44 protein-coding genes and 7 tRNA genes are annotated in these 53,753 nt (G+C 64.6%); 9 read left to right on the top strand and 42 right to left on the bottom strand.

All coding sequences use genetic code 11. The features are described from left to right. Window positions 1–514 precede the first annotated feature (514 nt). The 3 genes from ACIPZ8_RS27150 to ACIPZ8_RS27140 are packed head-to-tail and all read left to right on the top strand — an operon-like array spanning window position 515 to window position 5,984. A complete protein-coding gene (locus ACIPZ8_RS27150) occupies window positions 515–1,753 on the top strand; it encodes an exonuclease SbcCD subunit D C-terminal domain-containing protein (RefSeq protein ID WP_400730015.1) in 1,239 nt (412 codons plus the stop codon). After that, window positions 1,750–5,394, top strand: coding sequence for an AAA family ATPase (locus tag ACIPZ8_RS27145; RefSeq protein ID WP_400730012.1), 3,645 nt, complete (start codon window positions 1,750–1,752; stop codon window positions 5,392–5,394). Before ACIPZ8_RS27150 ends, ACIPZ8_RS27145 begins: the two co-directional genes overlap by 4 nt. Beyond that, window positions 5,391–5,984 (top strand): glutathione S-transferase, encoded by a 594-nt coding sequence (locus ACIPZ8_RS27140; protein WP_400730009.1) that lies wholly within the window; start codon window positions 5,391–5,393, stop codon window positions 5,982–5,984. Before ACIPZ8_RS27145 ends, ACIPZ8_RS27140 begins: the two co-directional genes overlap by 4 nt. Window positions 5,985–6,048: 64 nt before the next feature. On the opposite strand, the gene ACIPZ8_RS27135 is transcribed toward ACIPZ8_RS27140, so the two are convergent. The 11 genes from ACIPZ8_RS27135 to ACIPZ8_RS27085 form a co-directional block, all read right to left on the bottom strand. Continuing rightward, window positions 6,049–6,225, bottom strand: a complete 177-nt coding sequence (locus tag ACIPZ8_RS27135) for a hypothetical protein (protein ID WP_294334498.1) — start codon at window positions 6,223–6,225, stop codon at window positions 6,049–6,051. 123 nt (window positions 6,226–6,348) lie between these two features. Further along, on the bottom strand, window positions 6,349–7,479 hold the full coding sequence (locus ACIPZ8_RS27130) for a lactonase family protein (RefSeq protein ID WP_400730006.1): 1,131 nt from the start codon (window positions 7,477–7,479) through the stop codon (window positions 6,349–6,351). Next, window positions 7,445–7,735, bottom strand: coding sequence for a DUF5629 family protein (locus ACIPZ8_RS27125; protein WP_400730004.1), 291 nt, complete (start codon window positions 7,733–7,735; stop codon window positions 7,445–7,447). Before ACIPZ8_RS27125 ends, ACIPZ8_RS27130 begins: the two co-directional genes overlap by 35 nt. Before the next feature lie 67 nt (window positions 7,736–7,802). Then, the gene (locus ACIPZ8_RS27120; protein ID WP_400730021.1) at window positions 7,803–10,178 is read right to left on the bottom strand and encodes an RND family transporter; all 2,376 of its coding nucleotides are present in this window, start codon (window positions 10,176–10,178) and stop codon (window positions 7,803–7,805) included. 20 nt (window positions 10,179–10,198) lie between these two features. After that, entirely contained in the window at window positions 10,199–11,224 is a 1,026-nt protein-coding gene (locus ACIPZ8_RS27115) for a WD40/YVTN/BNR-like repeat-containing protein (RefSeq protein ID WP_400730001.1), read from the bottom strand. 285 nt (window positions 11,225–11,509) lie between these two features. Next, window positions 11,510–14,167 carry an aminopeptidase N gene (pepN, locus tag ACIPZ8_RS27110; RefSeq protein ID WP_400729998.1) on the bottom strand — a complete coding sequence of 886 codons (2,658 nt, stop codon included), beginning with the start codon at window positions 14,165–14,167 and terminating at the stop codon, window positions 11,510–11,512. Window positions 14,168–14,180: 13 nt separating this feature from the next. After that, complete coding sequence (locus ACIPZ8_RS27105; RefSeq protein ID WP_400729995.1) at window positions 14,181–15,011, bottom strand: DUF2797 domain-containing protein; 831 nt, start codon at window positions 15,009–15,011, stop codon at window positions 14,181–14,183. Next, the gene (locus ACIPZ8_RS27100; RefSeq protein ID WP_016485539.1) at window positions 15,008–15,268 is read right to left on the bottom strand and encodes a YeaC family protein; all 261 of its coding nucleotides are present in this window, start codon (window positions 15,266–15,268) and stop codon (window positions 15,008–15,010) included. Before ACIPZ8_RS27100 ends, ACIPZ8_RS27105 begins: the two co-directional genes overlap by 4 nt. Before the next feature lie 13 nt (window positions 15,269–15,281). Beyond that, the gene (locus ACIPZ8_RS27095; protein WP_400729992.1) at window positions 15,282–16,148 is read right to left on the bottom strand and encodes a rhomboid family intramembrane serine protease; all 867 of its coding nucleotides are present in this window, start codon (window positions 16,146–16,148) and stop codon (window positions 15,282–15,284) included. Beyond that, window positions 16,145–17,116, bottom strand: a complete 972-nt coding sequence (locus ACIPZ8_RS27090; RefSeq protein WP_400729989.1) for a metallophosphoesterase — start codon at window positions 17,114–17,116, stop codon at window positions 16,145–16,147. Before ACIPZ8_RS27090 ends, ACIPZ8_RS27095 begins: the two co-directional genes overlap by 4 nt. Further along, window positions 17,116–18,006 (bottom strand): NAD(+) kinase, encoded by an 891-nt coding sequence (locus tag ACIPZ8_RS27085; RefSeq protein WP_027919132.1) that lies wholly within the window; start codon window positions 18,004–18,006, stop codon window positions 17,116–17,118. The genes ACIPZ8_RS27090 and ACIPZ8_RS27085 overlap by 1 nt, the downstream gene beginning before the upstream one ends. A 44-nt stretch (window positions 18,007–18,050) precedes the next feature. Here ACIPZ8_RS27085 and ACIPZ8_RS27080 point away from each other — a divergent pair, with 44 nt between their 5' ends. Continuing rightward, window positions 18,051–19,076, top strand: a complete 1,026-nt coding sequence (locus tag ACIPZ8_RS27080) for a DUF1853 family protein (protein WP_400729986.1) — start codon at window positions 18,051–18,053, stop codon at window positions 19,074–19,076. A 56-nt stretch (window positions 19,077–19,132) separates the two neighbouring features. After that, complete coding sequence (cybB, locus tag ACIPZ8_RS27075) at window positions 19,133–19,678, top strand: cytochrome b561 (RefSeq protein WP_400729983.1); 546 nt, start codon at window positions 19,133–19,135, stop codon at window positions 19,676–19,678. On the opposite strand, the gene ACIPZ8_RS27070 is transcribed toward cybB, so the two are convergent. Together ACIPZ8_RS27070 and ACIPZ8_RS27065 are read right to left on the bottom strand one after the other, a co-directional pair. After that, window positions 19,669–20,553, bottom strand: a complete 885-nt coding sequence (locus ACIPZ8_RS27070) for a 1-aminocyclopropane-1-carboxylate deaminase/D-cysteine desulfhydrase (protein WP_400729982.1) — start codon at window positions 20,551–20,553, stop codon at window positions 19,669–19,671. The genes cybB and ACIPZ8_RS27070 overlap by 10 nt on opposite strands. A 137-nt stretch (window positions 20,554–20,690) precedes the next feature. Beyond that, the gene (locus ACIPZ8_RS27065) at window positions 20,691–22,727 is read right to left on the bottom strand and encodes an FAD-dependent oxidoreductase (RefSeq protein ID WP_400729979.1); all 2,037 of its coding nucleotides are present in this window, start codon (window positions 22,725–22,727) and stop codon (window positions 20,691–20,693) included. Window positions 22,728–22,913: 186 nt separating this feature from the next. Here ACIPZ8_RS27065 and ACIPZ8_RS27060 point away from each other — a divergent pair, with 186 nt between their 5' ends. Continuing rightward, window positions 22,914–24,032, top strand: coding sequence for a nitrilase-related carbon-nitrogen hydrolase (locus ACIPZ8_RS27060; protein ID WP_400729976.1), 1,119 nt, complete (start codon window positions 22,914–22,916; stop codon window positions 24,030–24,032). A gap of 4 nt (window positions 24,033–24,036) precedes the next feature. Continuing rightward, window positions 24,037–25,077, top strand: coding sequence for an AraC family transcriptional regulator (locus ACIPZ8_RS27055; RefSeq protein WP_400729973.1), 1,041 nt, complete (start codon window positions 24,037–24,039; stop codon window positions 25,075–25,077). A gap of 224 nt (window positions 25,078–25,301) precedes the next feature. On the opposite strand, the gene ACIPZ8_RS27050 is transcribed toward ACIPZ8_RS27055, so the two are convergent. From ACIPZ8_RS27050 to leuC, 21 genes are all read right to left on the bottom strand, one after another. Continuing rightward, window positions 25,302–26,117, bottom strand: a complete 816-nt coding sequence (locus ACIPZ8_RS27050) for a DUF2242 domain-containing protein (RefSeq protein WP_400729970.1) — start codon at window positions 26,115–26,117, stop codon at window positions 25,302–25,304. A gap of 189 nt (window positions 26,118–26,306) precedes the next feature. Beyond that, a tRNA-Asp gene (locus ACIPZ8_RS27045) sits at window positions 26,307–26,383 on the bottom strand. A 140-nt stretch (window positions 26,384–26,523) separates the two neighbouring features. Then, window positions 26,524–26,600, bottom strand: a tRNA-Asp gene (locus tag ACIPZ8_RS27040). A gap of 99 nt (window positions 26,601–26,699) precedes the next feature. Further along, a tRNA-Asp gene (locus tag ACIPZ8_RS27035) sits at window positions 26,700–26,776 on the bottom strand. Between the two features lie 67 nt (window positions 26,777–26,843). Further along, window positions 26,844–26,919, bottom strand: a tRNA-Val gene (locus ACIPZ8_RS27030). Between the two features lie 147 nt (window positions 26,920–27,066). After that, window positions 27,067–27,837 carry an SDR family oxidoreductase gene (locus ACIPZ8_RS27025; protein ID WP_400729967.1) on the bottom strand — a complete coding sequence of 257 codons (771 nt, stop codon included), beginning with the start codon at window positions 27,835–27,837 and terminating at the stop codon, window positions 27,067–27,069. Next, on the bottom strand, window positions 27,837–29,048 hold the full coding sequence (locus ACIPZ8_RS27020) for an O-succinylhomoserine sulfhydrylase (protein ID WP_110638364.1): 1,212 nt from the start codon (window positions 29,046–29,048) through the stop codon (window positions 27,837–27,839). The genes ACIPZ8_RS27025 and ACIPZ8_RS27020 overlap by 1 nt, the downstream gene beginning before the upstream one ends. 15 nt (window positions 29,049–29,063) lie before the next feature. Further along, on the bottom strand, window positions 29,064–30,569 hold the full coding sequence (purF, locus tag ACIPZ8_RS27015) for an amidophosphoribosyltransferase (RefSeq protein ID WP_110638363.1): 1,506 nt from the start codon (window positions 30,567–30,569) through the stop codon (window positions 29,064–29,066). 42 nt (window positions 30,570–30,611) lie between these two features. After that, window positions 30,612–31,169, bottom strand: a complete 558-nt coding sequence (locus tag ACIPZ8_RS27010; protein ID WP_103449739.1) for a CvpA family protein — start codon at window positions 31,167–31,169, stop codon at window positions 30,612–30,614. 130 nt (window positions 31,170–31,299) lie between these two features. Continuing rightward, complete coding sequence (locus ACIPZ8_RS27005) at window positions 31,300–31,980, bottom strand: SPOR domain-containing protein (protein WP_400729963.1); 681 nt, start codon at window positions 31,978–31,980, stop codon at window positions 31,300–31,302. 4 nt (window positions 31,981–31,984) lie between these two features. Beyond that, window positions 31,985–33,271 (bottom strand): bifunctional tetrahydrofolate synthase/dihydrofolate synthase, encoded by a 1,287-nt coding sequence (folC, locus tag ACIPZ8_RS27000; protein ID WP_400729960.1) that lies wholly within the window; start codon window positions 33,269–33,271, stop codon window positions 31,985–31,987. Next, window positions 33,271–34,164 carry an acetyl-CoA carboxylase, carboxyltransferase subunit beta gene (gene accD / locus ACIPZ8_RS26995; protein WP_400658856.1) on the bottom strand — a complete coding sequence of 298 codons (894 nt, stop codon included), beginning with the start codon at window positions 34,162–34,164 and terminating at the stop codon, window positions 33,271–33,273. Before accD ends, folC begins: the two co-directional genes overlap by 1 nt. A gap of 222 nt (window positions 34,165–34,386) precedes the next feature. Continuing rightward, window positions 34,387–35,007: a phosphoribosylanthranilate isomerase gene (locus ACIPZ8_RS26990; protein WP_110638360.1), complete on the bottom strand. Its 621-nt coding sequence runs from the start codon at window positions 35,005–35,007 to the stop codon at window positions 34,387–34,389. A gap of 61 nt (window positions 35,008–35,068) precedes the next feature. Then, on the bottom strand, window positions 35,069–35,923 hold the full coding sequence (truA, locus tag ACIPZ8_RS26985; protein WP_400729957.1) for a tRNA pseudouridine(38-40) synthase TruA: 855 nt from the start codon (window positions 35,921–35,923) through the stop codon (window positions 35,069–35,071). Between the two features lie 98 nt (window positions 35,924–36,021). Next, entirely contained in the window at window positions 36,022–38,733 is a 2,712-nt protein-coding gene (locus tag ACIPZ8_RS26980) for a FimV/HubP family polar landmark protein (protein WP_400729955.1), read from the bottom strand. A 72-nt stretch (window positions 38,734–38,805) separates the two neighbouring features. After that, complete coding sequence (locus ACIPZ8_RS26975) at window positions 38,806–39,810, bottom strand: aspartate-semialdehyde dehydrogenase (protein WP_400729952.1); 1,005 nt, start codon at window positions 39,808–39,810, stop codon at window positions 38,806–38,808. Window positions 39,811–39,976: 166 nt separating this feature from the next. Beyond that, the gene (gene asd, locus ACIPZ8_RS26970; protein WP_079227077.1) at window positions 39,977–41,089 is read right to left on the bottom strand and encodes an aspartate-semialdehyde dehydrogenase; all 1,113 of its coding nucleotides are present in this window, start codon (window positions 41,087–41,089) and stop codon (window positions 39,977–39,979) included. Window positions 41,090–41,152: 63 nt separating this feature from the next. Next, on the bottom strand, window positions 41,153–42,235 hold the full coding sequence (gene leuB, locus ACIPZ8_RS26965; protein ID WP_400729949.1) for a 3-isopropylmalate dehydrogenase: 1,083 nt from the start codon (window positions 42,233–42,235) through the stop codon (window positions 41,153–41,155). A gap of 54 nt (window positions 42,236–42,289) precedes the next feature. Then, window positions 42,290–43,054 (bottom strand): methyltransferase domain-containing protein, encoded by a 765-nt coding sequence (locus ACIPZ8_RS26960; protein ID WP_400729946.1) that lies wholly within the window; start codon window positions 43,052–43,054, stop codon window positions 42,290–42,292. 87 nt (window positions 43,055–43,141) lie between these two features. Then, window positions 43,142–43,786 carry a 3-isopropylmalate dehydratase small subunit gene (leuD, locus tag ACIPZ8_RS26955; RefSeq protein ID WP_294334445.1) on the bottom strand — a complete coding sequence of 215 codons (645 nt, stop codon included), beginning with the start codon at window positions 43,784–43,786 and terminating at the stop codon, window positions 43,142–43,144. After that, entirely contained in the window at window positions 43,783–45,216 is a 1,434-nt protein-coding gene (gene leuC, locus ACIPZ8_RS26950) for a 3-isopropylmalate dehydratase large subunit (RefSeq protein WP_103449728.1), read from the bottom strand. Before leuC ends, leuD begins: the two co-directional genes overlap by 4 nt. 131 nt (window positions 45,217–45,347) lie before the next feature. Here leuC and ACIPZ8_RS26945 point away from each other — a divergent pair, with 131 nt between their 5' ends. Both ACIPZ8_RS26945 and ACIPZ8_RS26940 read left to right on the top strand, forming a co-directional pair. After that, window positions 45,348–46,226, top strand: coding sequence for a LysR family transcriptional regulator (locus ACIPZ8_RS26945; protein ID WP_294334442.1), 879 nt, complete (start codon window positions 45,348–45,350; stop codon window positions 46,224–46,226). A gap of 61 nt (window positions 46,227–46,287) precedes the next feature. Further along, a complete protein-coding gene (locus ACIPZ8_RS26940; RefSeq protein WP_400729941.1) occupies window positions 46,288–49,584 on the top strand; it encodes a PAS domain S-box protein in 3,297 nt (1,098 codons plus the stop codon). A gap of 48 nt (window positions 49,585–49,632) precedes the next feature. On the opposite strand, the gene ACIPZ8_RS26935 is transcribed toward ACIPZ8_RS26940, so the two are convergent. The 8 genes from ACIPZ8_RS26935 to ACIPZ8_RS26900 form a co-directional block, all read right to left on the bottom strand. Continuing rightward, a complete protein-coding gene (locus tag ACIPZ8_RS26935; protein WP_012313453.1) occupies window positions 49,633–50,076 on the bottom strand; it encodes an Hsp20 family protein in 444 nt (147 codons plus the stop codon). Window positions 50,077–50,240: 164 nt separating this feature from the next. Continuing rightward, complete coding sequence (locus ACIPZ8_RS26930) at window positions 50,241–51,212, bottom strand: tRNA dihydrouridine synthase (RefSeq protein WP_400729938.1); 972 nt, start codon at window positions 51,210–51,212, stop codon at window positions 50,241–50,243. 51 nt (window positions 51,213–51,263) lie between these two features. Beyond that, window positions 51,264–51,698 (bottom strand): thioesterase family protein, encoded by a 435-nt coding sequence (locus ACIPZ8_RS26925; protein ID WP_110638349.1) that lies wholly within the window; start codon window positions 51,696–51,698, stop codon window positions 51,264–51,266. A 43-nt stretch (window positions 51,699–51,741) separates the two neighbouring features. Continuing rightward, a complete protein-coding gene (locus ACIPZ8_RS26920; protein WP_400729935.1) occupies window positions 51,742–52,569 on the bottom strand; it encodes an alpha/beta hydrolase in 828 nt (275 codons plus the stop codon). Window positions 52,570–52,593: 24 nt separating this feature from the next. Next, complete coding sequence (locus ACIPZ8_RS26915; protein WP_400729932.1) at window positions 52,594–53,133, bottom strand: TetR/AcrR family transcriptional regulator; 540 nt, start codon at window positions 53,131–53,133, stop codon at window positions 52,594–52,596. 170 nt (window positions 53,134–53,303) lie between these two features. Further along, window positions 53,304–53,379 (bottom strand) — tRNA-Glu (locus tag ACIPZ8_RS26910). A 42-nt stretch (window positions 53,380–53,421) separates the two neighbouring features. Further along, a tRNA-Ala gene (locus ACIPZ8_RS26905) sits at window positions 53,422–53,497 on the bottom strand. A gap of 64 nt (window positions 53,498–53,561) precedes the next feature. Beyond that, window positions 53,562–53,637, bottom strand: a tRNA-Glu gene (locus ACIPZ8_RS26900). Window positions 53,638–53,753: the final 116 nt, after the last annotated feature.

Here is a 53,753-nt window from a genome sequence, read left to right as displayed (position 1 = left end):
TCCGGGTCGAACTCGGTGTCCTGCACCAGCACGTCGAGGGTGTAGCGCGGGGTGCGGCCGATGCGCTCGACGCCGTGGGCGCGCAGGGCCTGCAGTTGATCGGCACCCAACGGGGTGGTCAGTTGCAGCAGACGGCCGCTTTGCGAGAGCGGGGTACCGAAGGTCAGGTCCATTGAAAAAAACTCCGTTTACTGGCAGCCCACCCCGAAGGCAGCCAAGGCTGTGCCAATGCCAAGTACGATACGCCCTTCCATGGGTTTAGAAATTTTGTTCGAAAATCGGAAACTAGGACATCGGATATAGACCGTCAATAGACCAAATGTTCAATGCGAAGGCACACTTGTAGGACGTGATCCACATCGCACCCAGGGTCGCCCGAACCCGGCAACACCGATTGCCGGCGCATGCACTTACCTGCCCTGCCGCCCCGGCTTGGGTTACCATACCCGGCTCCGCGAAGCCCCTCATTCACGCCAAGCCCCCGGCTTGCTGACACGACACCGACAGGTCATTCATGCGTCTGTTTCACACCTCCGACTGGCACCTGGGCCAAAGCCTGCACGGCCAGGAACGCGACTTCGAACACGCCTGCTTCCTCGACTGGCTGCTCGGCCAGCTGCGCCTGCGCCAGCCGGACGCGCTGCTGATCGCCGGCGACATCTTCGACACGGTCAACCCGCCGGTCAAAGCCCAGGAGCGGCTCTACGACTTCATCGTCCAGGCCCACGAGCAGCAGCCGAAGCTGGACATCGTGATGATCGCCGGCAACCACGACTCCGGCTCGCGCATCGAGCTGCCCGCCGCGCTCATGCGCCGCCTGCGCACCCACGCGCTGGGCCGGGTGCACTGGCTCGACGAGGGCCAGCTGGATGCCGAGCGCCTGCTGATTCCGCTGACCAACGGCCGCGGCAAGGTCGCGGCCTGGTGCCTGGCCCTGCCCTTCCTGCGCCCGGCCGAAGTGACCGGCCCGCAGCTGGGCGACGACTACCTGCAAGGCATCACCCAGGTGCACCAGCAGCTGATTGGCGCGGCGCAGAAAAAGCGCAAGAAGGACCAGGCGCTGATCGCCATCAGCCATGCGCACATGGCCGGTGGCGCGGTGTCCGAAGACTCCGAGCGCAGCCTGATCATCGGCAATGCCGAGGCCTTGCCGGCCAAGCTGTTCGACAAGTCGATCAGCTACGTGGCGCTCGGCCACCTGCACAAGCCGCAGAAGGTCAACCGCGAAAGCCGCATCCGCTACAGCGGCTCGCCGATCCCGCTGTCGTTCGCCGAAATCAACTACCCGCACCAGGTGCTGGAAGTCGAACTGGAGGGCAGCGAGCTGGTCAGTGTCGAGCCGCGCCCGGTTCCGCGCGCGGTAGCCCTGCAGCGGGTCGGCCCGGCGCCGCTGGGCGAACTGCTCGAACAACTGGCCGAGCTGCCGGTGATCGACCTGCTCGAGGACCCCAACCGCCAGCCCTGGCTGGAGGTACGCGTGATTCTGGACGAGCCGCAACCCGATCTGCGCCAGCAGATCGAAACCGCGCTTGAGGGCAAGGCCGTGCGGTTGATCCGCATCAGCGCCGAATACGCCGGCCGTAACAATAGCGCAGACGATGAACTGGCATTCGTCGAACTGGCCCAGATGACCCCGCAGGACCTGTTCAGCCGCGCCTGGGAGCAGGCCTACGGCAACCCCGTCGACGAGCAGGCCCTGGCCGATTTCGCCCTGCTGCTACAGGACGTCCAGCAGGAAGAGGAACAGCCATGAAGATTCTCGCCATCCGCCTGAAGAACCTGGCATCCCTGGCCGGCCCGGTCGACATCGACTTCACCGCCGAGCCCCTGGCCAGCGCCGGCCTGTTCGCCATCACCGGGCCGACCGGCGCCGGCAAGAGCACCTTGCTCGATGCCCTGTGCCTGGCCCTGTTCGGCACCGTGCCGCGCCTGAACGACATCGGCCGCGAAGCCAAGGTGCCGGACGCCGACGGCGAAATCCCCACGTCCGACCCGCGCAACCTGCTGCGCCGTGGCACCGGCAGCGGCTTTGCCGAAGTCGATTTCGTCGGCATCGACGGCCACCGCTATCGCGCCCGCTGGGAAGCCAACCGCGCCCGCGACAAGGCCAGCGGCAAACTGCAGCTCAGCCGCCAGAGCCTCTATGACCTGGACAGCGAACAGGTGCTGGGCAGCGGCAAGAACGAATACAAGCAACTGATCGAAGCCCGCCTGGGCCTGAATTTCGAACAGTTCACCCGCGCGGTAATGCTGGCGCAAAGCGAATTCGGCGCCTTCCTCAAGGCCGACGACAAAGAACGCAGCGAGCTGCTGGAAAAGCTCACCAACACCGCCATCTACACCCGCCTGGGCCAGCGTGCCTTCAGCAAGGCGCGGGAAACCGCCGAAACCCACAACGCCCTCAAGGAGCGGGCCAGCCACCTGCTGCCGATGGCCGCCGAAGCCCGCGCCGAACTCGACCAGCGCCTGGAGCAGGCGTTGCAGCAGTTCAAGGCCGACCAAGCCGGCGAGCGCCAGCTGGAGCAGCAACGCAACTGGCTCAATGAACAACGCCAGCTGCAGGCCCAGCACGCCGAGGCCGATGCCACCCTGCAAGCCGCCGAACAGGGCTGGCAGCAGCTGGCTGAGCAGCGCCTCGACCTGCAACGCCTGGAGCGCCTGGCGCCTCAGCGCCACCAGTTCCACCGCCAGCAGATGCTCGGCGAGCAACTGGCCCCCGTTGCGGCGCAGATCGCCGAGCAACAGCGCCAGCAAGGCGAATTGCAAACGCGCACCACACAGCTGGAACAGGCACTGCTGGCGTCTCGCGAGGCCCTGGCGCAAAGCCAGACCCTGCACAGCGAAAATGCCACACGCCTGCGCCAGGCCTTCGCCGGCCAGGACAACCTGGCACGTCTTGACCAGGCACTGGCGGGGCAACGCACCGCCTGCGATCAGGCAGCGCAGCAGGTTACCGAAGGCCAGCAGCAACTGCAGCAAACGGAAGAGCACCAGCAGCGCAGCCAGCAGCAACTGGCCCAGATCGACACCGCCCTGGCCGACAGCCAGCACCTGGCCGGCCTGGCCAATGCCTGGCAGGCCTACCTGCCGCAACTCAGGCAGGTGATGCTGATCGGTGGCCGCCTGGCCAAGGGCCGCGAAGAACTGCCCGGCCTGCAGGCCCAGGCCAGCCAGGCCAATGTCCAGCTGCAGACCCAGCGCGACCATTTCGAGCTGCTGTTCCGCGAAGCCAAGGCCGAACCTCAGGCCCTGGCCGAACAGATCGACCTGCTTGGCAACATGCTACAGGACAACCGCAAGCAGCAACGCGCCGTCGAGGAGTTGTCGCGCCTGCATGGCCGTGAACAGGAACTGCGCCAGCAGCTCGATGCCCTGCGTGAGCGTCAGCAGCAGGCCATGCAGCAACGCCAGCAACTGATCGGCGAAGGCACGGCAGCCAAGGCCGAACTGGAAGCCGCCGAACAGGCGCTCAACCTCACCCGTCAGTTGCTGGAGCGCCAGCGCCTGGCGCGCAATACCAGCGTCGAGGAACTGCGCGGCCAGTTGCGCGATGGCGAGCCCTGCCCGGTGTGTGGCAGTGCCGAACACCCGTTCCATCAGCCTGAAGCCCTGCTGCAGAGCCTCGGTCGCCATGACCAGGTTGAAGAAGAAGCCGCGCAGAAACAGGTCGAAGCCCTCAACGGCAAGTTGGTCGAACTGCGCACCCAGCTCGGCGTGGTCAACGCCCAGCTCAAGGACTATCAGCAGCAACAGCAGCAGCTTGGCGAGCAGTTGCAGCCGCTGGTGGCGCAGCTGCAGGCACACAGCCTTTGGCCTGCCCTCGCCCCGCAGGACGACAAGGCCCGCAGCGCCTGGCTCGACAGCCAGCTGCGGCGCCTGGACGAAGAAATCGGCAAGGACGAGAAGCGCCAGAGCGCCCTGCTCGCCCTGCAGAAGGATGCCGCCCGCCTCAATCAGCAGCTGCAGGCAGCGCAGCAAGCCCAGCAACAGGCCCAGCGCCATCTCGACCAGCAGCACCAGGCCCTGGCCAGCGATGAACAGCAGCTGGAACAGGGTCTCAAGGACTTGGCCAACGTGCTCCCGGGCGATGTACTCAGCGCCCTGAGCGATGACCCGGCCAATGCCTTCCTCGCCCTCGACCAGCAAATTGCCCAGCGCCTGCAACAGCTGGAGCAGCGCAAGGATGAGCAAGAAGAACAGCAGGCACGCCAGGTGCAGCTGGACAAGCTGCGCGACCAGCAGCAAGCCCGCGTGCAAGCCCTGGCGCAGGTGCAGCAACAGCTCGCCGCACTCGACACCCAACGTCAGCAGGCCCAGGCCGCGCTGGCCGAGCTGCTTGGCGAGCAGGCCAGCGCCGAAGCCTGGCAGCAGCACATGGACAGCCAGCTGGAGCAGGCCCGCATCAATGAGGCAGACACCGCCCAGCGCCTGCAAGACCTGCGTACCCAGGGCGTGCAGCTGGCCAGCGAGCTGAAGGCCAACACCCAGCAGCAACAGGCGCTGGAAAGCGAATGCCAGCAGCTGCAGGGCGAAATCGCCCAGTGGCGCGCCGAGCATCCGGAGCTGGACGACGCCGGGCTGGATCGCCTGCTGGCCATCGACGACGCCCAGCTGGGCGAGCTGCGCCAGCGCCTGCAAGGCGCCGAGAAGGCCATCGAGCAGAGCCGCGTGCTGCTTCAGGAACGCGCACAGCGCCTGCAGCAACACGCCGCGCAGATGAGCGTCGATGCGTCGGTCGAAGACCTGGAACAAGCGTTGGGCGAGCTGCGCGAGCGGCTGGCCGGCCATGAACAGCAATGCGCCGAACTGCGCGCGCAGCAGGCCGACGACCAGCGCCGCCAACAGGCGAGCCAGGCCCTGGCCGGGGAAATCGAGCAGGCCTACCAGCAATGGCAGCGCTGGGCGCGGCTGAATGCGCTGATCGGCTCGGCCTCAGGCGACGTGTTCCGCAAGATCGCCCAAGGCTACAACCTCGACCTGCTGCTGCACCACGCCAACGCCCAGCTGCGCCAGCTGGCGCGCCGTTACCGCCTCAAACGCGGTGGCAGCGCCCTGGGCCTGCTGGTGCTGGACACCGAGATGGGCGACGAGCTGCGTTCGGTGCACTCGCTGTCCGGCGGTGAAACCTTCCTGGTCTCGCTGGCCCTGGCCCTGGGCCTGGCGTCGATGGCCTCGAGCACCCTGCGCATCGAGTCGCTGTTCATCGACGAAGGCTTCGGCAGCCTCGACCCGGAATCGCTGCAATTGGCCATGGACGCTCTCGACGGCCTGCAGGCGCAGGGGCGCAAGGTCGCGGTGATCTCCCACGTGCAGGAGATGCACGAGCGCATTCCGGTGCAGATCCAGGTGCGCCGCCAGGGCAATGGCCTGAGCGACGTGGAGGTGTGCGGGTGATCCTCTACTCGTTCCGTCGCTGCCCGTGGGCGATGCGTGCGCGCCTGGCGCTGCGCTATGCCGGCTGCGCGGTGGAGATCGTCGAGGTGGCGATGAAGAACAAGCCGTCAGCGCTCTTGGCCTTGTCGCCCAAGGGCACGGTGCCGGTGCTGGATACCGGTGCCGGCGTACTGGAAGAGAGCCTGGACATCATGCGCTGGGCACTGCAGCAGAATGACCCGCAGGACTGGCGCCTGCACGCAGACCCTGGCGCCGCGCAGCACGCCGAGGCATTGATTGCCCGCAACGACAGCACGTTCAAGGCGCAGGTGAACCTGTACAAGTACGCCGAGCGCTATCCGGAGCACTCGCGCGAGCACTATCGCCAACAGGCCGAGGCCTGGCTGGCAGAGCTTGAAGGGTTGCTTGAAGACCGGCCGCACCTGCTGGCCGATCACCCGAGCCTGGCCGATGCCGCCCTGTTGCCCCTGATGCGCCAGTTTGCCGGGGTCGAACCGCAGTGGTTCGCCGAGGCGGCTTATCCGCGGGTGCGGAGCTGGCTGGAGGGGTGGTTGGCTTCGGACCTGTTCAAGTCAGTAATGGCCAAGTGAACCCTGTGAGAGCGGCCCTTTCGCGACGCAAGGCCGCTCCCACAAGGTCCGCGTCAGGCATGGTTCAGTGGCTGTGCTTGCCACTCAAGGCTGCATGAAAGTTCGCGCTCTGGCGCAGGTACTGCTCGGTGTAGCTGTGGGTGGCCGTGGTCTTGCTGCTGTCGGCATGGGCATGGGCCGGCAGCACGACGGACGCGGAAATGGCGGATGCGGCAATCACGGGGAAGAGATTGAAGTTCATGGTGGCTGACCTCGACGTGTGTGGTTTGACGTTCAGCCGCTTGGGCCTTGGGTCAAACTTACGCCGCTGAGGTCGCCCGCAGAAATTCATTGCGCTGGTAAGCGTTATCACCGGTATCGATAGTCACTTGAAGAACTTGAGGTCCGAAGGCGCATCCTGGGTGAAGGTCTGCACCGTCTCGCCAAGCCTGCCGCTGCGCGGGTCGCGACGCATGACCACGATCTGGTTGCTCTTCTGGTTGGCCACCAGCAGGAAGTTGTCGCTCGGGTCCAGGGCGAACTCCCGCGGGTGGTCGCCTTCGACCGAGCGGCGCTGCAGGAAGGTCAGCTGGCCATCGTCCTTGCCCACGCTGAACACCACGATCTCGTTGGCCGTGCCGCGGTTGCTGACATACAGGAAGCGCCCGTCCGCCGACAGGTGCAGGCCACCCGAGGCCTTGGCGGCGGCAGCCTGCTGCTCGGTCAGCGGCAGGCGCTGACGCTCAAGCAAGGCAGCATCCTTGACGTCGAACATCACCACTTCGCCGCTCATTTCCAGCGTCAGGTAGGCATGCCGGCCCTTGGCATCGAACAGCAGATGACGCGGCCCGCTGCCGGGCGGCAGGTCCACCGACGCCGGGATCGCCGGGCTCAGCGGGTGATCGACGCTGGCGCCGTCGTAGCGATAGATGAAGACCTTGTCGGCGCCCAGGTCGCAGGCATACACATGCAGGCCATCCGGTGACAGCACCAGCGAATGCACATGGGCCCCGGCCTGGCGCTCGGGGTTGACGCCACTGGGCTTGTGCCGCAGCTGCTGCACCACGTCCTTGAGCTTGCCATCCTTGGCCACCGGGATCACCACCAGGCTGCCGCCCGGGTCGGGGGCAACGGCGTAGTTGGCAACGAACAGGTAACGCTGGTCACGGCTCAGGCTGGCGTGGGTCGGTTCGTCACCACGGCTGGCCACCTGGTTCAGCGGCTTGATCTCGCCCTTGGCGCTGACACTGAAGCTGCTGACCTGGCCATTCGGGGTTTCATTGACCGCGAACAACTGGCGCTGGTCGGCTGACAGCACCAGCCACGACGGGCTGACGCTCTTGACCACCTGTTGCGGCGTCGGGTCGATCTGCCCGGTCTTGCTGTCGAATGCGTAGCGGTAGATGCCCAGGCTCTGGCCATCGGTGTAGCTGCCCACCAGCAACGTGGCGGCGTGGGCGGTGATTGTCAGGCTCATCAGGCTAGCGGTCAGCAGGCTCGTCCAGATCCGGTTCATCGTCGTCTTCATCCGGGGCGCGAAAGGCACTCATACAGACTAGACGATGCTCGCCCTGGGCATCGTTGAGTTGCCATTCATCATTGGCACCAACGGCGGCAGCGAGCTGCTCGGGGGTGAAGGACCAGCGGCGGTGCTGGCGGCCGTCCATACATTCGACGGTGAGGCCGGAATCGTCGCAGGTGAAATCGAAGGCGTGCAGGCCGTCGATCAGGAGCATGTCGCAGGATGCGAGGGCGGTGGCGAGGGGGGACATGGGAATACCGATGAAAAATGAGCCGGCAGTATAACCCGAGGGCCGCGTTGCGGCCCTCGGGGTTAGATCAATGGGCGAAGATCGAGCCCCCTTCCTTGCCCACCATCTTCTCCGGCTTGATCAGGAATCGCGCCAACGCCGGCAGCAGCCACAGCGCGCCGAACATGTTCCACAGCAACATGAAGGTCAGCATCAGCCCCATGTCGGCCTGGAACTTGATCGCCGAGAAGATCCAGGTACACACGCCAATCGCCAGGCACAGGCCGGTGAACAGCACCGCTTTACCGGTCGAGCGCAGGGTCTGGTAGTAAGCCTCCTGCAACGGCAGGCCGGCACGCAGGAAGCTTTCCAGGCGGCTGTAGATGTAGATGCCGTAATCCACGCCGATACCCACGCCCAGGGCCACCACCGGCAAAGTGGCGACCTTGACGCCGATCCCCATGAACGCCATCAGCGCATTACCCAGCACCGAGGTCAGCACCAGCGGCAGGACGATGCACAGGGTCGCGGCGAACGAGCGGAAGGTGATCATGCACATCACGGCCACGCAGAGGTAGACCAGGATCAGGATGGTCAGCTCGGCCGACTTGATCACCTCGTTGGTGGCCGCCTCGATACCGGCGTTACCGGCCGCCAGCAGGAACTGCAGGCCCTCCTTGTCGTGGCTGTCGGCAAACGCCTTGGCCACAGCGGTGACACGTTCCAGGGTCTCGGCCTTGTGGTCGTTGAGGAACACCAGCACCGGCGCCAACGAGCAGTCGGCGTTGTACAGGCCGTCGGCGCGGGCGATGGAGTTGTTGAGGATGTCCGGGTTGCGCGACAGGGTCTCCCACTTCAGGCTGCCCTCGTTCATGCCCTTGATCACCTGTTTGGACACGGTCACCAGGGAGATCGCCGACTGCACGCCGAGGGTGTTCTGCATGGTCCACATCAGCTCGTCGATCGGCGCCATGGTCGAGTGGATCGAGCAGCTTTCCGGCGGCGTCTTGACCATGATCACCAGCACGTCGGAACTGGTCGAATAGTTGCTGATGATGAAGTTGTTGTCCTGGTTGTAGCGCGAGTCCGGGCGCAGCTCCGGCGCGCCCTGGTCAAGGTCGCCGATCTTCAGGTTCTGGCTGTACCACAGGCCGCCGGCAAAGGCGATCAGTGCCAGGGTGATGGACACCGGGGCCACCTTGGCGCTGGCGAAGTTCGACAGCAGGCGCCAGAACGGGTGCTCACGGGTCGCGTCTTTCTTGCTGCGCTCGATGGCCTTCTTGCTGATACCGACGTAGGAGATCGCCACCGGCAGCAGGATCAGGTTGGTGAACACGATCACTGCCACGCCGATGGACGCGCCGATGGCCAGCTCGCGGATCACGCCAATGTCGATGATCAACAGGGTGATGAAGCCCACGGCGTCGGCGAGGATGGCGATCATCCCCGGCAGGAACAGCTGGCGGAAGGTGCGCCGGGCTGCGGTCAGGGCATTGTCGGCGTCACTGGACTGCAAGGCGATGCCGTTGATCTTCTGCACGCCGTGGGAAATGCCGATGGCGAAGATCAGGAACGGTACCAGCATCGAGTACGGGTCCAGGCCGAAGCCCACCGCGTGCATCAGGCCCAGCTGCCACACCACCGCCACCAGGGTGGTGATGAGCACGGCGATGGTGCTGCGAATGCACCAGGTGAACCAGTACAACAGGACCCAAGTGATCACCAGGGCCACGCCGAAGAACATCGCCACCATCACCAGGCCGTCGATCAGGTCGCCGACCTTCTTGGCGAAGCCGATGATGTGGATCTTCACGTTGGGGTTCTGCGCCTGGAACTTGTCGCGGATCTTCTCTTCGAGCTGGTGCGAGAACTGCTGGTAATCCAGTTTGACCTGCTTGCCGGGGTCCTGCGGGTCAGGGAAGCTTTCCAGCAGTGGCACATCGACGATGCTGGACTTGAAGTTGTTGCCCACCAGGCGCCCGACCTGGCCGGACTTGAGCACGTTGTCGCGCAGGGTGTCGAGGCTGTCCTGGGAGCCGTTGTAGGTGTTGGGGATGACTTCGCCGCCGGAGAAGCCCTCTTCGGTGACCTCGCTCCAACGCACGCTGGGGCTCCACAGCGACTTGAGGCCGGCGCGGTCGACACCGGGGATGTAGAACACCTCGTCATGGATCTGCCGCAGCGTCTCCATGTAGTCCTTGTCGAAGATGTCGCCGTTGACCGCCTCGACCGAGATGCGCACGGTATTGCCGAGGTTGGCCAGGTCGTTGCGGTGCTCCATCATCTGTTCGATGAACGGGTGCTGCAGCGGGATCATCTTCTCGAAACTGGTCGAGGGGCGGATCTGCGTGGCCTGCCAGAACAGGAAGATGCTGACCAGCAGACACAGGGCGATGACCACCGGGCGGTTGTTGAAGATCAGGCGTTCGAGCAGCGTGGCCTTGTCCTGATGGTGCGGGTGCATGGTAATGCTCTCCCTGCTGGTCATGGACGCACCTCCTTGGCCGCCGGCTCTGCACCTTCGGCGTTGGCCAGGTGCACGCCCCCCTGCCCCACCAGCAGCAATCCGCCATTGGCCAGGCCACTGACACCGGCCAGGGCGATGCGGTCGCTGCGGTTGTAGACGCTGAAGGTCTGGCCATCATCGGTGCTGCGCAGCACGCTGCCGCCATTGCCGACCAGCACCAGGCTGCCATCCTCGACAAGCGTAGCGCCTGCCAGGCCGAATTCGAGCTCGCCGCGCGCGGCCTTGAGCACGATCGACTGCCAGCTGTCACCGAAATCGGTGGAGCGGAACAGGTTGCCGCGCAGCCCGTAAGCCAGCAGCGTATTCGCTTTGGCGGTACCGATCACGCCGAACAGCGAGCCCTCGTAAGGGCCCTGGACCTTGGCCCAGGTCTGGCCGTCGTCGCTGGAGCGGTACATGCCGCCCTGCTCGCCGACGATGAACAGGCCGGCGTCGCGCACCCGGGTGATGCCGTTGAGGTGGAGTTGGTCGGGGTTGTCCAGGCGTTCGGCGATGTCCTGCCAGTGCTGGCCGCCGTCGCGGGTTTCCAGCAACGCGCCGTAGGCGCCCACGGCAAAACCGTGCTGGGCGTCGAGGAAGGTGACGTCCAGCAGCGGCGCTTCACGGGAAAGGTCTTCGAACTGTTTGCTCCAGGTGGCGCCACCGTCGCTGCTGGCGAGGATCTGCGCATCGTGGCCGACCGCCCAGCCACGCTTGTCGTCGAGGAAGAACACGGCGGTGAGCAACTGCCGGGTGGGCACCCGGGCCTGGGTCCAGGTGCTGCCCTGGTCGTCGGAGAACAGAATGTGGCCGCGATCACCCACCACCACCAGGCGCTTGCCGGCATGGGCGGCACCAATCAGCAGGCTCTGGCTGGCCTTGGCTGATTCGGTCGAGTATTCGTCGGCGGCAGCGGCCTGCGCGCTGTCGGCCCACATCCCCAGTGCCAGCGCCAGCATCGCGCCGGCCGCCAACGGCCAGGCACCACGCCTGGCCTGCGTCATCACCCGCTCCTTCATGACCATCCCCTGTTGTGTTCTTCTTGGTGGGTCTGTGCTGTGAAAAGCCTGTGTTAGAGGCTTGGGGGGATCGTATCGGGGAAGGTTGCGCGATTACAACGAACGGGACGTTATGTTTTGTTAACCGCCAAAAAAGCTGGGGCCGCTGTGCGGCCCATCGCAGGCAAGCCAGCTCCCACAGGGATATCACCGCCTTCAGGGCCTGTGATCATCCTGTGGGAGCTGGCTTGCCTGCGATGGGCTGCACAGCAGCCCCAGGATCTACCAGGCTTACGCCAGGCTCTTGCTCACCACTTCATACACATCGCTGGACAGCGCGCCGGACGCGAGAATCCGCTCCAGCTCGCCCTTCATCAGCACTTGCCGCGCATCGTCATACTTGCGCCAGCGGGTCAGCGGTGCCAGTTGGCGCGACGCGATCTGCGGGTTCAGCGCATTCAGCTCGATCACCAGGTCCGCCAGGAAGCGATAACCCGAACCATCGGCGGCATGGAAGTTGACCAGGTTCTGCCCGGCAAAGGCACCGATCAACGCCCGCACCTTGTTCGGATTCTTCAGGGTGAACGCCGGGTGCTGCATCAGCGCCTTGACCCGCGCCAGCCCGCCCGGCAGCGTGCTGGCTGCCTGCACGCTGAACCACTGGTCCATGACCAGCGGGTTGTCCTTGAAGTGCTTGGCGAAGGTTTCCAGGGCCTTGGCGCGCTCCGCTTCGAACGGCGAGTTGACCAGCACGGCCAGCGCGGTGAGGCGCTCGGTCATGTTGTCGCACTTGTCGAACTGCTCCAGGGTCGCTTCCAGCACCTGCGGTTTGCCGCTCTGCATCAGGTACGACAGGGCGATGTTCTGCAGGCTACGGCGGGCGAAATGTTCGGCCGCGGCCACGTAGGCCGTGTTGCGCGACACCTCGCGGTTGGCCTGGTAGCGCGCCCACAGGGCGTCGAACAGCTGCTCGGCGATCTGCTGGCGGGCGAACTCGCGGGCGGCGTGGATGGCATCCACGTCGGCCACCTGGCTGATCTCGGTCAGGTAGGCTTCACCTGGCAGCGACAGCATTTCGGCGACCATGGCGGGGTCCAGCGATTCGTTGCCCAGCACAGTACCCAGGGCGGTGATCAGGCGCTGGTCGAGTTTCAGCGCTTCGCCGCGCTGATGCTGACCGATCAGTTCCTGCAGCACCTGCACCGACAGCTGCTGGCCCGCTTCCCAGCGGTTGAAACCATCGCTGTCGTGCTGCATGAGGAACATCAGCTGGTCGCGGTCATACGGGAAGCTCAGCTTGACCGGTGCGCTGAAACCGCGCAGCAGCGACGGCAGCGGTTTGGCCTGGATGCCCTGGAAGGTGAAGGTCTGCTCGGCTTCGGTTACCGACAGCACACGCGAGGTGCCTGCGGCGGCAGCTTCGCCAGCCAGTTGCAGCGGCAGGTCGTTGCCTTCGGCATCGAGCAGGCCCAGTTCGACCGGGATCACGAACGGCAACTTCTGCGCCTTGTCCGGGGTCTGCGGGCAGCTCTGGCGGAAGGTCAGGCAGTAGGTCTGCGCAGCGGCGTCATAGGCTTCGCTGACGTCCAGGCGCGGGGTGCCGGCCTGGCTGTACCAACGCTTGAACTGCGTCAGTTCGACGCCGTTGGCGTCTTCCATGGCCTTGATGAAATCATCGGTGGTCACGGCCTGGCCATCGTGGCGTTCGAAGTACAGGTCGCTGCCTTTGCGGAAGCCATCTGCACCCAGCAAGGTGCGCACCATGCGCACCACTTCGGCGCCCTTCTCGTACACGGTCAGGGTATAGAAGTTGGAGATTTCGATGAAGCTGTCCGGGCGCACCGGGTGGGCCATGGGGCCGGCATCTTCGGCAAACTGGTGGGTGCGCAGGTAGGCGACGTCCTCGATGCGCTTGACCGTACGCGAGTTCATGTCGGCACTGAATTCGGCATCGCGGAACACCGTGAAGCCTTCCTTGAGCGACAGCTGGAACCAGTCACGGCAGGTCACGCGGTTGCCCGACCAGTTGTGGAAGTACTCGTGGGCGACCACACCCTCGACGCGCTGGTGGGCGGCATCGGTGGCGGTTTCGGCGCGGGCCAGCACGCAGCTCGAGTTGAAGATGTTCAGGCCCTTGTTTTCCATGGCGCCCATGTTGAAGTCGTTGACCGCGACGATCATGAAGATGTCCAGGTCGTACTCACGGCCGTAGACTTCCTCGTCCCAGCGCATGGACTTCTTCAGGCTGACCATGGCGTGGTCGCACTTGTCGATGTTCTCGGGTTCGACGTAGATGCGCAGGGTCACGTCGCGGCCGGACTGGCGCACGAAGTTGTCCTCGACGCACCAGAGGTCACCGGCCACCAGCGCGAACAGGTACGCCGGTTTCATGAACGGGTCTTCCCAGGTCGCCCAGTGACGGCCGTCTTCAGCCGGCCCGCTGCCGATCGGGTTGCCGTTGCTCAGCAGTATCGGGTAGCGATGCTGCTCGGCGATCACCGTGGTGGTGAATTTGCTCATCACGTCCGGGCGGTCGAGGTAATAGGTGATCTTGCGGAAGCCCTCGGCCTCGCACTGGGTGCAGAACATCTTGCCGGACTTGTACAGGCCTTCCAGCGCGGTGTTGCTCTCCGGGTGGATCTTCACGCTGGTGTCGAGGGTGAAGCGCTCGGCCTTTGGATGGACCGTCAGGCTGTCGGCTTCGAGCTGGTAGTCGCTTGCCTGAAGTTCTACATCGTCCAGCGAGGCGCCCAGCAGCTCCAGCTGCTGGCCGTCCAGTTCCAGTGGCGGCAGGCCGGCACCGCGTGCCGGGTTGCGGCGCATGACCAGTTGCGCGTGGACCAGGGTGTGGTCCTCGAACAGCTCGAAGGTCAGGTGCGTCTCGTCGATCAGGTACTCGGGCGCCTGGTAATCCTTGAGGTAGATCACTTGCGGTTGTTCGGTACGCATGTGCAGGTCCTTTTTACTGGAGCACGGCCAACTGGTAGGCCGTGTACTTGCGAATATTGATCACGCCGGTGTCGAAGATCAGGTACTGGCCCTTGATGCCCAGCAGCGTGCCTTCGGCCACCGGGTCCTTGTCGAGGTTGAAGCTGACGATCTTCTTCGGATAGGCCTCGACCGGGTAGCGCATTTCCACCACTTCGGCGTCAGGCAGCGGCTGGATCGCCTGCAGGCCGAAGCGGCCCTGCAGCTCGCGCAGGCCGTCGGCGCAGGCGTCGAAGATCTGCTCGCGAATGGCCGGCAGGTCGAGCACTTCGGCGTCGCCCTTGAGCAGCGTGCGCCAGTTGGTGCGGTCCGGCACCTGGCTACGCAGGATGTCTTCGACCAGGCCCGATTGCTGGCGAGTGGCCACGCGCATGATCGGCAGCGCCTGGCTGGCGCCCTGGTCGAGCCAGCGGGTGGGCAGCTGGGTGGCACGGGTGATGCCGACCTTGATCCCCGACGAGTTGGCCAGGTACACCACATGGTCGGTCATGCAGAACTGCTCGCCCCAGGACGGTTCGCGGCAGGTGCCGGCGTCGTAGTGGCATTTTTCCGGGGCCATGATGCACACGTCGCACTGGGCCAGCTTGGTCATGCACGGGTAGCAGTAACCCTGGCTGAAGCTGGTCTTGGTGCGCTTGCCGCAATGGCTGCAGTGAATGGCGCCGAGGTATTCCAGGCGCAGGCGTTGGCCGATCAGCGGGTTGACCGGCACCTGGGTGTCATCCAGGCGGAAGCTGTATTGCACCACCGGTGCCTGCAGGCTGACCGCCATCTTGCTCAAAGAGCCACGAGCGAGTTCGATCAATGTACCGAGTCCGACTTGAACAGAATGTTGGCGATGGGTGCCGACTTCGACGCGCATTCCTGCGGGCCCATGTAACCGGTGCGCTGCTCTTCGGGCAGGTTTTTCATCTCCCAGGCGATCACCGCCTGCAGCGACAGCTCTTTCTGCTCGGCGGTGAGCTTGCGCCCGTCCGACCATTTGCCGATTTCCACGGCCAGTTTCAGGCTCTCGTAGATTTCCGGGGTAATGTTTTCGATCATTTGCGCGAAAGTGGACATAGTGTCTCCTGATTCAAGCCGACAGTTTACGCCGGGCCAGCGCCCCGCCCAAGAGCCCGGTCAGGCATCCGATGAGCAACCCGCCGACATGGGCGGCGTTGGCGATCTGGCCGAAGCCGAGCTGGCCGACCACGCCGGTCAGGCAGATCACCAGCCAGATCAGCATCATCACCAGCACACCCTTGGGCAGGTTGAAGTGAGGGTTGGGCGCCAGCCACTGGTACAACCAGACGTGGCCAAGCAAGCCGTAGAGCACGCCGGACAGGCCGCCGAACAGGCTCGGGCCACTGGTGTAGTGCTGGGCCAGGTTGGACACCAGGCTGAACAGCAGGGTCAGGCCCAGCAGCAGCCAAGGGCCCTGGCGCAGTTCGATGCGCTTGCCCAGCTCCCAGTACCACAGGCCGTTCATGGCCAGGTGCAGCACGCCAAAGTGCAGCAGCATGGGCGAGACCAAGCGCCACCACTGGCCTTCGGCGAGACCCTGGGCCAGCGGGGTGAAATGCAGGTATTCACCCTGGACGCGGAAGTCGAGGAAGGTGAACCAGCTGATGGCGTTGAGGTTGTCGCCCAGGCTGGTCAGGCCGGCGACGACCAGGCACAGGACGAGGACGGTGGCGGTGACCTTGCAGGCTTTGGCCTGGTCGGCCAGGGAGGGCTGTGCCGGGGCCATCGCGGATAAATCCGCTCCTACATCGGCGTTACCGTCGGGGAAGCGCTGGTAGAGTTCGCGCACGTCGCCAACCAGGGTGTCGGGGGCCCAGAGTACTTGCTCCTCGCCCTCCTCGCTGACCCGGTGCGGTACCTGCAGGCGCTGCAGCAGGTGGACGAAGCCGCTGAGGTCGACCGACAGCGGCAGGCGCATCACTTCGATGATTTTCATTGATTGGCCTGCGGGCGTTCGACGTCGACCCAGACGAACTTGTGCGGGTCGATGCGGGTTTCATCATCCAGCCGGTAGGCCGCGAGCTTGCCGTACAGCACTGCGCTGTAGTCCAGGCAAGCCAGGTTGGCGCGGATTGGCGCCGGGCGGCCGCTGCGCCAGTAGTGGCCGACGAACAGCAGCGGTTCGTCTTCGGCGTAGCGCAGCAGGGCATTTTTTTCGGTATGGCTCAGTGGCGTACGGGCAACGTCCTCGGGCAGCGCATCAGGCTGGAAGACGATGTCGCCATAGGTTTGCGGGTCTTCTTCCCAGAACTTGGTGCGGAAGAAGGCACGGGTCAGGCCGTCGCCGCCGGTCAGGGTCAGGCCGTCCGGCAGGCGCATGTCGGTGCCGCGCAGCAGGCGGTTGCACACGGTGGCGGCAAAGCTGCCGGACACCGCCGACGCCTGGATGAAATGCTCGTCGATGCGCCCGCCCGGGTACTGCTGGCGCAGCGGTTCGATCAGCCGCGGGTCCCAGCAGGCGTGCACCAGGCGGAAGCGCCCGGCGTCGACGAACAGTGGCATGTCGTAGAACCATTGCACGAAGTCGTGCCAATCGCCGGGATGGTGGGCGAACTGGGTCAGGGTTTCGTCGATCAGCCGGGCGTGGCGCGGGGTGTGTTCGCGCACGAACGCCTTGCCGCTGCCGGGCAGTGCCGGAGTCACCCAGCCCAGGGCGTTGTACTCGTGGTTGCCCATGATGCAGAACGCCTGGCCGGCCTCGACCATGTCGTGAACGATGTGCAGCGCCTCGCGGATGCGCGGGCCACGGTCGACGATGTCGCCAAGGAACAGGGCCTGGCGCCGCGGGTGACGCCAGACGCCGCCGACACGTTTGTAGCCGAGGGCGTCGAGCAGGCGTTCGAGGGTCAGTGCACAACCGTGCACGTCGCCGATGATGTCGAAACTGCGCGCCGGATCGAGCATCAGTCGTCCCTGCCTCCCAGGCGGCTGCCCCAGCCGAGTTTGGTGCGGCACACCTCATAGTAGTTGTGGTCGAGCGGGTGGATCAGGCGCAGCTTCTGCGGCTTCTTGCTCACCGTAATGGTGTCGCCCGGGGCGCAGGTGAAGTGGTTCTGGCCGTCACACGACACCTGCGGGTAGATCTGCAGGTCCTTGGACACCACGATCTTCAGCTCGCTGTTGCCGTCAACCACGATCGGCCGGCCCGACAGGGTATGCGGGTACATCGGCACGATGACGATGGCGTCGAGCTTGGGGTGCATGATCGGGCCGCCGGCCGACAGCGCGTAGGCGGTGGAGCCGGTCGGGGTGGCGACGATCAGGCCGTCGGCCTTCTGGCTGCAGACAAACTGGCCGTCGATGTAGATCTCGAACTCGATCATCCGTGTCGACTTGCCGGGGTGCAGGACCACGTCGTTGAGCGCGTCGCCCTGGCCGATGGCCTCGTGATGGCGGCGCACCTCGGCCTGCAGCAGGAAGCGGTTTTCCACCAGGTAGTGGCCGTCGAGCACTTCGGCGACTTTCTGCTCCAGCTCGTCCGGGCGGATATCGGTCAGGAAGCCCAGGTTGCCGCGGTTGATGCCCAGCACCGGCACATTGTGCCGGGCCAGGGCACGGGCGGCGCCGAGCAGGCTGCCGTCGCCACCGACCACGATGACCAGGTCACAGACCTCGCCGAGCAGCTTGCGCGTGGACGTTTGCAGGCCGTGGCCGGGCAGCACTTCGGCGATGGTGTCCTCGAGGATCACGTGCAGGTGGCGCTCGAGGAGGAATTTTTTCAGTCGGCGAATGGTGTCGAGCACCTGCGAGCTGCCAAGGCGGCCGATGATACCGATATTGCGAAATTGCTCCATGGGGCTCCTGCGAGGCTCTGCGGCGGGGTGACGATGTCGCGATTATGGGCGAAACGACCGGGCAGCGGCAAACCGGCTATGCTCGCAGCATGATGCCATTTGCCGAGCTCCATGAGCTGCCCCGCCGCTTGCGCCGCCCCGCCGTGCGCGACCTGGCCTGGACCCTGCTGTCGCCTGCGCTGCTGAGCGCCCCGCCCTGCCCCCAGCGCCATCCGCTGGCGGGCAGCGCCTGGGCGGGCGACCCGCAACGCCTGCACGACTGGTTGCGCGCACTGGATGCGCATGACCTGCCCTTGCGCGACTGGTTGGCAAGGATCACCAGTCGGCGCCTGGGGCTGTACTACGAAGGCCTGTGGCAGTTTGCCCTGAAGCATGCGCCCGGGGTCGAGCTGCTGGCGTCCAACCTGGCCATTCGTGCGGGTGGGCGGACCCTGGGCGAGCTGGACATTTTGCTGCGTGATGGCCAAGGCACCCATCACCTGGAGCTGGCCATCAAGCTGTACCTGGGGCCGACCGAGGACGACGGGCACGACCCGGCGCACTGGCTCGGGCCCGGGTGCCATGATCGGCTCGGCAGCAAACTGGCACACCTTGCCGGGCATCAGCTGCCCATGTCGGCAGATTCGCAGAGTCGCGAAGCGCTGGCCGCCCTGGGCGCCGACCAGGTGCAGGCGCACCTGTGGCTGGGCGGCTACCTGTTCTATCCGTGGCCGGGGCACGCCGAGCCGCCTGCGGGTGCCAACCCCCGGCATTTGCGCGGGCGCTGGATACGCCGGCAGAACTGGGCAGCGGCAGCAGACGAACGCTGGCAACCGCTGCCACGGCATGCCTGGCTGGCGCCGGCACGGGCAGAGCCAGACGAGTGCTGGAGCGTGTCGCAGTTCCAGGCTTGGCTGGCTCGGTTGGACGAGCATGCACCCGCGCAGTTGCTGGCCAGGCTGGAGCCGGATGGCGAGGGAGCCTGGCAGGAAGTCGAACGCGTGTTTCTGGTGGCGGACAGTTGGCCACATTTGCCAGACAACAGAATTTTCACAGATCCAGCGCAAAGATTTGTTTCAAATAGCCATTAGAGTGCTATCTGAGCGCCAGCAAGAGCGCCATTCCTACCTGATGACGAGGACCGATCATGGTTTCATCCACCCCCGCGCCCCATTACGCACGCCTGTCCATCGCCCTGCATTGGCTGATGCTGGTGTTGCTGGCCGCCGTGTACGCCTGTATTGAATTTCGCGGGCTGTTCCCCAAGGACAGTGCCGAACGCAACCTGATGAAAGACCTGCACTTCATGCTCGGCCTGAGTGTGTTCGTGCTGGTCTGGCTGCGCCTGGCCGTGCGCCTGGTCCGCCCGACCCCGCCGATCGTACCCAAGCCACCGGCCTGGCAGACCGGCCTTGCGCACCTGATGCACCTGGCGCTGTACCTGCTGATGATCGGTCTGCCCCTGGCCGGCTGGCTGATCCTCAGTGCCGCCGACAAGCCGGTGCCATTCTTCGGCCTGGAACTGCCGCACCTGATCGGCCCGAACCCGGACCAGGCCAAGTTCATCAAGGGCTGGCATGAGCGGGTGGCAACCTGGGGCTACTGGCTGATCGGCCTGCATGCCCTGGCCGGGCTGTATCACCACTACGTGCAGCGCGACAACACGCTGCTGCGCATGCTGCCCTACAAGTAACCGCGCCGGCCCTGCAGGCCGCCGGTGTGGACGAAGATCAGGCGGGTACCGGGCGCGAACAGCCCGGCCTCGGCCTGATCGCGCAGGGCCAGCAAGGCCTTGCCGGTGTACAGGGCCTCCAGCGGCACGCCACTGTGCCGCTCGCACTCGGCGATGAACGCCAGCAACGCATCATCGAACCTGCCGAAGCCGCCGCGGCAAGCGTCGTACAGCCGGTAGCCCTGCGAGCCGGCCAGTGCAGCGACTGCTTCCGGCACGCCGTGATCCATCGGCACCGCCAAGGCACCATGCACGGCGTGCTCCCCTGCTTCGGCAAGTACCAGGCCGGCCAATGTCGTGCCGGTACCTGCAGCCAGCCACCAGGCGTCATAACCCGACCATCCCAGCGCCGCCAGCTGCGAACGGGCCTGCTCGACGATCAGCGCACACCCCTCGGCACCCGCCGCCCCGCCACCACCCTCGGGAATGCAGCACCAGCCCGGATAACGGGCCTGCCAGGGCTCCCAGAAGCCCGGTTCATGGCGTGCCCGATAGGCGCCGTAGCCGAGCCAGTGCAATTCCATGCCCAAGGCTTGCAGGTCGCGCACTGTGGGGGTGTCTTGCGGGTGGCCGCGCAGCAGGCCGGCGGTGGCGAAGCCGAAGCGCTTGCCGGCGGCGGCCAGGGCATGGAGGTGGTTGGAATGGTTGCCGCCCAGGCTGATCAGGCCGGGGGCGCCTGCGGCATGGGCATGCTGCACGTGGTGGCGGAGCTTGAACCATTTGTTGCCGCTGATCAGGGGGTCGATCAGGTCCAGGCGCAGGATGGCGGCTTCAACTTTGGCTTTTGTCAGCCAAGGTAGATTCAGACGCTGTAGTGGAGCTTGAGGTAAATGCATGGAGCGGAGTTTATCAGTGAAATCGCCGGGGGCGCTGTGCGCCCCTTTCGCGACACAAGGCCGCTCCTACAAGGGATCGCGGTGCCTGTAGGAGCTGCCTTGTGTCGCGAAAGGGGCGCACAGCGGCTCCGGCGATCTCAGAGTTCAGCCGCCAATCGAGAGCCCTGGTTGATTGCCCGCTTGGCATCCAGTTCGGCCGCCACATCGGCACCGCCGATCAGGTGCACCGACTGCCCCGCCGCCACCAGCCCCTCATGCAGCTCGCGCAACGGCTCCTGCCCGGCACAGATCACCACGTTGTCCACGGCCAGCACCTGCGGCTCGCCTTCGCCGACGCGAATGTGCAGGCCAGCGTCGTCGATCTGCAGGTATTCGACGCTGTTGAGCATCTGCACCTGCTTGTTCTTCAGCCCGGTACGGTGAATCCAGCCGGTGGTCTTGCCCAGCCCGTCACCCACCTTGGACTTCTTGCGCTGCAACAGGTACACCTGCCGCGCTGGCGCATGCGGCTCGGCCGTGATCCCGGCAACGCCACCGCGTGCCTCCAGCTGGGTATCGATCCCCCACTCTTTCCAGAACGCCTCGCGGTCCTGGCTGCTGGCCACGCCCTGATGCACCAGGTACTCGGACACGTCGAAACCGATGCCGCCGGCTCCAATCACCGCGACCGACTTGCCCACCGGCTTGCGCTCGAGCAGCACGTCCAGATAGCTGAGCACCTTGGCATGCCTGACACCCGGGATGGCCGGGGTACGCGGCGCGATACCGGTGGCCAGGATGATCTCGTCGTAACCGCCACCGACCAGCGCCTGCACATCGACCCGGGTATTCAGGCGCAGATCGACGCCGGTACTTTTCACCTTGTTGCGGAAATAGCGCAGGGTCTCGTGGAATTCCTCCTTGCCCGGCACCCGCTTGGCCACGTTGAACTGCCCGCCAATTTCGCTGGCGGCATCGAACAGCGTCACCTCATGGCCACGCTCGGCCGCCACGGTGGCCGCTGCCAGGCCCGCCGGGCCGGCACCCACCACCGCGATACGCTTCACCGCGCGCACCGGCAGGTAGTTGAGCTCGGTCTCGTGGCAGGCGCGGGGGTTGACCAGGCAACTGGTCAGCTTGCCACCGAAGGTGTGGTCCAGACAGGCCTGGTTGCAACCGATGCAGGTGTTGATCGCGTCGGCGCGCCCTTCGGCTGCCTTGTTGACGAAGTCAGCGTCGGCGAGGAACGGCCGGGCCATGGAGACCATGTCGGCATCGCCCTCGGCCAGCACGGCTTCGGCCACTTCCGGTGTATTGATGCGGTTGGTGGTGATCAGCGGAATGCTCACAGCACCGCGCAGCTTGGCGGTGACCTTGCTGAACGCCGCACGCGGCACCTTGGTGGCGATGGTCGGGATGCGCGCCTCGTGCCAGCCGATGCCGGTGTTGATCAGCGTCGCGCCGGCCTGCTCGATGGCCTTGGCCAGCAGCTCGATTTCGTCCCAGGTGCTGCCGCCCTCGACCAGGTCGAGCATCGACAGGCGGAAGATGATGATGAAGTTCGGCCCTACCGCGTCGCGCACACGGGTGACGATCTGCACCGCCAGGCGCATGCGGTTCTCGTAGCTGCCGCCCCAGCGGTCGGTGCGGTGGTTGGTGTGGGCGGCGAGGAACTGATTGATGAAGTAGCCTTCGGAACCCATGATCTCGACGCCATCGTAGCCGGCACGCTGGGCCAGTTCGGCGCAATTGACGAAGTCGGCGATCTGCTTCTCGATGCCTGCTTCATCCAGTTCCTTGGGCTTGAACGGGTTGATCGGCGCCTGGATCGCACTGGGTGCCACCTGGCGCGGGCTGTAGGCGTAGCGCCCGGCATGCAGGATCTGCAGGCAGATCTTGCCCCCGGCTTCATGCACGGCTTCGGTGACGATGCGGTGCTTGTCAGCTTCTTCCTCGGTGGAGAGCTTGGCGGCGCCGGAATACACGCCTCCTTCGTCGTTCGGCGCAATGCCGCCCGTGACCATCAGGCCGACGCCACCCCGGGCGCGCTCGGCAAAATACGCCGCCATGCGCTCGAAACCACCCGGGCGCTCCTCGAGGCCGGTGTGCATCGAGCCCATCAGGGTTCGGTTGCGCAAGGTGGTGAAGCCCAGATCGAGCGGGGCCAGCAAATGCGGGTAGCGGTCGGCAGCCATGGTACGGTTCCCCAGGTGGCGTGATCACGGAGTGCGGGTACCTCTGCGGGCCCCGTCGTTTATCTGACTGCGACATTAAACAGCCGTTTGAACGCGCTCAATGATCGAAACTGACAACTTATTGATCCTCCCGCGCAGCCGGACTACCCTAGGGAACCCTCGATTCCCAAGGCGCTGTACCGCTTGATGCGAAAACTCCTGGCAGGCGCCCTGGCGCTGGTAATGATCACCGCTCTATGCGGCTATGGTTTCTGGACCCAACAGCGCCCGGAAGGCCACTACCTCTCCGACCTGCGCATCGAACTGGCGCTGAACCATGGCGTGCCCGGCGAACATGGCAACCTGCTCGGCGTCGAGCCGTTGCTGTTCCCCAGTGACTACCAGAACCTGCAACGCCTGCACCGCAAGCTTTCAGCCTACCTGGAACAGGCACGCGCCAAGGGACTGGTTGGCCCGCGCACGGTCGTGGTGCTGCCAGAACACATCGGCACCTGGCTGTGGGCACGTGGCGAGAAGAACGAGCTGTACCAGGTCACCCGCAACCGCGACGCCGAGCAGTGGCTGGAGCTGAGCAACCCGCTGCGCTACGGCCTGGCGATGCTGAGCGCCAATGGCGACGATCGGCGCGCCGATGCCCACCTGCGCATGAAGGCCCAGCAAATGGCCAGCGATTACCAGCAACTCTTCGGTGGCCTGGCCAAGGAGTTCGGCGTGACCCTGGTGGCAGGCTCGATCGTGCTGCCCGCCCCGTACGTCGAACAAGGCGTGCTGCACATCGGGCAAGGGCCGCTGTTCAACAGCAGCCTGGTATTCGCCGCAGATGGCTCGCCGCTTGGCCAACCGCAACATCAGCAATACCCCGACAGTGAAACGCGGCGCTACATTCACCACGGTCGGCATTTCCCGCTGCAAGTGCTGCAGACCCCCGCCGGGCGCCTCGGCGTGCTGATCGGCAGCGACAGCTGGTACCCAGAGAACCAGCGTCAATTGCAGCAACAGCAGGTCCAGTTGATCGCCAACCCGGTGTTCCTCAGCGGCAAAGGCAGTTGGGATGAACCCTGGCGCGGCAATCGCCACCAGGAGGCTGCTGCCGTGCTGCCCCTGCAACGCGGCGAAGTCAGCGAGCAAACCGCCTGGCAACGTCTGACCCAGGCCGCAGGTGACGGCGTCAGCAGCATGAGCGTGTTCATGCGTGGGCAGTTCTGGGAACAGGCCAGCGACGGCCAGGGCTTCGCTCATCAGTCAGGTGAGTTGCTGGCGGGGCCTCCCAGCCACGGTGCGCGCCTGCTGAACCTGTGGCTGTAGACACATGAGCCGTGCTCGCGTGCGCCTGGGTGACCTTTCGGTAGGTTTCGTTCAGCCACTGGCCGAAGCCCTGCGCGAGCAAGGTCATGATCCGCTGCCGTTGCTTCAGCGCTACGGGCTCGATAGCGCACGCCTGGCCGAAGCTGGCGCGCGCCTGTCGATTCCGCGCTACATGCACCTTGGGCATGCGGCCATCGCACTGTGTGGCGAGCCCGCGCTGGGCCTGCGCATGGGGCGCCTCAGTCGCCTGGCCCAGGCCGGGCTGGCCGGTGTCACGGCAGCCCAGGCCCCTACCCTGGGCGAGGCGGCACGTACGCTGCTGCGCTTCGAGCCACTGTACGCCGCCAACTACCGAGGCCAGTCCAGCTATCAGGAAGACGCCCAGGGCGCGTGGCTGCGTTTCTACTCGATCAGCCCCTACAACGACTACAACCGCTTTGTGGTCGATTCGCTGCTGGCCGGCTGGCTGGCGCAGCTTGCCGCCTTGGCTGGCGCCCCCTTGCAGGCCGAGCGTCTGGAAGTCGAGTTCGATGCGCCCGAGTACGCCGACGGGTACCAGCCCCTTTGCACCACACCCGTGCAATTCGGCGCCAGCGCCAACCGCGTGCGGCTGAGCCACAGCACGCTCGAACAGGCCAACCCACAGCACTGCCCGAGTACCTTCGGCCACCTGCTGCAGTTGTGCGAAGCGGAAATGCTCCAGCGTACCCGGGTGCGCAGCCTGGGCGAGCGCATTACCCACTTGCTCGGGCCGTTGCTCAATGGCGGCCGCGAGCCTGACCTGGAAGAAGTGGCATTGCACCTGCAACTGCCCACCTGGACACTGCGGCGCAAACTGGCTGAAGAAGGCACACGCTTTCGCGACCTGCTCAACGACACGCGACGCGACCTCGCCGAAGCCTACATCCGCGATACGGAGTTGGCCTTTGGTGAGATCGCCTATCTGTTGGGGTTTGCATCGGCAGAAGCCTTCCAGCGCGCATTCAAGCGCTGGACGGGCGTTACGCCGGGGGAGTTTCGCCGCAGCCAGCGGCGGGCAGGTTAAAGCTCTGTAGCGTCGTCTGCCGGTTCTGGCGGATCCAGTTCGTAAGCCTGAAATTCGAGCAGCTCTTCCTGATAGTCATCCATCGCCCTGCGTCCTCTTCTCATCTGTCTTGGTTGGTCATGTCTTCAACCTAAGCGGGCCGGGTGAAGGAATGATGACAAGCTTATGAGTGGTAAACGTAGCAGGTGTTCAGGAAGTTATCGCCGCTTATCTGTTACAGCACATTAAAGCGACGACGGTGCAGGCTGCGTATCCTGCTGCACTTGAATCGGTGCGGCTTCCGCTGGCGGTGCCACCGGTTGCGAGCTCTGGCTGTCATCGACCACCGGCTTGGCTGCGGCTTCATTGGCAGGTGCAACCGCCGCCGGTGCCAGCGTGGCGTCAACCAGTGGCGCAGCCGCTGGTGCTGCAACGGCCGGCGCCGCCGAGGCCTGCTCCGGCAAGCCCAGGTCAGGCGCTGGCTTCTCGGGCTTGGTCACAGGCGCTTCGACCTTGGCCTTGGCGACCTTCTTCGGTTTCGGCAGGTAACTTTCGACCAGGGCGAAGTAGCGGTCGTAGAATTGCGCCGCCGTCACCGTCTCGCTGGCGACCTTGACCATCGAATCGTCGCTGGAGCCGATCGGCATGGATACCGAGCCGAGCACGCCGACACCCAGGCTGGCCGAGCTGTTGGACTTCTTGAGGCTGTAACGGTCCTGCAGCGCGTTGGCGAACATGGTCGAACGCTTGTCATCGTTGACGTCTGGCGCACAGGTCACGTTGAAGCTGATCTGCAGGTGGTTTTCGCTGTTCTGCTGGAAGCTCTTGTTGCCCATCACCTGGTTGGCGCCACTGCTGGTGATAATGTAGCCCTGGCTGAGCAATGCACGGCGAGCCGCTTCGCAGGAGCCGGCATCGGTCACCGGGAAGCTGCGCGAGTAGGTTCCCGAGTCGTCGAAGTTCTCGTGCTCGTAGATGGCGGCTTTCTTCGAAGAGCAACCGGTCACGCCCGCCAGCACCAGGGCCAGCCCGAGCGCACCAAAGACGGATGATCTGGTCATTGCGAATTCCGGGTAAGTCAAAAGATGCCTATTGTGCATCACTGCAGGCAAGCACAGGAACCGTTGATCGGTGAAGAGTCTGTCAGGATCGTGTAAATCTGGTCGCCGGCATGGCCCAGATACGAAAAAAGCGACCCGAAGGTCGCTTTCTCGTTGCTTCAAGGCGTTCAAGGGGCCTTGAGGCGAAGATGGCGCAGCGGACGGGACTCGAACCCGCGACCCCCGGCGTGACAGGCCGGTATTCTAACCGACTGAACTACCGCTGCGTATCATTCAGGCTTGCGCCCGATTGAAACCTGGGTCTACCCTTCCGGCGCGATGGCCTCAGGGCAGGCACAAAAAAAGCGAAATCTGATCGCTTCATTTGTGTTTGCTTCAAGGTGTTCTAGGGACCTCGAAACGAAGATGGCGCAGCGGACGGGACTCGAACCCGCGACCCCCGGCGTGACAGGCCGGTATTCTAACCGACTGAACTACCGCTGCGTATCGTTCAGGCTTGCGCCCGATTGAAACTGGGATCAGCCTCAGGCATTTTGCCTTCGACTTCAGACCGGTGCCAGGCACCCATCTGTTACTGAAAAATGGCGCAGCGGACGGGACTCGAACCCGCGACCCCCGGCGTGACAGGCCGGTATTCTAACCGACTGAACTACCGCTGCGCAGTGCGTTTCTCTCCGGCTATTGGCTTCATCAGAAGCGTCCAGCGCTAGAAACACTCTCAGGAAGTGGTGGGTGATGACGGGATCGAACCGCCGACCCTCTGCTTGTAAGGCAGATGCTCTCCCGGCTGAGCTAATCACCCTCGCGATGTTGCTTGTTGCGTTTGCTTCGCTGAGGCCGCGAAATTTACGCAGGTACCGATGCTAAGTCAATAGCCCCGTTGAATTTTTTTAAAAAAAGCAAAAACGGAAAAGGGACCTTTCGGTCCCCTTCCCTTACAGCTGCCTGCTCAGGTGTAGATCATCTTGCGGCTCATGCCGCCGTCGACCACGAACTCCTGGCCGGTGACGAACCCGGCCTGGCGCGACAGCAGCCAGGCGACCATGGCCGCCACATCCTCCACCGTCCCTACCCTGCCCGTCGGGTGTTGGGCATGGTCGGCCTCGGTCAAGGGCTCGGCACGGCGCTGGGCCGGGTCACGGGCATCGATCCAGCCCGGGCTCACCGCATTGACGCGGATCTCCGGGCCCAGGCTCATGGCCAGGGCATGGGTCAAGGCCACCAGGCCACCCTTGCTCGCCGCGTAGGCCTCGGTGTCCGGTTCGGACTGCCGGGCACGGGTCGAAGTCAGGTTGACGATCGCACCATTGTGCGCGCGCAGGTACGGCGCACAATGCTTGGCCAGCAACATGGGGCCATTGAGGTTGACCGCCAGTACCCGGTTCCACTGCGCCAGGCTCAGGCTTTCCAGCGTCTGGTTGTGCGGGTTGGCGATTGCCGCGTTGCACACCAGTGCATCGAGGCGCCCGAACTGGCCGAGCACTTCCGATACCCCGGCACTGACCTGGGCCTCGTCGGCCACGTCCATGGTGATGAACCAGGCGTTTTCGCCCAGGGCTTTGGCTACCTTGGCACCGCGCTGGCGGTCGAGGTCGCTGAGCACCACTTGCCAACCTTCGCAGATCAGCCAGGCGGCAATGCCCAGGCCGATGCCGCGAGCGGCACCGGTGACCAGGGCAACCCGACCGTTATGGCCTGGTACACCGCCGCGGATTTCCATCACAGCGCCGCCAGTCCACGGGCGAGATCCGCCTGCAAGTCAGCCACGTCTTCCAGACCTACGGCAACCCGGATCAGGCTGTCGCGGATGCCCGCGGCCTCACGCTCCTGCGGCGTCAGGCGGCCGTGGGAGGTAGTGGCCGGATGGGCGATGGTGGTCTTGCTGTCGCCGAGGTTGGTGGTGATCGAGATCACCCGGGTCGCGTCGATGAAGCGCCAGGCCCCCTCTTTGCCACCTTTGACCTCGAAGCTGACCACCGCACCGAAGCCGCTCATCTGGCGCTTGGCCAGTTCGTGCTGCGGGTGGCTCGGCAAGCCGGCGTAATGCACCTTCTCCACGCCCTCCTGCTGCTCCAGCCATTCAGCCAGGATCTGGGCGCTCTCGCAGTGCGCACGCATGCGCAGCTTGAGGGTCTCCAGGCCCTTGGTGAAGATCCAGGCGTTGAACGGGCTGAGGGTCGGCCCGGCAGTACGCAGGAAGCCCACCACTTCTTTCATCTGCTCGGCACGGCCGGCGACCACGCCCCCCATGCAACGGCCCTGGCCGTCGATGAACTTGGTGGCCGAGTGGAACACGATGTCGGCACCCAGCTTGAGCGGCTGCTGCAAGGCCGGAGTGCTGAAGCAGTTGTCCACTACCAGCATGGCGCCTCGGGCGTGCGCAATTTCAGCCAGCGCAGGAATGTCGACCAACTCGGCCAGCGGGTTGGACGGGGACTCGACGATCAGCAGCTTGGTGTTGTCCTTGATGGCCTTTTCCCAGCCAGCGAGATTGACCAGTGGCACGTAGTCAACCTGCACACCGAAGCGCTTGAAGTACTTCTCGAACAGGCTGATGGTCGAGCCGAACACGCTCTGCGACACCAGCACGTGGTCGCCGGCACTGCACAACGACATGACCACGGCGAGGATCGCCGCCATGCCGGTGGAGGTGCCCACAGCCTGCTCGGCACCTTCCATGGCCGCCAGACGCTCTTCGAACGCACGCACGGACGGGTTGGTGTAACGCGAGTAGACGTTGCCCGGCGTTTCGCCGGCAAAGCGCGCAGCGGCATCGGCCGCCGTGCGGAATACATAGCTGGAGGTCAGGAACAGCGCTTCGCTGTGCTCGGCCTCCGGCGTACGGTTTTGACCGGCGCGCACCGCCAGGGTGTCGAAACCGACACCCTCGAGGTCACTGTCCAGTCGTCCGGCATCCCATTGATCCGTCATGCCGTCGCTCCCAAATCAGTTGTTGTAGAGGTCGATGATCGCGCTGACCGCCTGGTTCTTGACCTTGGCCAGGTCGTTACGGGCCTGCTCGATACGGTCAAGGTAGGCTTCGTCGATGTCGCCGGTGACGTATTCACCGTTGAACACCGCGCAATCGAAGTGATCGATCTTGATCTTGCCGCCACCGACCGAGTCGATCAGGTCCGGCAGGTCCTGGTAGACCAGCCAGTCGGCGCCGATCAACTCGGCCACCTGTTCGGTGGTACGGTTGTGGGCGATCAGTTCGTGCACACTCGGCATGTCGATGCCGTAGACGTTGGGGTAGCGCACCGCAGGGGCTGCGGAGCAGAAGTAGACGTTCTTGGCGCCGGCTTCGCGGGCCATCTGGATGATCTGCTTGCAGGTGGTGCCGCGCACGATCGAGTCGTCCACCAGCATCACGTTCTTGCCGCGGAATTCCAGCTCGATGGCGTTGAGCTTCTGGCGCACCGACTTCTTGCGTGCGGCCTGGCCCGGCATGATGAAGGTACGGCCGATGTAGCGGTTCTTGACGAAGCCTTCGCGGAACTTCACGCCCAGACGGTTGGCCAGCTCCAGCGCGGCAGTGCGGCTGGTGTCCGGGATCGGAATGACCACGTCGATATCGTGCTCGGGGCGCTCGCGCATGATCTTGTCGGCGAGCTTTTCACCCATGCGCAGGCGGGCCTTGTACACCGAGATACCGTCGATGATCGAGTCCGGGCGGGCCAGGTAGACGTGTTCGAAAATGCACGGCTGCAGCTTCGGTGCATCGGCACACTGCTTGGTGAACAGCTGGCCTTCCTCGGTGATGTACACCGCTTCGCCCGGCGCCAGGTCGCGGATCAGGGTGAAACCGAGCACGTCCAGGGCCACGCTTTCCGAGGCGATCATGTATTCCACGCCTTCGTCGGTGTGACGCTGGCCGAACACCACCGGGCGGATACCGTTCGGGTCACGGAAGCCGACGATGCCGTAGCCGGTGATCATCGCGACCACTGCGTAACCACCGACGCAACGGCTGTGCACGTGGGAAACCGCGGCGAACACGTCTTCTTCGGTCGGCTGCAGCTTGCCACGCACGGCCAGCTCATGGGCGAACACGTTCAGCAGCACTTCCGAGTCGGAATTGGTGTTGACGTGGCGCAGGTCGGACTCGTAGATCTCTTTGGCCAGCTGCTCGACGTTGGTCAGGTTGCCGTTGTGCGCCAGGGTGATGCCGTACGGCGAGTTGACGTAGAACGGCTGGGCTTCGGCCGAAGTCGAGCTGCCCGCGGTCGGGTAGCGCACATGGCCGATGCCGATGCTGCCGACCAGGCGCTGCATGTGGCGCTGCTGGAAGACGTCGCGCACCAGGCCATTATCCTTGCGCAGGAACAACCGGCCGTCGTGGCTGGTCACGATACCGGCAGCGTCCTGGCCGCGGTGCTGGAGGACCGTAAGCGCGTCATACAGCGCCTGATTGACGTTCGACTTACCGACGATACCGACGATGCCACACATGCGACGCAACCCCTACTTTGATGAAACTTGAACGAACAGCACTCAGGGCTTTGCCGGCCCGAGCAACTGCTCCTTGAATGGAAGATCAGCCGGAGCGCTGATCAGCCCACTGGGAGTCCACTGACCGGTGAAACCCAGGATCAGGTTTTTCGACCAGTCAGCGACCAATAGAAACTGTGGTATCAGGCGTGATTCCTGCCACCAGGTGTCTTGTTGCACCGGCCCCAGGCTGAGCAGGCCGACTGCTACCACCACCAGCAAGCCCCCGCGCGCGGCACCAAAAGCCATGCCGAGGAAGCGATCGGTGCCCGACAGCCCGGTCACGCGGATCAGCTCGCCGATGAGGAAATTGAGCATGGCCCCCACCAGCAGGGTGGCGACGAAAAGAATGGCGCAGCCGGCGATGGTGCGCATCGACGGCGTCTGGATATAGCTTTCAAGGTACACCGAAAGCGACCCACCGAACATCCAGGCGACCGCCCCTGCAACGATCCAGATGAGCAGGGACAAGGCTTCCTTGACGAAGCCGCGCTTGAGACTGATCAGTGCGGAGACGGCGATGATCGCGATGATCGCCCAGTCAACCAGAGTAAAGGCCACGGTGCTGCCTGCAGACATTTGAGGCGGCGCATTTTACCAGAGCGAAAGGCCGGGAGTAAGCGGAATGTCAGGTGGATCGGCGGGTCAGGTTTTCAGGCCTGCGCCGACCCTTTGAGGGAGCGCCGTTGCTTCAGCCTTTTTCGGGCTGGAAGCGCACCACGAAGCCATTGAGCTTCTGCTGGCGATTGATCGTTTCGCGCAGCTTGTCAGCCTCGGCGCGCTCGATCAACGGCCCGACATAAACCCGGTTCATGCCACCGGCCGAGCGGATGTAGGCGTTGTAACCCTGGCTGCGCAGGGTCTTCTGCAAGTTCTCGGCGCCGGCCCGACTGGACAGGCTGGCCAGCTGGATCGACCAGCTCACCGGCAGGCCATTGACGTCGATCTTCGACGGCGCAGGCGCTGGCGCAGTTGCCACCGGTGCGGCCGGCTTGGCAGCAGGCGCCGGCGTTGGCACTGGCGTCTGCGGTTTGGGCTGCGCTTGCACCTGAAGCTGCGGCTGGGTCTGCGGCTGGGTCTGCGGCGACGGCGTGATCGGTTGGCTCGGCGTCTTCACCGGCGCCGTCGATTCGTTGACCACCACCGGCGGCTGCTCGGGTGCCTCTGGCAACGGCTGCGGCTCAGGCACCGTCACCGGCTCCACCTTGACCTCCGGCAGGGTCGGCATGGCCGGCGCCTGCGGGGCGTCGACACGCACCTGGCGCATCTCGTCCTGGCGGGTGAACAGCATCGGCAGGAAGATCACCGCCAGCGCCACCAGCACCAACGCACCCACCATGCGCTGTTTCATCCCTTTGTCCAGCACTGCCATCTAGTCACCCCTCCAGGGCCTGCCGCTCCAGCCATTCCAGGGCCTCGGCGACACAGAAAAACGAACCGAACAGCAGAATCTGATCATCCGCCGTCGCCTGCGCGCATTGCCCTTCAAGGGCGGCGTCGACGCTGGCGTAAGACTTCACCGCAGCGCCATGGTTCGTCAAGGCAGCAGCCAACTCGGCAGCCGGACGGCTACGTGGCGTATGCAATGGCGCTACCGCCCAGTCGTCGACCAAGCCGTGCAGCGGCGCGATGACACCCTGCAGGTCCTTGTCGGCGAGCAGGCCGAACACTGCCAGGCGCCGCCCCTTCAGCGGACGCGCAGCCAGTCGCCGGGCCAGATACTCCGCAGCGTGCGGGTTATGCCCGACATCCAGCAGCAGCTCCACAGCCCTGCCCTGCCAGGCCAGCTGGCGGCGATCGAGACGACCGGTGATGCGGGTGTCGAGCAAGGCCTGACGGATCTGCCCGGCCTCCCACGGCAAGCCCATCAGCAGGTAAGCCTGCAGGGCCAGGGCAGCGTTCTCCATGGGCAGGTCGAGCAGCGGCAGACCGTGCAACGTTACCGGCTTGCCGCCCGCAGTGACCCCGCGCCAGTCCCAGCCACCTTCACTGTCTGCCAGATCGAAATCACGGCCGCGCAGGAACAGCGGCGCCGCCAGTTCGGCGGCCTTGTCCAGCAACGGCTGCGGCGGATCGAGGTCGCCACACAGCGCCGGCTTGCCCTGGCGGAAGATGCCGGCCTTCTCGAAGGCCACCAGCTCGCGGGTATCGCCCAGGTAGTCGACATGGTCGACGCCGATGCTGGTCACCAGCGCCAGGTCGGCATCCACCACGTTCACGGTGTCCAGGCGGCCACCGAGGCCCACTTCGAGCACCACGGCATCCAGCTGCGACTGGCAGAACAACCAGAACGCCGCCAGCGTGCCCATCTCGAAGTAGGTCAGGGAAATTTCGCCCCGCGCCGCCTCGACGGCGGCGAAGGCTTCGCACAGGCGCTCATCGCTGGCTTCCTGGCCATCGATCAGCACCCGTTCGTTGTAGCGCAGCAGGTGGGGCGAGCTGTACACGCCCACCTTCAGCCCCTGGGCTCGCAACAGCGACGCCACGAAGGCGCAGGTCGAGCCCTTGCCGTTGGTGCCGGTCACCGTGACCACACGTGGCGCCAGCTTGCCCAGCGCCAGCCGGGCAAGCACCTTCTGCGACCGCTCCAGGCCCATGTCGATGGCCGAAGGGTGCAACTGCTCGAGGTAGGCGAGCCACTCGCCCAGGGATCGTTGTTTCATCACGCGACTGCAGCGACCTCGCGGGCCTGCTCCGGGGTCTGCTGGCCGGTCATCTGCGCCAGCAGGCGAGCCAGACGCGGACGCAGGTCGCCACGGGAAATGATCAGGTCGATGGCGCCGTGCTCCAGCAGGAACTCGCTGCGCTGGAAGCCTTCCGGCAGTTTTTCGCGCACGGTCTGCTCGATCACCCGCGGGCCGGCGAAGCCGATCAGGGCCTTCGGCTCACCGACGATGACGTCGCCGAGCATCGCCAGGCTGGCGGAAACGCCGCCGTAGACCGGGTCGGTCAGTACCGAGATGAACGGGATGCCTTCTTCGCGCAGGCGCGCCAGCACGGCCGAGGTCTTGGCCATCTGCATCAGCGAGATCAGTGCTTCCTGCATGCGCGCACCGCCGGAGGCGGAGAAGCAGACCATCGGGCAGCGGTTTTCCAGGGCGTAATTGGCGGCACGCACGAAACGCTCACCGACGATGGCACCCATGGAACCGCCCATGAACGAGAACTCGAAGGCGCTGACCACGATCGGCATGCCCATCAGGGTACCGCTCATGGAGATCAGGGCGTCCTTTTCGCCGGTCTGCTTCTGCGCACCGGTCAGGCGGTCCTTGTACTTCTTGCCGTCACGGAACTTCAGGCGGTCGACCGGCTCCAGCTCGGCACCCAGCTCGGCGCGGCCTTCCGGGTCGAGGAAGATGTCGATGCGCGCACGTGCGCCGATGCGCATGTGGTGGTTGCACTTGGGGCAGACATCGAGGGTCTTTTCCAGCTCCGGACGATACAGCACGGCCTCGCAGGCCGGGCACTTGTGCCACAGGCCTTCCGGCACCGAGCTCTTCTTCACCTCGGAACGCATGATCGATGGGATCAGTTTGTCGACTAACCAGTTGCTCATGCTTTCTTTCTCCAGTATTGGCGGACGGGGACCGGACTGGCCGGCCATGCCCTGCCCTTGAGCTCAAATTCTTCTATGAAACGATGACGGCCCGGCCGCAGGGGCTGCCTGCGTACCGCGCCGTCTTCAATCTGTGTTGTGGCCATGCGGCATGCCGCCGGCCGCCCCGCAGGGCTGCGAAACCTATGGACGATGGCGCGCCGCCAGCCGTCACATCTGCCGTCACGCCTGTTTCACCGCACGCATGAAGGCTTCGATCTTCGCCGCATCCTTGATGCCCTTGGCCTGCTCCACGCCACCACTGACATCCACCGCATACGGCCGCACCTGGGCGATCGCCTGGCCGACGTTATCGGCCGACAGCCCGCCCGCGAGGATGATCGGCTTGCTCAGCCGCGCCGGCACCAGCGACCAGTCGAAGGCCTCGCCGGTACCGCCAGGCACACCGGCCACGTAGGTGTCGAGGAGAATGCCGCGGGCGCCGGCATAGTGCTGGCAGGCGGCTTCCAGGTCATCGCCCGGGCGCACGCGCAGGGCCTTGATCCAAGGGCGATGATAGCCTTCGCAATCGGCCGGGGTTTCGTCGCCGTGGAACTGTAGCAGGTCCAGCGGCACCACCTCGAGAATCTCGTTCAGCTCGCAACGCGAGGCGTTGACGAACAGCCCGACCGTGGTCACGAACGGCGGCAGCTCGGCAATGATCGCCCGCGCCTGGCGCACGTCCACGGCACGCGGGCTCTTGGCATAGAAGACGAAACCGATGGCATCGGCCCCCGCCTCGGCGGCGGCAAGCGCGTCCTCGATGCGGGTAATCCCGCAGATCTTGCTGCGAACGTTGCTCATGGACTGCAAACCCTGAGTGAACTTGTGAAGGGCCCGATGTTAGCAAATGACTTTTGACGCGTCAGTCGGCCAACGCCTCGTAACCGCTCAAAAAGTGTGGGCCGATGTAACGCTGCGGCAGCTGGAACTCCTCCGGGTACTCCACTTGCACCAGGTACAAGCCGTAAGGGTGCGCGGTAACTCCGCCCTCGCGGCGGTTGCGCCCTTCCAGCACCTCGCGCGCCCATTCGACCGGGCGCTCACCGGCACCGATGGTCATCAGTACGCCGGCAATGTTGCGCACCATGTGGTGCAGGAAGGCGGTGGCACGCACGTCCAGCACGATCATCTGACCGTGGCGGGTCACGCGCAGGTGATGAATGTGCTTGATAGGCGACTTGGCCTGGCACTGGCTGGCACGGAAGGCGCTGAAGTCATGGGTACCGAGCAGGTACCGGGCCGCCTGGGCCATGCGCTCGACGTCCAGCGGGCGGTGGTTCCAGGTCACTTCCTCGGCCAGGTGAGCGGGGCGGATCGGGTCGTTGTAGATCACGTAGCGGTAGCGCCGGGCACAGGCCTTGAAGCGCGCATGGAAGTCGGCCGGCATCGGCCGCGACCAGACCACGCTGATGTCGTGGGGCAGGTTGAAGTTGGTGCCCAGGGTCCAGGCACGCTCGTCACGCACGGCGCGGGTGTCGAAATGCACGATCTGCCCGCAGCCGTGCACGCCGGCATCGGTGCGCCCGGCGCAGATGACGCTGATCGGCTCGTCGGCCACCTTCGACAGCGCCTGTTCGAGGGCCTGCTGGACGCTGGGTACACCGCTAGCCTGGCGCTGCCAGCCGCGGTAGCGCGAGCCCTTGTATTCCACACCCAGGGCAATGCGGGTGAAGCCTTCGGCGGCCGATTCGGTGGCGGCGGTGTCGATGATGTCCAAGAGCGTGAAACCTGTGGGTGATACGGAGTGGCGGGGATTATAACGACAACGGCAGCCCTGTAGGGCTGCCGTCGTGGTTGTTGCTGCCTGAAGCGGAATCAGACCAGGCGCGAGAGCATCTCTTCGGCTTCCTGACGCTGGCCGTCATCACCATCCTTGACCACTTCGTCGAGGATGTCGCGGGCGCCCTGGTGGTCGCCCATGTCGATGTAGGCGCGAGCCAGGTCGAGCTTGGTCGCGACTTCGTCGGCACCGGAGAAGAAGTCGAAGTCGAGGTCGTCTAGCGGCTCGGGCTCGGCGGCGGCGTCTTCGGCGGTGAAGTGCGGCTCCAGCGATGGCGATTCCAGGCTCTGCGACAGCTTGTCGAGCTCGGCGTTGACGTCGCTCAGTTCCGAAGCAAAGCTCTTGGCTGCCGGCGAGTCGTCATCCAGCGATAGCGACAGGTCGAAGTCTTCCGGCAGTTCCAGCTCGGAAATCGGGTCGAATTCCGGGATGGCGTCGAAGGCTGCCAGTTCGGCGGCAACATCCACCGGTTCTTCTTCTGTCGCAACCGGGGCAGCCGTTTCGCCACTGTCCAGATCGAAATCGGCCAGGTCGAAATCAGCCAGATCATCAACGCTCTGCGGCTCGGCCTGGGCCTGGGCCAACAAGGCTTCGAAATCGGCATCGGCATCGGTTTCCGAGGCAACAGCTGCCGGCTCGGCTTCCACCTGTGCTTCGGCCAGCGGCGCCTCATCCAGCATTGGCGGCTCGAGTTGATCATCCACCGGCAGATCATCACCCAGGCTCAGGTCGAAGGCGCTGTCCAGGTCGTTGTCATCGAGCACCGAGGTCTCGGTGAAAGCCTCGGCGGCGGCTTCAAGCTCAGGTTCAGGTGCTGGCTCAGGTGCCGGCTCTGGCTCGACGACCGCCTGCGGCTCAGGCTCTGCTTCTGCTGGCGCCTGCGGCTCTTCCTGAAGCAACTCCTGCACATACTGCTCGTCCATTTCGGCGGCCAGTGCCGCAGCACCCACGCCAGCGGCGGCAGCAGCAGCGAGCCCCAGCATGGCCGGGTAGCGCTCCTTGAGGCTGTTGACCTGCGCAGTGTTCGCTTCGCTGCCAGGCAGCTTGCGTTCCTGTTCAACGAAGGCGCTGTGATCGCCCTGGCGCGCGTAGACGTCCATCAGCTTGAGGCGCAGGGTGTCATTTTCCGGCTGCGCCGCCACGGCTGCTTCCAGCAGGTCAGCCGCGTGATTCAGGCGACCACGCGACAAGCTCAGATCAACCTCAGCCAGCAGTTCGGCATTCGGGTCCTGTACCGGCGCGGGCTCGGCAACCGCGGCCACGGTCGCGGGGGCAGGCGGTTTTTCCGCAGCCACGGCAGCAGCAGCGGAAGCCGCCACCACGGCAGGCGACAAGGTCACGCTCGGCGCGGACACTTCCAGCTCATCGAAGCTGCTTGGTGGCAGGTCGAGATCCGGGCTGCGCTCGCCCTCCTCGGCCAGCGCGCGGGCCATGCGCAGGTGTTTTTCCGCTTCTTGCTGGGCCTTGCGCTTGCGCGCCAACAGCAACAGCAGGAGCAACAGCACCAGGAACGCGGAGCCGGCGATCAGGCCGAGCACCACAGGGTTGGCCAGCATCTCGTCGATTGCGCCTGGCTGCGCAGGCGCAGCCTCGTCGGCGGGGGCTGCAGCCGGGGCCGTATCGACAGCGGCCGGCGCCGGCGCGACCACAGGCTCGGCCGGGGCCGCCTCTACCGCAGCGGGCTGCGCAAGGGCCGGCTCACCCGGCAAGGCGCCCGCAGGCGGTGCTTCAGCTGCCGCGCCCTGGGCTTCCAGGCGCGCCAACTGGTCATTCTTCAGCTGGATCAGCTTCTGCAGCTTGTCCATCTGGCTCTGCAGGTCGCTCACCCGGCTCTTCAGCTCGTCGTTGTCACGACGGCTGGTATCCAGGCTTTCCTGGGCCACCGCCAGCTTGTCGTTGATGGCCTTGGCGCTGTTGCCGCCAGCCTGCTTGCCGGGGCTGACCAGGCGCAGGTTGTCGCCCTGGGCTATACGCTCGGGCGCGGCATCGGCGGCACCGCGACGGGTGGCATCCAGCTGCCGCGCACGCGGCCCCAGGCGCCGGCCCTCACGCCAGGCCGCGTACTGCTCGGCCACTTCGCGATTGGCTTCACCCTGGGGAATGCTCTGGACCTGCTGCTGGTCGGGCAGGCGCAAGACCTGGCCAATCTTCAGCTGGTTGATGTTGTTGCCGATGAAGGCATCCGGGTTGAGCGCCTGGATGGCGATCATGGTCTGCTGCACCGAGCCACCGCTCTGAGTATTGCGGGCGGCGATCTGCCATAGGGTATCGCGGCGCTTGGTGGTGTAGCTGCCTGCGCTGCTGGTAGCCGGGTTGACATTGGCCGCTGCGGGCTGCTGGCCCTGGGCCTTGGCCTGGTCGAGCAGCACGCTGTAGTCGCGCAGCAGGCGACCCTGGGGCCACATGACCTGAACCAGGAACTTGACCACCGTACCGGGCAGTGGCTGGCTGGAGGTAACCCGCAGCACGCTCTTGCCGTTGGGGTTGATCACCGGGGTGAAGGTCAGGTCTTCGAGGTAGCTAGGAAACGCCACCCCGGCCTTGCTGAACTCTTCCGGTGGCGCCAGGCTCGGCGCCACTTCGGCTGCGGTGAGGTCGCGCACGTCGAGCAGTTCGATCTCGGCGTCCAGAGGCTGGTTCTGTGCCGACTTCAATGTCAGTTCACCCAACCCCAGGGCATTCGCCATGCCCGACGTCAGCGCAGACGCTGCCGCCATGGCCAGAACCAGTTTGCGAATTCGAAGCATGACCTCTTCCCTTGTATGAATCGTCCCAAAAACCTGCATGCGGCGCGGGACAAAAGTGCTTGCCAGTATCTTTTACGCCATGTGTTTAATCAACAATTGCGCCACCTGCACGGCGTTCAAAGCAGCGCCCTTGCGCACATTGTCGGTGGTTAACCAGAGGTTGAGCTGCTGGTTTTCGTCAATTCCATGGCGTACACGACCAACATAGACCACGTCTTGGCCGACTGCGTCACCGACCGGGGTCGGATAATCATCGTTTTCCACCAGCTCGACACTTTCGGCCTGTTCCAATGCCTGGTTGACCTGTGCCAGATCGACCGCGCGACCACTCTGCACCGCCACACTGAAGCTATCGCCGAAAAACACCGGGACTTGAATGCAGCTCACCGAAATCTTCAGCTCCGGCAGACCCAACAGCACGCGCAGTTCGCCAACCAGGCGGCGTTCCACGGCGGTATGACCCTGCTCGTCGACGGCACCGACCTGGGCCAGCACGTTGAAGGCCATCTGCCGATCGAAGAAGCGTGGCTCCAGCGGGCGGGCATTGAGCAGCTCGGCGGTTTGCCGGGCCAGTTCGCTGACCGCTTCGCGACCTTGCGCGGACACCGCCAGGGCGGCCATGACCTGCACCCGTTCGATATCCAGCTGACCCTTGAGCGGTGCCAGGGCAACCGCCACGGCAACGGCTGCGCAGCTGGGGCTGGTAATGCGTGCTGGCAGGGTCAGTGTGGCAATGCTGTCGCCATTGGCCTCCGGGACCACGGCCAGGGCATTTTCCAGGCCACCGGAAAGGTCGATGACCGTGCAGCCGGCCTGCTCGGCCTTGCTGGCAAAGCTGCGGCTGACGGCCGGGCTGGCGGCGAAGAAGGCCAGCTTGACCTGGGCGAAGTCGAAGCTGTCGACTTCACGCACCTTGAGCTTCTTGCCGGCGAACATCACGCTGCTGCCCGCCGACTCCATGCTGGCCAGCAGGTGCAGGGTGCCGACCGGGAAGGCCAGTTCTTCGAGGATCTGCACGAGGGTTTCACCGACGCTGCCGGTGGCGCCGACGACGGCGATGTCCAGGGGGATGGTCATGGTAGAGATCCTTTTGCTGAAACGGCGGGGGGCGGCACTTTACTTGGATTGTAGTGTTTTGTCTTTGCTGGCCTTTTCGCGGCGGTTCGACGCCTTGATGAGGCCGGCACAGGCATAAAAAAACCCGCGCTGTCACCAGCGCGGGTTTTCGGTGCAGCAGCAGCGATCAACGCTCCAGCAGGATCCGCAGCATGCGGCGCAGCGGTTCGGCGGCGCCCCACAGCAGCTGGTCACCCACGGTGAAAGCGCCCAGGTACTGGGAGCCCATGTTCAGCTTGCGCAGGCGACCAACCGGGATGTTCAAGGTGCCGGTGACCTTGGTCGGGGTCAGCTCTTGCATGCTGATCTCGCGCTGGTTCGGCACCAGTTTCACCCACGGGTTGTGCTGGCTGATCATGCCTTCGATGTCGGCCAGTGGCACGTCCTTGTTCAGCTTGATGGTCAGCGCCTGGCTGTGGCAGCGCATGGCGCCGATGCGCACGCAGATGCCATCGACCGGAATCGGGCTCTTGAAGCGGCCGAGGATCTTGTTGGTCTCGGCCTGGGCCTTCCACTCTTCGCGGCTCTGCCCGTTCGGCAGCTCCTTGTCGATCCACGGGATGAGGCTGCCGGCCAGCGGCACGCCGAAGTTCTCGGTCGGGAACGCTTCGCCACGCATGGTCTCGGCCACCTTGCGGTCGATGTCGAGGATGGCGCTGGCCGGGTTGGCCAGGTCATCGGCAACGGCCGCATGGGTAGCGCCCATCTGCTTGATCAGCTCGCGCATGTTCTGCGCGCCCGCACCAGAGGCCGCCTGGTAGGTCATGGCGCTCATCCACTCGACCAGGCCGGCCTCGAACAGGCCGCCCAGGCCCATCAGCATCAGGCTGACGGTGCAGTTGCCGCCGATGTAGTTCTTGGTACCGGCGTCGAGCTGCTGGTCGATGACCTTGCGGTTGACCGGGTCGAGCACGATGACCGCGTCATCCTGCATGCGCAGCGACGAAGCGGCATCGATCCAGTAACCCTGCCAGCCGGCTTCACGCAGCTTGGGGAACACCTCGTTGGTGTAGTCGCCGCCCTGGCAGGTCAGGATCACGTCGAGGGTCTTGAGTTCTTCAATCGAATAAGCGTCCTTGAGCGGAGCAATATCCTTGCCCACGTTCGGGCCCTGGCCACCCACGTTGGACGTGGTGAAGAACACTGGCTCGATAAGGTCGAAATCCTGCTCCTCCAGCATCCGCTGCATGAGCACGGAACCGACCATGCCGCGCCAACCGATCAGACCTACACGTTTCATCGCAACTACACCTTTGCTAAAAGTGGGCCGCCACCTCGAGTTTTTGGTGGCGGGCCAGAGAGATTACAGATTCCGCAGCGCTGCGACTACTGCGTCGCCCATTTCCTGCGTGCCTACTTTGTCGCAGCCGGCCGACCAGATGTCACCGGTACGCAGGCCCTGGTCCAGCACAACGCTGACAGCCTTCTCGATCGCCTCGGCTGCTGCCTGCTGGTTGAAGCTGTAACGCAGCATCATCGACACCGACAAGATGGTCGCCAGCGGGTTGGCGATGCCCTGCCCGGCGATGTCCGGAGCCGAACCATGGCAAGGCTCGTACATGCCCTTGTTGTCGGCGTCCAGGGATGCCGAAGGCAGCATGCCGATGGAACCGGTCAGCATGGAAGCTTCATCCGACAGGATGTCACCGAACATGTTGTCGGTCACTACCACGTCAAACTGTTTCGGGGCGCGGACCAGCTGCATGGCAGCGTTGTCGACGTACATGTGGCTCAGTTCGACGTCCGGGTAGTCCTTGGCCACGTCTTCGACCACTTCACGCCACAGCTGGCTGGAAGCCAGGACGTTGGCCTTGTCCACCGAGCACAGCTTCTTGCCGCGCACGCGGGCCATGTCGAAGCCGACACGGGCAATACGGCGCACTTCGCTTTCGCTGTACGGCAGGGTGTCGTAGGCCTGGCGCTCGCCGCCTTCCAGCTCGCGCTGGCCACGCGGGGCACCGAAGTAGATGCCACCGGTCAGCTCACGGACGATGAGGATATCCAGGCCCGAGACGATTTCCGGCTTCAGCGAGGAAGCGTCGGCCAGTTGCGGGTAGAGGATGGCCGGGCGCAGGTTGGCGAACAGGCCCAGTTGCGAACGGATTTTCAGCAGGCCGCGTTCCGGGCGGATGTCACGCTCGATCTTGTCCCATTTCGGGCCGCCCACGGCGCCCAGCAGCACGGCGTCGGCCTTGCGCGCACGTTCCAGGGTTTCATCGGCCAGCGGTACGCCGTGCTTGTCGATGGCGGCGCCGCCGATCACGTCGTGCTCAAGGCTGAAACCGAGCTGGAACTTGTCGTTGGCCAGCTCCAGCACCTTGACCGCCTCGGCCATGATTTCCGGGCCGATGCCATCACCTGGGAGAATCAGAATCTGCTTGCTCATGCTTTCCTCTATCCATTCACGCGGTGCGGCCAAACGGGCCCCACCGAAAAATTCTTATCGCTCGGCCCACAACACCAGCACATCGGTGCTGAACGAGCCATCGGCCTCGATCTGGTAATACTGCCGTACTTCTTCGCCCATGGCTTGCTGCAATTGGAGGATGGCAACGCGCATCGGCTGCGGGGTGCGCATGCGCTCGACCCAGCTGCTGAACTCCAGGCGCAATGGCTGGCGCGTGTGGCTGCGCACGTGCAGGCCGGCTTCGCTGACCTGGCGCTGCCATTCGGCGGCAGAGTAGTCGCGCACGTGACTGGTGTCGCGCAGCACTTCCACAGTCTGCAGGTAGGTGTCGAGCAGCGGGCTGCCCGGCGACATCACGTCGATGAACGCAGCCACGCCACCCGGCTTGAGCACCCGGCGCACTTCGCGCAGGGCCAGGCCGAGGTCGCTCCAGTGATGAGCCGAATAGCGGCTGAAGACGAAATCGAACGAAGCGTCGGCGAACGGCAAACGTTCGGCGGCACCGCGTTCAGTGGTGATATTGCCCAGGCCGCGCTCGCTGGCGGCGCTGGCGACCACGTCGAGCATCGATTGCGAGAGGTCGTAGGCGACCACTTCGGCGACCAGGGGCGCGACATGAAAACTGACATGACCGGCACCGCAACCCAGGTCCAGCACGCGGGCATTGCCACGCCCTGCCAGTGCTGCCTGCAGCAGGGCAAATTCGCTGCCCTGGGCGTGCACGGCGCTGCTGAGGTAGGCGCTGGCCTGTTCGCCGAACTGGCGTTGGACCACATCGGTGTGGGTGGTACTGGTCATGGTTAAATCCTTTTGGTTTTTTGTTGCCTGTTCTGGCCCTTTCGCGGGCTTGCCTGCGAAAGGGCCAGTACTGCCACCTACAAACAATCAGGCATCACGGAACAGCCAAGGCTGGCCGACGCGGTGCTTGCCTTCGAATGCCTTGATCGCGTCGCTGTCCTGCAAGGTCAGGCCGATGTCGTCCAGGCCATTGAGCAGGCAGTGCTTGCGGAACGCGTCGATCTCGAAGTGCAGCACCTTGCCATCCGGACGGGTCACCGCCTGCGCCTGCAGGTCGATGGTCAGCTGGTAGCCAGGGTTGGCTTCGACCTGCTTGAACAGCTCGTCGACCTCTTCGTCGCTGAGGATGATCGGCAGCAAGCCGTTCTTGAAGCTGTTGTTGAAGAAGATGTCAGCGAAGCTCGGCGCGATCACGCTGCGGAAGCCGTATTCGTCCAGCGCCCACGGCGCGTGCTCACGGCTCGAACCGCAACCGAAGTTCTCCCGCGCCAGCAGCACGCTGGCCCCCTGGTAACGTGCGTGGTTGAGCACGAATTCCTGGTTCAGCGGGCGCTTGCTGTTGTCCTGGTACGGCTGGCCGACATCCAGGTAACGCCACTCGTCGAACAGGTTGGGGCCGAAGCCGGTGCGCTTGATCGACTTGAGGAACTGCTTGGGGATGATCTGGTCGGTGTCGACGTTGGCACGATCCAACGGCGCAACGAGACCGGTGTGCTGGGTAAAGGCTTTCATGCTGCGCTCCCTTGGATCAACTCGCGGACATCGATGAAGTGGCCGGTCACCGCGGCGGCGGCGGCCATGGCCGGGCTGACCAGGTGGGTACGGCCACCGGCGCCCTGACGGCCTTCGAAGTTGCGGTTGGAGGTGGACGCGCAGTGCTCGCCACTTTCCAGGCGGTCCGGGTTCATCGCCAGGCACATCGAGCAGCCCGGCTCACGCCATTCGAAGCCGGCTTCGAGGAAGATCTTGTCCAGGCCTTCACGCTCGGCCTGGGCCTTGACCAGGCCCGAACCCGGTACCACCAGCGCCTGCTTGACCGTCGCGGCGACCTTGCGGCCCTTGGCGATCTCGGCGGCGGCGCGCAGGTCTTCGATGCGCGAGTTGGTGCACGAGCCGATGAATACGCGGTCGAGCTTGATGTCGGTGATCGCCTGGTTGGCGGCAAGGCCCATGTACTTGAGGGCACGCTCGATCGAACCACGCTTGATCAGGTCTGGCTCGGCGGCCGGGTCCGGGACACGCTGGTCAACGGCCAACACCATCTCCGGCGAAGTACCCCAGCTGACTTGCGGCTTGATCTGCGCAGCGTCCAGCTCGACCACGGTGTCGAACACGGCGTCGTCGTCGGAAACCAGGTCCTTCCACGCTTCAACGGCACGCTTCCAGTCCTCGCCCTTCGGCGCGTACGGACGGCCTTCGACGTAGGCGACGGTGGTGGCATCCGTTGCTACCAGGCCAACACGGGCACCGGCTTCGATGGACATGTTGCAGATGGTCATGCGGCCTTCCATCGACAATTCGCGGATGGCGCTACCAGCGAATTCCATGGCATGACCGTTACCACCGGCGGTGCCGATCTTGCCGATAACGGCAAGGACGATGTCCTTGGCAGTGACGCCGGCCGGCAACTGGCCTTCGACACGCACCAGCATGTTCTTCATCTTCTTGGCGACCAGGCACTGGGTGGCGAGCACGTGCTCGACCTCGGACGTGCCGATGCCATGGGCCAAGGCACCGAAAGCGCCGTGGGTGGAGGTGTGCGAGTCGCCGCAGACCACGGTCATGCCTGGCAAGGTGGCGCCCTGCTCCGGGCTGATGACGTGGACGATGCCCTGGCGTTCGTCGTTCATCTTGAATTCGACGATGCCATATTCGTCACAGTTCTCATCGAGGGTCTGCACCTGCAGGCGCGACACCTGGTCGACGATGGCTTCGATGCCGCCCTTGCGCTCTGGCGTGGTCGGCACGTTGTGGTCCGGGGTGGCGATGTTGGCATCGATGCGCCACGGCTTGCGGTTGGCCAGGCGCAGGCCTTCGAAGGCCTGGGGCGACGTCACTTCGTGAATAATATGGCGGTCGATGTAGATCAAGGACGAGCCGTCATCACGGCGCTTGACCTCATGGGCTTCCCAGAGTTTGTCGTAGAGCGTTTTGCCAGCCATCAGACTGTTCCTCATCAGCGTCTTTCTATGCCAAAGACCCCTTGGCTTGTACGGACGATGCTATGGGGTTAGATTGAATAACTCAAATTCATATTTTTTATGCTTTGGATAACCAAAAGGAATCCTGAATCGTGGACCTGGCCAACCTGAGCGCCTTCATTGCCATTGCCGAGACCGGCAGCTTCTCCGGCGCTGGCGAACGCCTGTTCCTGACCCAGCCTGCCATCAGCAAACGTATCGCCGGCCTGGAGCAGCAACTGGATGTGCGCCTGTTCGATCGCCTGGGCCGCGAGGTGACCCTGACCGAAGCCGGCCGTGCCCTGCTGCCCCGCGCCTATCAGATCCTCAACGTCCTCGATGATACCCGACGGGCGCTGACCAACCTCAACGGCGAGGTGAGCGGTCGCCTGACCCTGGCCACCAGCCACCATATCGGCCTGCACCGCCTGCCGCCGCTGTTGCGGGCATTCACCCGCCAGCACCCTGCGGTGGCGTTGGATATTCAGTTCATGGATTCAGAACAGGCCTACGATGAAATCCTCCATGGCCGCGCTGAAATTGCCGTCATTACCCTCGCCCCCGAGCCTCATCACCTGGTCAGGGCCGTACCGGTATGGGACGACGCCCTGGATTTCGTGGCGGCACCCGAGCATCCACTGGCCAGCAACCAGGCAGTCAGCCTGGCCGATGTCGCCCGCCACCCGGCGGTATTCCCCGGCGGCAACACCTTCACCCACCACATCGTCCAGCGCCTGTTCGAAAGCCAGGGCCTGACGCCGAACATCGCCATGAGCACCAACTACCTGGAAACCATCAAGATGATGGTGTCGATCGGCCTGGCGTGGAGCGTGCTGCCCCGGACTATGCTGGATGATCAGGTTGCACCCATCGCCTTGCCCGGCATACAGCTGTCGCGCCAGCTAGGCTACATTCTGCACACGGAGCGCACGCTATCGAACGCTGCAAGGGCCTTCATGGCCCTGCTCGACAGCCACGCAGGGTCCGCCTGACCGGTCGTCAGCTCGGCATTTCCAACTCATGGACGCGTCACACGCCAAAGGTCTGGTACCAATGCCCAAATCAGCAAATCGCTTTCCGCGCCTGCCGCGCATCCCTGCGGCCGACCCTCAGGAATCGGAACAGGCCTGGCAGAATGCCCCGCAGCTGCTGGCCGCACTCAATGGCGCACGCCTGGGCGCCTGGCTGTGGGATATCGACACCGGCCGGATCAGCTGGTCACGGGGTACCCAGGCGCTGTTCGGCTTCGACCCGCAACGCCCGCTGCCCAATGACATCGACTACCTCGACCTGCTGCCGGAAGAAGACCGCGCCCGCACCCGCCAGCTGTTCCACGCGGTGGTCAATGGCGAGCCGGTGGAACAGGCCATGCGCCATCGCATCCGCTGGCCGGACGGCAGCCTGCACTGGCTGGAAATCAACGGCAGCCTGACCCACGATCGCCATGGACGACGCCAGATGATCGGGGTGATCCGCGAAATCACCCGCCAGCGCGAACGGGAAACCGCGCTGATCAACTCGGAAAAGCGCTTCGCCACGTTGTTCCACCTGAGCCCCAACGCCATTTTGCTGAGCCGCCGCCAGGACGGCATGATCATCGAGGTCAACCAGCACTTCGAGGACATGTTCGGCTGGCCCGGCGGCCAGGTCATCGGCAAGACCAGCCTCGAACTGGGCCTGTGGGTCAACCCCGAGCAACGCCACCAGGTCATCGAGGCCACCCGCGGCAACCACGGCCCGGCGATCATGGAAGTGCAGTTCCGTGCCAGCACCGGCAAGCTCCACGACGGCATCCTGTGCACCCAGAGCATCGAGATGGAGGGCGTCACCTACCTGATCAGCACCTTCGTCGACACCACCGAGCGCAAACGCGCCGAACAGGCCCTCAAGGACAGCCAGGAGCGCCTCGACCTGGCGCTGGACTCGGCACAGCTGGGCACCTGGGACTGGCACATCCCCAGCGGCATGCTCTACGGCTCGGCCCGCGCCGCGCAATTGCACGGGCTGGACCCGGTGCCGTTCCATGAGTCGTACGACGCGTTCTTCGAGGGCGTACCGGAACACGAACGCGCCAGCATGCGCCAGGCTTACCGCAGCCTGCGCGAAGGCCCGGCCGGCAACTACCAGATCACCTACCGCGTGCAACTGGAAAACGGCACCTCGCGCTACATCGAAAGCCGTGCACGCCTGTATCGCGACGACCAGGGCAACCCGTTGCGCATGGCGGGCACCCTGCTCGATATCACCGAGCAGGTGGAGCGTGAACAGCGCCTGAGCGCCTCGGAAGAAAAATTCGCCAGCCTGTTTCAGGTCAGCCCCGACCCGATCTGCGTGACCCGCCAGGACACTGGCCAGTTCATCGAGATCAACCCGGCCTTCACCCAGACCTTTGGCTGGAGTGCCGAACAGGTGATCGGCCGTACCGCCGAAGAGATCGGCCTGTGGGCCGAATCGACCGAACGCGCCCAGCGCATCGAACGGGTGATCCGCGAACAGGCACTGAGCAATGTGGCTGTGGTGGTCAACCACCGCAACGGCGCGCCGCTGACCTGTGTCATCGCCAGCCGCCTGATCAGCGTCGATGACCAGCCGTGCAGCGTCACCACCCTACGCGACATCACCCAGCAGCAACGCGCCGAGGCGGCGCTCAAATCCAGCGAAGAGAAGTTCGCCAAGGCCTTCCACTCCAGCCCCGACGCCATCACCATCACCGAGCGCCGCAGCGGCCGCTACCTGGAAGTCAACGACGGCTTCTGCCGGCTGACCGGCTACAGCGCTGACGAAGTGATCGGCCGCAGCGTCTACGAAGTCGGCATCTGGGCCGACGACAAGCAACGCAGCGCCCTGCTCACCGAACTCAAGGAGCGCGGCCGGGTGCACCACCGGGAGATGCTCGGGCGCAACAAGCGCGGCGACATCCTCACCGTGGAGGTGTCGGTGGAGCCGATCAGCCTCAATGAGGTCGACTGCCTGCTGCTGACCGCCCGCGATGTCAGCCAGCTGAAGAACGCCCAGGCGCAGATCCGCCACCTCGCCTACCACGACCCGCTGACCAACCTGCCCAACCGCGCCCTGCTGATGGACCGCCTGAGCCAGCAGATCGCCCTGCTGCGCCGCCACAACCTGCGTGGCGCGCTGCTGTTCCTCGACCTTGACCACTTCAAGCACATCAACGACTCGCTCGGCCACCCGGTGGGCGACACGGTGCTGAAGATCATCACCGCACGCCTGGAGGCCAGCGTCCGCCTGGAGGACACGGTGGCGCGCCTGGGTGGCGATGAGTTCGTGGTGCTGCTCAGCGGCCTGGAAGGCAGCCGCGAGGCCGTGGAAAACAAGGTCCGCGAGCTTGCCGACACCTTGCGCGAACTGCTGGCCGAGCCGATGTCGCTGGACGGCCAGCGCCTGCAGGTGACGCCGAGCATCGGCGTGGCGCTGATCCCCGACCATGGCGCAACCCCGGCCGACCTGCTCAAGCGCGCCGACATTGCCCTGTACCGGGCCAAGGATTCGGGGCGCAACACCACCCAGCTATTCCACACCACCATGCAAAAGGCCGCCAGCGAGCGCCTGCGCATGGAAAGCGACCTGCGCCTGGCCCTGGCCCGCGGCGAGCTGGCCTTGCATTTCCAACCCCAGGTCGACGCCCGCGACAATCGCATCGTCGGTGCCGAAGTGCTGCTGCGCTGGCACCATCCACAGCTGGGCCAGCAACCGCCCGCGCAATTCATCCAGGTACTCGAAGAAAGCGGCCTGATTCTGGAAGTTGGCAGCTGGATCCTCGACGAAGCCTGCGACGCTTGCGCACACATGCTGGAAGACGGCCTGATCGACGCCAATGACTTCAGCCTGTGCGTGAACATCAGCCCGCGGCAGTTCCGCCAGAACGATTTCGTCGAGCGTGTGCTGCGCAGCCTGGACGACTACCGCCTGCCGCGGCAGATGCTGAAGCTGGAGATCACCGAAGGCATCGTCATCCAGAACCTGGAAGACACCATCAGCAAGATGCGTGAACTCAAGCGCTACGGCGTGAGCTTTGCCATGGACGACTTCGGCACTGGCTATTCCTCGTTGACCTACCTCAAGCGCCTGCCGGTGGATGCGCTGAAAATCGACCAGACGTTCGTCCGCGACGCGCCGGAAGACCCCAACGATGCCGAGATTGTCCGCGCCATCGTGGCCATGGCCCGCAGCCTTGACCTGGCGGTGATTGCCGAAGGGGTGGAGCTGACCGAGCAACTGGCGTTTCTCGAACGCCTGGGTTGCCACCTGTATCAGGGCTACCTGCACAGCCGACCGCTGCCGCTGCCGGAGTTCAGGCAGATGTTGCTGGAAGCACCGGCGGATTACTGAAACAAAAAAAGGGCACCCGAAGGTGCCCTTTCTTTCATCCCGCCGAACTCAGTTCAAGGCTGGCTTGTCGCCATTGATCGGGATGCGCTTGGCCTTGGCCTCTTCCGGCACGATGCGCAGCAGGTCGATGCTGAGCAGGCCATTGGCCAGGCCCGCCGACTTGACCTCGATATGGTCAGCCAGACGGAACGACAGCTTGAAGGCGCGCTGGGCAATCCCCTGATGCAGGTAGGTCACTTCAGCGGCGCCGTTTTCGCGCTTGCCACCGATAACGGTCAGGACACCCTTTTCGACTTGAAGGTCGAGGTCCTGCTCCTGGAAACCGGCTGCGGCAACCACGATGCGATAGTGGTCATCGCCATGTTTTTCCACGTTGTAGGGAGGGTAGCTGCTACCCGCCTCGTTGCGTGCTGCGGACTCGAACAGGTCATTGAAACGGTCGAAGCCAACGGAATGGCGGAACAGTGGAGCGAGAGAGAAAGCGGTAGTCATGGTCATGAACTCCTGAGATTCAGCAAGTAAAGTCACTACGCGACCCGACTTCGGCATCGCGTACTCAAGAGATAGGGTCGGCGGGAAAGCTTTCAAGGGGCGAGCTGAAAAATCTGTTCGAAGCTGATGGCCCTTTCGCGGGACAAGCCCGCGAAAGGGCCAGATCAGGCAACACAAGCCTCGAAGGAGATCGCATCAACCCCAAGCAACCGACTGATCCGAGCGCAATCATCCTCACGCCGCAGCTCGGCAAACAGCACCACCGCCTCGGGATAACTGCGGGTCAGCATCGCCAGCCACTGCTTCATCCGCCCCGGCGCATAGCGCGGCGACAGCTTGGCCTGGGCCTGGCGCCAGAACTCGCGCAACAACGGCAGCAGCCCATCCCAGCTCATCGGCTGGTAGTCGTGCCCATCCCGTGCCGCCGTGATCTGCAGGGCCAGGTCCGGGCGCGACACCAGCCCGCGCCCCAGCATGATGTCTTCGGCACCACTGACTTCGCGGCACCGCCGCCAGTCGTCGACGGTCCAGATTTCACCGTTGGCGAATACCGGCACCCGGACCACATCCTGCACCCGCGCCACCCACTCCCAGTGAGCGGGTGGCTTGTAGCCTTCAACCTTGGTCCGCGCATGCACCACCAGGTGCGCCGAGCCACCCTCGGCCAAGGCCGTGGCACAGTCCAGCGCCCCGTCCGGGCTGTCGAAACCCAGGCGCATCTTGGACGTGACCGGGATGTGCGCCGGCACCGCGCGACGCACTTCACGGACGATGGCATGCAGCAGTTCAGGCTCCTTGAGCAGCACCGCACCACCACGCGACTTGTTCACGGTCTTGGCCGGGCAACCGAAGTTCAGGTCGATTACCGGCGCGCCCAGTTCGCAGGCCAACGCGGCATTCTCCGCCAGGCATACTGGGTCCGAACCCAGCAACTGCACACGCATCGGCACGCCAGCAGCCGTGCGGGCACCCTGACGCAGCTCAGGGGCGAGCTTGTCGAACGAGGAAGCCGGCAGCAGGCGGTCGCACACGCGGATGAACTCGGTGACGCACCAATCGATGCCGCCCACTCGGGTCAGGACGTCGCGCAGGATGTTGTCGACCAGCCCCTCCATGGGGGCCAGGGCAATTTGCATGTCTGGGTCTCGGCGGAAAAAGGCGGCAGTCTAGCAAAAAATGCTGCCGCTTCAGCTGCCGATCAGCGCCGGCCCGTAACCGTCGAGGAACTCCGCCGGCATGCGCTTGGGCTTGCCGCTGGACAGCTCGATGCAAGCGAAGGTGGTCTGCGCGCGCAGCAAGGTCACACCATCGCGTGGGCGCTTGAGCTGGAAGCGCCGGGTCATGCGCAGGCGCTGGTCCCAGTCGATGATCCAGGTGGCCAGTTGCAGCTCATCATCCTCGTAGCCTGCTGCGAGGTAGTCGATTTCGTGACGTACCACTGCCATGGCGCGGTCCAGGCGCCGGTATTCGGCCAGGTCCAGGCCCAGGCGCTGGGAGTGGCGCCAGGCGCAGCGCTCCAGCCAGGTCACGTAGACCGCGTTGTTGGCGTGGCCGAGGCCGTCGATGTCCTCGCTGCCGACGCGCAGGTCGATGATGAATGGCGTTTCCAGGTCCCAGCTCATGCCCGCTCCCACTATCAGTGAACGGGCGGAGTGTAACGGAAGTTCAAGCGCTCTGCCGCGAAGGTTCACGGGCCAGCAGCTCCAATACCGCCTCGCCCAGGCGCGGGTCAGCCAGCACGCGCTGGTGCCCACCTTCCTCCAGCAGCATCAGCCGGCTATCGAACCAGGCCTTGTGGATGACCTGCGCCTCACCGGCAGGCACCAGCGGGTCATCCGCGGCATGCACTACCAGACCGGGCAGTTCCAGTTGGTAACCGCTGACATCGAGGCGGGCGATCTGCATGCCGACATCCTGTTCAACCTGACGAATGAACGCCGCCCTGGCCCGCGCAGGCAAGCCCAGACGATGGGCAAACCCACGCAGCACACCAAGCAACTGCGCTGGCGCCGCAATGCTCACTGCAGCCTCGGCACGCAGCCCCATCTGCAGGGCCAGCATCACACTGGCGCCGCCCATGGAATGACCGATCACGGCACGCAGCGGCGGCAGTTCGGCGGCCGCTTCCAGCAGCGCCCGGGCAAACAGCACCACATGCGCCTGCTGGCCGGGCGAGCGGCCATGGGCCGGGCCCTCCAGCGACACCACCGTGTGCCCCGCCTGCACCAGGGTTTCGATCAGAGCCGCGAACTGGGTTGGGCGGCCTTCCCAGCCATGCATCAGCAACACCGTCGGCCCCTTGCCCCAACGCAAGGCCGACAGACCGAAGCGCAAGGTGATGCGCTCGGCACTGGCCAGCAGCGGCAGCTCCCATTGCCGGGGCGGCAGGTTGCGCGGGGTCATGAAGGCACGGCGCATCTTGCCGGCAATGTGTTCGGGGGCCAGTCGACCCAGGGTGCCATTCACGCCACGAATCCAGCTCAGGGTAGTCATCGCCTTGCTCCAGGATCAGGGGTATCAGAGAACTGCCGACTTGGCGGCACGCAGAATGCGATCAGACAACTCACCCGGGCCCAAGGCCCGCGCCAGGGCCAGGCCACCGATCATCAGGGCCAGATCAGCCAAGGCTTTGTCGGCGTCTTCCGGGCGGTCGACCATGGCCGCCGTCATCAGCTCGATATGCTCGGCCAGCACTTCACGGAAGGCCTCGGGCAGGCGCTGCATCTCGCCGAGCGAATTGGGCAGCGGGCAGGCATGCACTTCGGCGTCACGGTGCTTGCGCGACAGGTAGAAGGCGCTCACCAGGGCCCGGCGCCCTTCCCCATCCAGGTTCGGGTCGACCTGGGCAAGCAAGGCACGGCGCTCGTTCAACAACTGGCGGAAGGCCTCGAGCATGAGCTCGTCCTTGCTCTCGAAGTGCGCGTAGAAACCGCCAACGGTCAGGCCTGCCGCGCCCATTACCTGGCTGACGCTGGGCTCGGCCGGGCCATACTGGATCAACGCGCTGCGGGCCGCTTCGAGAATGCGTTCGCGGGTCTTGCTCTTCTTGTCGCTCATGCGCTGGCTCGCCTCAAATATGATGATCGAAATATTATTCTCATCATATTTTTTGGCAAGCAGAATTTGCCACCGCTTGTCGGCGCCAACATTTTTGGGGAGGGAGAAAAACAAAAGGCCCATTCAATAAGCGAATGAGCCTTTAAAGTCCCGCAAAACGCGGGTAAAAATGGCGTCCCCTAGGGGACTCGAACCCCTGTTACCGCCGTGAAAGGGCGGTGTCCTAGGCCACTAGACGAAGGGGACGTAACCTTCGCAAAGATTCAATGAATCGAACCCTGGCAGAATTGGTGGAGCTAAGCGGGATCGAACCGCTGACCTCCTGCATGCCATGCAGGCGCTCTCCCAGCTGAGCTATAGCCCCGAAACAAAAGACTCATTCAATATGCGAACGAGCCTTTTTAAATCCCGCAAAACGCGGGTAAAAGTGGCGTCCCCTAGGGGACTCGAACCCCTGTTACCGCCGTGAAAGGGCGGTGTCCTAGGCCACTAGACGAAGGGGACGTAACCTTCGCGAAGATTCGATGAATCGAACCCTGGCAGAATTGGTGGAGCTAAGCGGGATCGAACCGCTGACCTCCTGCATGCCATGCAGGCGCTCTCCCAGCTGAGCTATAGCC

The sequence above is a fragment of the Pseudomonas sp. NPDC089422 genome (genome assembly GCF_044749405.1).
Classification (GTDB): Bacteria; Pseudomonadota; Gammaproteobacteria; order Pseudomonadales; family Pseudomonadaceae; genus Aquipseudomonas.
Note: the sequence above shows the minus strand (reverse complement) of the source record. Positions and strands in the feature narration are given on the sequence as shown.

What these genes read in the sequence shown, in the direction of transcription:
- ACIPZ8_RS27150 (WP_400730015.1), top strand. Translation starts at nt 515, where the DNA reads ATGCGTCTGTTTCACACCTCCGACTGGCACCTGGGCCAAAGCCTGCAC.
- ACIPZ8_RS27145 (WP_400730012.1), top strand. Translation starts at nt 1,750, where the DNA reads ATGAAGATTCTCGCCATCCGCCTGAAGAACCTGGCATCCCTGGCCGGC.
- ACIPZ8_RS27135 (WP_294334498.1), bottom strand. Translation starts at nt 6,225, where the DNA reads ATGAACTTCAATCTCTTCCCCGTGATTGCCGCATCCGCCATTTCCGCG.
- ACIPZ8_RS27130 (WP_400730006.1), bottom strand. Translation starts at nt 7,479, where the DNA reads ATGAACCGGATCTGGACGAGCCTGCTGACCGCTAGCCTGATGAGCCTG.
- ACIPZ8_RS27125 (WP_400730004.1), bottom strand. Translation starts at nt 7,735, where the DNA reads ATGTCCCCCCTCGCCACCGCCCTCGCATCCTGCGACATGCTCCTGATC.
- ACIPZ8_RS27120 (WP_400730021.1), bottom strand. Translation starts at nt 10,178, where the DNA reads ATGCACCCGCACCATCAGGACAAGGCCACGCTGCTCGAACGCCTGATC.
- ACIPZ8_RS27115 (WP_400730001.1), bottom strand. Translation starts at nt 11,224, where the DNA reads ATGACGCAGGCCAGGCGTGGTGCCTGGCCGTTGGCGGCCGGCGCGATG.
- pepN (WP_400729998.1), bottom strand. Translation starts at nt 14,167, where the DNA reads ATGCGTACCGAACAACCGCAAGTGATCTACCTCAAGGATTACCAGGCG.
- ACIPZ8_RS27100 (WP_016485539.1), bottom strand. Translation starts at nt 15,268, where the DNA reads ATGTCCACTTTCGCGCAAATGATCGAAAACATTACCCCGGAAATCTAC.
- ACIPZ8_RS27095 (WP_400729992.1), bottom strand. Translation starts at nt 16,148, where the DNA reads ATGAAAATCATCGAAGTGATGCGCCTGCCGCTGTCGGTCGACCTCAGC.
- ACIPZ8_RS27090 (WP_400729989.1), bottom strand. Translation starts at nt 17,116, where the DNA reads ATGCTCGATCCGGCGCGCAGTTTCGACATCATCGGCGACGTGCACGGT.
- ACIPZ8_RS27085 (WP_027919132.1), bottom strand. Translation starts at nt 18,006, where the DNA reads ATGGAGCAATTTCGCAATATCGGTATCATCGGCCGCCTTGGCAGCTCG.
- ACIPZ8_RS27080 (WP_400729986.1), top strand. Translation starts at nt 18,051, where the DNA reads ATGGGCGAAACGACCGGGCAGCGGCAAACCGGCTATGCTCGCAGCATG.
- cybB (WP_400729983.1), top strand. Translation starts at nt 19,133, where the DNA reads ATGGTTTCATCCACCCCCGCGCCCCATTACGCACGCCTGTCCATCGCC.
- ACIPZ8_RS27070 (WP_400729982.1), bottom strand. Translation starts at nt 20,553, where the DNA reads ATGCATTTACCTCAAGCTCCACTACAGCGTCTGAATCTACCTTGGCTG.
- ACIPZ8_RS27065 (WP_400729979.1), bottom strand. Translation starts at nt 22,727, where the DNA reads ATGGCTGCCGACCGCTACCCGCATTTGCTGGCCCCGCTCGATCTGGGC.
- ACIPZ8_RS27060 (WP_400729976.1), top strand. Translation starts at nt 22,914, where the DNA reads ATGCGAAAACTCCTGGCAGGCGCCCTGGCGCTGGTAATGATCACCGCT.
- ACIPZ8_RS27055 (WP_400729973.1), top strand. Translation starts at nt 24,037, where the DNA reads ATGAGCCGTGCTCGCGTGCGCCTGGGTGACCTTTCGGTAGGTTTCGTT.
- ACIPZ8_RS27050 (WP_400729970.1), bottom strand. Translation starts at nt 26,117, where the DNA reads ATGACCAGATCATCCGTCTTTGGTGCGCTCGGGCTGGCCCTGGTGCTG.
- ACIPZ8_RS27025 (WP_400729967.1), bottom strand. Translation starts at nt 27,837, where the DNA reads ATGGAAATCCGCGGCGGTGTACCAGGCCATAACGGTCGGGTTGCCCTG.
- ACIPZ8_RS27020 (WP_110638364.1), bottom strand. Translation starts at nt 29,048, where the DNA reads ATGACGGATCAATGGGATGCCGGACGACTGGACAGTGACCTCGAGGGT.
- purF (WP_110638363.1), bottom strand. Translation starts at nt 30,569, where the DNA reads ATGTGTGGCATCGTCGGTATCGTCGGTAAGTCGAACGTCAATCAGGCG.
- ACIPZ8_RS27005 (WP_400729963.1), bottom strand. Translation starts at nt 31,980, where the DNA reads ATGGCAGTGCTGGACAAAGGGATGAAACAGCGCATGGTGGGTGCGTTG.
- folC (WP_400729960.1), bottom strand. Translation starts at nt 33,271, where the DNA reads ATGAAACAACGATCCCTGGGCGAGTGGCTCGCCTACCTCGAGCAGTTG.
- accD (WP_400658856.1), bottom strand. Translation starts at nt 34,164, where the DNA reads ATGAGCAACTGGTTAGTCGACAAACTGATCCCATCGATCATGCGTTCC.
- ACIPZ8_RS26990 (WP_110638360.1), bottom strand. Translation starts at nt 35,007, where the DNA reads ATGAGCAACGTTCGCAGCAAGATCTGCGGGATTACCCGCATCGAGGAC.
- ACIPZ8_RS26980 (WP_400729955.1), bottom strand. Translation starts at nt 38,733, where the DNA reads ATGCTTCGAATTCGCAAACTGGTTCTGGCCATGGCGGCAGCGTCTGCG.
- ACIPZ8_RS26975 (WP_400729952.1), bottom strand. Translation starts at nt 39,810, where the DNA reads ATGACCATCCCCCTGGACATCGCCGTCGTCGGCGCCACCGGCAGCGTC.
- asd (WP_079227077.1), bottom strand. Translation starts at nt 41,089, where the DNA reads ATGAAACGTGTAGGTCTGATCGGTTGGCGCGGCATGGTCGGTTCCGTG.
- leuB (WP_400729949.1), bottom strand. Translation starts at nt 42,235, where the DNA reads ATGAGCAAGCAGATTCTGATTCTCCCAGGTGATGGCATCGGCCCGGAA.
- ACIPZ8_RS26960 (WP_400729946.1), bottom strand. Translation starts at nt 43,054, where the DNA reads ATGACCAGTACCACCCACACCGATGTGGTCCAACGCCAGTTCGGCGAA.
- leuD (WP_294334445.1), bottom strand. Translation starts at nt 43,786, where the DNA reads ATGAAAGCCTTTACCCAGCACACCGGTCTCGTTGCGCCGTTGGATCGT.
- leuC (WP_103449728.1), bottom strand. Translation starts at nt 45,216, where the DNA reads ATGGCTGGCAAAACGCTCTACGACAAACTCTGGGAAGCCCATGAGGTC.
- ACIPZ8_RS26940 (WP_400729941.1), top strand. Translation starts at nt 46,288, where the DNA reads ATGCCCAAATCAGCAAATCGCTTTCCGCGCCTGCCGCGCATCCCTGCG.
- ACIPZ8_RS26935 (WP_012313453.1), bottom strand. Translation starts at nt 50,076, where the DNA reads ATGACTACCGCTTTCTCTCTCGCTCCACTGTTCCGCCATTCCGTTGGC.
- ACIPZ8_RS26930 (WP_400729938.1), bottom strand. Translation starts at nt 51,212, where the DNA reads ATGCAAATTGCCCTGGCCCCCATGGAGGGGCTGGTCGACAACATCCTG.
- ACIPZ8_RS26925 (WP_110638349.1), bottom strand. Translation starts at nt 51,698, where the DNA reads ATGAGCTGGGACCTGGAAACGCCATTCATCATCGACCTGCGCGTCGGC.
- ACIPZ8_RS26920 (WP_400729935.1), bottom strand. Translation starts at nt 52,569, where the DNA reads ATGACTACCCTGAGCTGGATTCGTGGCGTGAATGGCACCCTGGGTCGA.
- ACIPZ8_RS26915 (WP_400729932.1), bottom strand. Translation starts at nt 53,133, where the DNA reads ATGAGCGACAAGAAGAGCAAGACCCGCGAACGCATTCTCGAAGCGGCC.